Source organism: Haloferula rosea (genome assembly GCF_016595525.1).
Classification (GTDB): domain Bacteria; phylum Verrucomicrobiota; class Verrucomicrobiia; order Verrucomicrobiales; family Akkermansiaceae; genus Haloferula; species Haloferula rosea.
Map to the genome: position 1 here is coordinate 1 of NZ_JAENII010000017.1, position 57,671 is coordinate 57,671.

At 60.6% G+C, this 57,671-nt stretch carries 37 protein-coding genes and 1 pseudogene (1 of these 38 running past the window's edge); 22 read left to right on the forward strand and 16 right to left on the reverse strand.

Features of this window, described 5'->3' with window-relative positions:
• Together JIN81_RS19160 and JIN81_RS17080 are read right to left on the reverse strand one after the other, a co-directional pair.
• Positions 1–697: pseudogene (locus JIN81_RS19160) on the reverse strand (hypothetical protein); the annotation flags it as partial.
• Positions 698–724: 27 nt separating this feature from the next.
• Positions 725–2,071 carry an LptF/LptG family permease gene (locus tag JIN81_RS17080; RefSeq protein WP_200282780.1) on the reverse strand — a complete coding sequence of 449 codons (1,347 nt, stop codon included), beginning with the start codon at positions 2,069–2,071 and terminating at the stop codon, positions 725–727.
• Between the two features lie 138 nt (positions 2,072–2,209).
• On the opposite strand from JIN81_RS17080, the gene JIN81_RS17085 reads away from it, so the two are divergent.
• A complete protein-coding gene (locus JIN81_RS17085; RefSeq protein WP_200282783.1) occupies positions 2,210–4,207 on the forward strand; it encodes an ATP-dependent DNA helicase in 1,998 nt (665 codons plus the stop codon).
• A 13-nt stretch (positions 4,208–4,220) separates the two neighbouring features.
• On the opposite strand, the gene JIN81_RS17090 is transcribed toward JIN81_RS17085, so the two are convergent.
• The gene (locus JIN81_RS17090; protein ID WP_200282786.1) at positions 4,221–4,943 is read right to left on the reverse strand and encodes a type I 3-dehydroquinate dehydratase; all 723 of its coding nucleotides are present in this window, start codon (positions 4,941–4,943) and stop codon (positions 4,221–4,223) included.
• A gap of 170 nt (positions 4,944–5,113) precedes the next feature.
• Between JIN81_RS17090 and JIN81_RS17095 the strand changes: the two genes are divergently transcribed.
• The 10 genes from JIN81_RS17095 to gyrA all read left to right on the forward strand — a co-directional run bounded on the left by JIN81_RS17095 (position 5,114) and on the right by gyrA (position 22,566).
• Positions 5,114–5,737 (forward strand): Amuc_1102 family pilus-like protein, encoded by a 624-nt coding sequence (locus JIN81_RS17095; protein ID WP_200282789.1) that lies wholly within the window; start codon positions 5,114–5,116, stop codon positions 5,735–5,737.
• Positions 5,738–5,798: 61 nt separating this feature from the next.
• The gene (gene mul2B, locus JIN81_RS17100; RefSeq protein ID WP_200282792.1) at positions 5,799–7,643 is read left to right on the forward strand and encodes an Amuc_1101 family PilM-like pilus complex protein; all 1,845 of its coding nucleotides are present in this window, start codon (positions 5,799–5,801) and stop codon (positions 7,641–7,643) included.
• 20 nt (positions 7,644–7,663) lie between these two features.
• Positions 7,664–8,656: an Amuc_1100 family pilus-like protein gene (locus tag JIN81_RS17105; RefSeq protein WP_200282795.1), complete on the forward strand. Its 993-nt coding sequence runs from the start codon at positions 7,664–7,666 to the stop codon at positions 8,654–8,656.
• Positions 8,657–8,673: 17 nt separating this feature from the next.
• Positions 8,674–9,765 carry an Amuc_1099 family pilus-like system protein gene (locus JIN81_RS17110; RefSeq protein WP_200282797.1) on the forward strand — a complete coding sequence of 364 codons (1,092 nt, stop codon included), beginning with the start codon at positions 8,674–8,676 and terminating at the stop codon, positions 9,763–9,765.
• 85 nt (positions 9,766–9,850) lie between these two features.
• Positions 9,851–12,430, forward strand: coding sequence for an Amuc_1098 family type IV pilus outer membrane protein (locus tag JIN81_RS17115; RefSeq protein WP_200282800.1), 2,580 nt, complete (start codon positions 9,851–9,853; stop codon positions 12,428–12,430).
• Between the two features lie 116 nt (positions 12,431–12,546).
• Positions 12,547–14,472 carry a transcription termination factor Rho gene (rho, locus tag JIN81_RS17120; protein WP_234045225.1) on the forward strand — a complete coding sequence of 642 codons (1,926 nt, stop codon included), beginning with the start codon at positions 12,547–12,549 and terminating at the stop codon, positions 14,470–14,472.
• Between the two features lie 142 nt (positions 14,473–14,614).
• Entirely contained in the window at positions 14,615–15,985 is a 1,371-nt protein-coding gene (locus tag JIN81_RS17125) for a hypothetical protein (RefSeq protein ID WP_200282803.1), read from the forward strand.
• 117 nt (positions 15,986–16,102) lie between these two features.
• Positions 16,103–17,173 (forward strand): ribonuclease D, encoded by a 1,071-nt coding sequence (locus JIN81_RS17130; RefSeq protein ID WP_200282817.1) that lies wholly within the window; start codon positions 16,103–16,105, stop codon positions 17,171–17,173.
• 149 nt (positions 17,174–17,322) lie between these two features.
• On the forward strand, positions 17,323–19,878 hold the full coding sequence (gene gyrB, locus JIN81_RS17135) for a DNA topoisomerase (ATP-hydrolyzing) subunit B (protein WP_200282819.1): 2,556 nt from the start codon (positions 17,323–17,325) through the stop codon (positions 19,876–19,878).
• Between the two features lie 39 nt (positions 19,879–19,917).
• The gene (gene gyrA / locus JIN81_RS17140) at positions 19,918–22,566 is read left to right on the forward strand and encodes a DNA gyrase subunit A (protein WP_200282821.1); all 2,649 of its coding nucleotides are present in this window, start codon (positions 19,918–19,920) and stop codon (positions 22,564–22,566) included.
• On the opposite strand, the gene JIN81_RS17145 is transcribed toward gyrA, so the two are convergent.
• Positions 22,509–23,690 carry an N-acetylmuramoyl-L-alanine amidase family protein gene (locus JIN81_RS17145; protein WP_200282824.1) on the reverse strand — a complete coding sequence of 394 codons (1,182 nt, stop codon included), beginning with the start codon at positions 23,688–23,690 and terminating at the stop codon, positions 22,509–22,511. The genes gyrA and JIN81_RS17145 overlap by 58 nt on opposite strands.
• Before the next feature lie 179 nt (positions 23,691–23,869).
• Here JIN81_RS17145 and JIN81_RS17150 point away from each other — a divergent pair, with 179 nt between their 5' ends.
• Entirely contained in the window at positions 23,870–24,976 is a 1,107-nt protein-coding gene (locus JIN81_RS17150; protein ID WP_234045232.1) for a hypothetical protein, read from the forward strand.
• 38 nt (positions 24,977–25,014) lie between these two features.
• Here JIN81_RS17150 and JIN81_RS17155 read toward each other — a convergent pair whose 3' ends face one another.
• Complete coding sequence (locus JIN81_RS17155; RefSeq protein ID WP_200282829.1) at positions 25,015–25,464, reverse strand: RrF2 family transcriptional regulator; 450 nt, start codon at positions 25,462–25,464, stop codon at positions 25,015–25,017.
• Positions 25,465–25,582: 118 nt separating this feature from the next.
• Here JIN81_RS17155 and JIN81_RS17160 point away from each other — a divergent pair, with 118 nt between their 5' ends.
• Complete coding sequence (locus JIN81_RS17160) at positions 25,583–26,059, forward strand: group III truncated hemoglobin (RefSeq protein ID WP_200282832.1); 477 nt, start codon at positions 25,583–25,585, stop codon at positions 26,057–26,059.
• Positions 26,060–26,107: 48 nt separating this feature from the next.
• Here the strand turns inward: JIN81_RS17160 and JIN81_RS17165 are convergent, their stop codons facing one another.
• From JIN81_RS17165 to nirK, 3 genes are read right to left on the reverse strand one after another with little or no spacing between them, the layout of a single operon-like run.
• Positions 26,108–26,755, reverse strand: coding sequence for an SCO family protein (locus JIN81_RS17165; RefSeq protein WP_200282835.1), 648 nt, complete (start codon positions 26,753–26,755; stop codon positions 26,108–26,110).
• Positions 26,752–27,528 carry a formylglycine-generating enzyme family protein gene (locus JIN81_RS17170; RefSeq protein WP_200282839.1) on the reverse strand — a complete coding sequence of 259 codons (777 nt, stop codon included), beginning with the start codon at positions 27,526–27,528 and terminating at the stop codon, positions 26,752–26,754. The genes JIN81_RS17165 and JIN81_RS17170 overlap by 4 nt, the downstream gene beginning before the upstream one ends.
• A 14-nt stretch (positions 27,529–27,542) precedes the next feature.
• Positions 27,543–28,904, reverse strand: coding sequence for a copper-containing nitrite reductase (nirK, locus tag JIN81_RS17175; protein ID WP_343217946.1), 1,362 nt, complete (start codon positions 28,902–28,904; stop codon positions 27,543–27,545).
• A 262-nt stretch (positions 28,905–29,166) separates the two neighbouring features.
• Between nirK and JIN81_RS17180 the strand changes: the two genes are divergently transcribed.
• Positions 29,167–29,559: a hypothetical protein gene (locus JIN81_RS17180; protein WP_200282845.1), complete on the forward strand. Its 393-nt coding sequence runs from the start codon at positions 29,167–29,169 to the stop codon at positions 29,557–29,559.
• 30 nt (positions 29,560–29,589) lie between these two features.
• Here the strand turns inward: JIN81_RS17180 and JIN81_RS17185 are convergent, their stop codons facing one another.
• Both JIN81_RS17185 and JIN81_RS17190 read right to left on the reverse strand, forming a co-directional pair.
• Positions 29,590–30,474, reverse strand: a complete 885-nt coding sequence (locus tag JIN81_RS17185; RefSeq protein ID WP_234045234.1) for a thiamine pyrophosphate-dependent enzyme — start codon at positions 30,472–30,474, stop codon at positions 29,590–29,592.
• Between the two features lie 99 nt (positions 30,475–30,573).
• Positions 30,574–32,349 carry a 2-oxoacid:acceptor oxidoreductase subunit alpha gene (locus JIN81_RS17190; protein WP_200282860.1) on the reverse strand — a complete coding sequence of 592 codons (1,776 nt, stop codon included), beginning with the start codon at positions 32,347–32,349 and terminating at the stop codon, positions 30,574–30,576.
• Positions 32,350–32,363: 14 nt separating this feature from the next.
• Here JIN81_RS17190 and JIN81_RS17195 point away from each other — a divergent pair, with 14 nt between their 5' ends.
• Positions 32,364–33,260 (forward strand): Amuc_1099 family pilus-like system protein, encoded by an 897-nt coding sequence (locus tag JIN81_RS17195; RefSeq protein ID WP_200282863.1) that lies wholly within the window; start codon positions 32,364–32,366, stop codon positions 33,258–33,260.
• Here the strand turns inward: JIN81_RS17195 and JIN81_RS17200 are convergent.
• Positions 33,257–33,628 (reverse strand): (2Fe-2S) ferredoxin domain-containing protein, encoded by a 372-nt coding sequence (locus JIN81_RS17200; RefSeq protein WP_200282866.1) that lies wholly within the window; start codon positions 33,626–33,628, stop codon positions 33,257–33,259. The two genes, JIN81_RS17195 and JIN81_RS17200, sit on opposite strands and share 4 nt — an antisense overlap.
• A gap of 96 nt (positions 33,629–33,724) precedes the next feature.
• Between JIN81_RS17200 and JIN81_RS17205 the strand changes: the two genes are divergently transcribed.
• Positions 33,725–35,806: a leucine-rich repeat domain-containing protein gene (locus tag JIN81_RS17205; RefSeq protein WP_234045237.1), complete on the forward strand. Its 2,082-nt coding sequence runs from the start codon at positions 33,725–33,727 to the stop codon at positions 35,804–35,806.
• A gap of 102 nt (positions 35,807–35,908) precedes the next feature.
• On the opposite strand, the gene ppdK is transcribed toward JIN81_RS17205, so the two are convergent.
• On the reverse strand, positions 35,909–38,743 hold the full coding sequence (gene ppdK / locus JIN81_RS17210) for a pyruvate, phosphate dikinase (RefSeq protein ID WP_200282872.1): 2,835 nt from the start codon (positions 38,741–38,743) through the stop codon (positions 35,909–35,911).
• A 149-nt stretch (positions 38,744–38,892) separates the two neighbouring features.
• The gene (locus tag JIN81_RS17215) at positions 38,893–40,551 is read right to left on the reverse strand and encodes an alpha/beta fold hydrolase (RefSeq protein WP_200282875.1); all 1,659 of its coding nucleotides are present in this window, start codon (positions 40,549–40,551) and stop codon (positions 38,893–38,895) included.
• Positions 40,552–40,660: 109 nt separating this feature from the next.
• Here JIN81_RS17215 and JIN81_RS17220 point away from each other — a divergent pair, with 109 nt between their 5' ends.
• On the forward strand, positions 40,661–41,530 hold the full coding sequence (locus tag JIN81_RS17220; RefSeq protein WP_325100906.1) for a YihY/virulence factor BrkB family protein: 870 nt from the start codon (positions 40,661–40,663) through the stop codon (positions 41,528–41,530).
• Between the two features lie 119 nt (positions 41,531–41,649).
• Positions 41,650–42,366 (forward strand): type 1 glutamine amidotransferase domain-containing protein, encoded by a 717-nt coding sequence (locus JIN81_RS17225; RefSeq protein WP_200282881.1) that lies wholly within the window; start codon positions 41,650–41,652, stop codon positions 42,364–42,366.
• Between the two features lie 6 nt (positions 42,367–42,372).
• Here the strand turns inward: JIN81_RS17225 and JIN81_RS17230 are convergent, their stop codons facing one another.
• The 3 genes from JIN81_RS17230 to JIN81_RS17240 all read right to left on the reverse strand — a co-directional run bounded on the left by JIN81_RS17230 (position 42,373) and on the right by JIN81_RS17240 (position 53,004).
• Positions 42,373–50,544, reverse strand: a complete 8,172-nt coding sequence (locus JIN81_RS17230; protein WP_200282884.1) for a hypothetical protein — start codon at positions 50,542–50,544, stop codon at positions 42,373–42,375.
• A 237-nt stretch (positions 50,545–50,781) separates the two neighbouring features.
• On the reverse strand, positions 50,782–51,990 hold the full coding sequence (gene gltS / locus JIN81_RS17235) for a sodium/glutamate symporter (protein WP_200282887.1): 1,209 nt from the start codon (positions 51,988–51,990) through the stop codon (positions 50,782–50,784).
• A gap of 180 nt (positions 51,991–52,170) precedes the next feature.
• A complete protein-coding gene (locus JIN81_RS17240) occupies positions 52,171–53,004 on the reverse strand; it encodes a hypothetical protein (RefSeq protein WP_200282890.1) in 834 nt (277 codons plus the stop codon).
• Positions 53,005–53,144: 140 nt separating this feature from the next.
• Between JIN81_RS17240 and JIN81_RS17245 the strand changes: the two genes are divergently transcribed.
• The 4 genes from JIN81_RS17245 to JIN81_RS17260 form a co-directional block, all read left to right on the forward strand.
• Positions 53,145–53,933, forward strand: coding sequence for a porin family protein (locus JIN81_RS17245; RefSeq protein ID WP_234045244.1), 789 nt, complete (start codon positions 53,145–53,147; stop codon positions 53,931–53,933).
• Between the two features lie 279 nt (positions 53,934–54,212).
• The gene (locus JIN81_RS17250; protein WP_200282894.1) at positions 54,213–54,596 is read left to right on the forward strand and encodes a hypothetical protein; all 384 of its coding nucleotides are present in this window, start codon (positions 54,213–54,215) and stop codon (positions 54,594–54,596) included.
• Positions 54,597–54,838: 242 nt separating this feature from the next.
• On the forward strand, positions 54,839–55,897 hold the full coding sequence (locus JIN81_RS17255; protein ID WP_234045252.1) for a M42 family metallopeptidase: 1,059 nt from the start codon (positions 54,839–54,841) through the stop codon (positions 55,895–55,897).
• A 777-nt stretch (positions 55,898–56,674) separates the two neighbouring features.
• A protein-coding gene (locus JIN81_RS17260; RefSeq protein WP_200282896.1) for a ribonucleotide-diphosphate reductase subunit beta crosses the window boundary here: on the forward strand, positions 56,675–57,671 show its 5' portion. It continues 98 nt past the right edge of the window; the window shows 997 of its 1,095 coding nt (coding positions 1–997); its start codon is at positions 56,675–56,677; its stop codon lies beyond the right edge, outside the window.

The window sequence follows — 57,671 nt, forward strand, 5'->3', positions numbered from 1 at the left end:
CGGCCTCTTCGTCGGCCTCTTCGTCGGCCTCTTCGTCGGCCTCTTCGTCGGCCTCTTCGTCGGCCTCTTCGTCGGCCTCTTCGTCGGCCTCTTCGGGGCTGTTAGTCGAACTCTCCGAAGTGCCTTCCTCGTTTCCTTGCGCTTCGGTTTCGGCGGGTTCTTCAGGCTCGGGTTCCGGCAGGCGTCCGCCGTGTTCGAGGAGCACGATGACTTCCTCCTGGACCTTTTCGACTTGGTCGAGGGGGATGTTCGGGTCGCGGACGAGGTAGGCATCGCCGGTCTTCCGGTGTTCGTACACCCGCAGGATCCCACCGGGCACTTGCTGGGAGTCGGTTTCTCGAAGCAGTTTCTTGCGTTCGAGCATGACCGCGAGGATGTAGCGGACGTTCTCCGTGTGCTCCTCATCTTCATCGACCAGGCGCCGAAGAAGGGTCTCGGGGTCCTCTTTCTCCATCGGGTCGGGAGTGTCGTCGACCACCGGGGGTTGGTAGGTGCTCCGCCAGAATGAGAAGGCCTTTTCCTCGTCGTCTCCGCGTGCGTCCCAGGCTTCGAGTTTGAAGTCCTTCCTCAGGTAACCGCTGGACTCGGGGTCCGGGAAGATGGCGGTGACGATGGTTTCCCCCTCGGTGAAGGGTTCTTCGGAGGCGGAGCATTTCCGTGCGCGGGAGCGGATGGACCAGGATTCTTGGAGTGCCATGGAGAAAGTCGGGTGAAGGTCGGGGGCTCAGGCTTCGTTGGGGATCAGTCGACGGATGGCCTCGTAGATCGGACGACCGGAAGTGCGGCGGTGGAGCAGGTAGGCGGCAAGCGCCCCGAACAGGAGGTTCGGCAGCCAGGCGGCGAGGATGGGCGACATGTGGCCGGCATCGCCGAGGCTGAGGCTGACGTTGGAAAGGAAGAGCATCCCGGCGGCGAGGAACACCGCCAGTGCGACGCCGCCGCTGGTGCCCCGCCGTGAGAACACCAGGCCGAGCGGGATGGCGAGGAGGACGACGATCAGACAGTTCACCGGTTGGGCGAAGCGGTTGTGCCACTGGGTGAGGTAGGTCAGCTTTGATTCCATCTTGGCGTCGGGTCGCGCCCTCAGCCATCCGACCAGGGCGGGAACACCGAGCTGGTCGGCGGAGAGTCCGGGGCGAATGATTTCCGCCGGGGTTTCCCGCCAGGTTTTCACGATGTAGGGATCGGGCAGGTCCTGGAGGTAAACCGGTGGTTGGCCGGCCTCGATCTTGCGGACCTTGGCCTTGGTGAACGACCATGCACCGGTGTCCTGATTCCAGCTCGCGGTGTGGGCGACGAGGATGCGGCGCAGGCTGCGGTCGTCATTCTGCATGACAATGCGGACCCGCTCGAGGGGGGCGCCTTTCTGTGAATCCGGTGGGAATGCGCCGACCATCCACAGTCGGTTGGCGCGTGGGTTCTTGAACTGCACGAATTCGGCCGCGGTTTCGTTCAGGCCCCGGGCGGTATCGAGGATGATTTTTTCGGCGGCATTGGCGCGCGGCGCCCACTGATAGTTCAGGCCCATGCAGAGGATGGAGCAGAGGATGCCGGTGATGAGATACGGTGCGGTGAGTCGTGGGATACCGCGCCCGGTCTGGGTCATAGCGACCACCTCGCGGGACTTCGAAAGGCGACCGAGCGAGAAGAGTACGGACAGCAGGAGCGAGTAGGGGAGCAGGGTGACGATGAGGTCGGGAAGGCGGGCGGCGTAGAGCTTGCCGACGGTCCCCAGCATGTCCTGGCTGGCTTTGATCTCGTCGAGGTTGTCTTGGAAATCGAGCAACAACCAGATCAGCATGAGTGCGCCGAAGGTGATCAGCAGCATGGTGATGAATTGCCGGGTCACGTAGCGGGCGAGCGTGCCGGAGAGCGAGTAGATCAGGCCTCCCAGGGCGGGCAGCATGAGCATGCCGACGAGGACGGCGGGCCGCATCTGCTGGGTGATCGCATCCGCATCCGGGAAATTCGCCAGGTGCTCGGCCACGGCCACCTGCTCGCCGGGAGCGAGTTTGGCCGCCAGGGCCAGACCGGCGATGGCGAGGAGGATGGGGATGAGGAAACGCCGCATGGATCGCGAAGAAAGGACGCAGGATGGCCGGATTGGCAGGCTTGTAAAGACGCTTGGACGGCTGGAATGAAGGAATGTCGGACCCGCGCTGAAGTTCGCGCTTGGAAGTCGCGCTGTACGAGCGAGAAATGCGTCCACATGATCGGATTGGCAGGAGAGGGTGCGATGCCGGGAGGGATTGCGGCGGAAATTGAGCGGGCATTTTCGCCCGGCGGTCTGCTGTCGAAATCCAGCGACTTCGAGTTCCGGCCCGAGCAGATGGAGATGGCGGTGGCGGTGGCCCGGGCGCTCGAGGAGAACCGTTCGCTCGTGGCCGAGGCCGGAACGGGCGTGGGCAAGTCCTTGGCGTATCTGCTGCCGGCGGCCCGCTATGCGCTGGAGTCGGGGAGGAAGGCGATCATTTCGACGCATACCATCAACCTGCAGGAGCAGCTGATCCGCAAGGACATCCCGATCGTTCGCAAGTTGCTCGGCGATGATCTTCCGGCGGTCTTGCTGAAGGGGAGGCAGAATTACCTGTGCCCGGCGAGACTCTCGCGGGCGCGCCAGCAGACGGGAGACCTCTTCACGACCAGCGAGAACGATGAGCTCGAAGCGATCGCGAAGTGGGCGGAGGGCACAAGGGACGGGACGCTGAGCGGATTGGATTTCCAGCCGTCGACGAAGGTATGGCTGCAGGTCTGCTCGGAAGCACACATCTGCACGACCCGGCACTGCGGGCCACGGGGGAACTGCTTTTTCCAGGAGGCGAGGAAGGCGGCGGCGGATGCCCGCTTGCTGGTGGTCAACCACACGCTCTTTTTCGCGCTGCTGGATACCGGTGAGTTGTCGGAAGAGGGAAGGGTTCCCGGGTTTCTGTTTCCAAACGACTTCGTGGTGCTCGATGAGGCCCACACGGTCGAGCAGGTGGCGGCGGTGCAGTTGGGGCTTCGCGTCAGTCAGTCCGGGCTGCGTTTTGATCTCCAGCGCTTGTACGATGGACGTCGTAGAAAAGGATTGCTCAAGACCTACGGGAATGCCGCGCTGCTGCGTGCGGTGGAGGAGGCAAGGGTGGCGTCCGAGCGGTTCTTCGAGGCGGTCGGCGGCGAGGCGAAGTTCGGGGAATGGTCGAAGGAATACCGGGTGCGTGAGCCTGAACTGGTGCCGAATTCCGCCGCGGAACCACTGCGGAAGCTGTGGCAGGAGATCGATGCGGTCGCTGCCGATGTGGAGAGTGATACGAGTCGCAGTGAGCTTCAGGATGCTTCCCGGCGACTGCGCGAGGTCCACGGGTCGATCGCCGCATTCCTCGATCAGTCCGATGAGGACTGCGTGCACTGGATCCAGAAAGGAGGGCGTGACGAGACGGTGTTCTCGCTCCACGCCGCCCCCATTCATGTCGCGGACCGGCTGCGCCCGCTGCTTTTCGGCGAAGACAAGACCTGCATCATGGCGAGCGCCACGCTCGGCGTGGGTGATCCGAGCTTGAAATGGTTCCGGGGTCGCGTGGGTGCCGAGGAGGTCGAAGCGAAATGTATTGGCAGCCCGTTTGACTACGCCAGCCAGATGCAGGTGAAGATCTGGAAGTCGATGCCCGAACCGAACGCGCCGGACTACGCGAAGCAGTTGATCCGCTCCATCGGCGAAGCGGTCGAGATGGGTCGGGGTCGGGCCTTTGTCCTTTTCACCAGCTACAAGATGATGCGCGAGGCGGCCTCGGTGCTGCGAAACCGCTTCGAGCGTCAGGGCTGGCGCCTGTTGATGCAGGGCGAGGGGATGCCGCGGCACCGCATGATCGAGGTCTTCCGCGAAGATGTGGACAGCGTGCTTTTCGGCACGGACAGCTTCTGGACCGGGGTGGACGTCCCGGGCGAGGCGCTTTCGAACGTGGTGGTGACCCGTTTGCCGTTTGCGGTGCCTGATCATCCGCTCGTGCAGTCGCGGCTGGAGGCGATTGAGGAAGTGGGTGGCAATCCATTCATGGAATACTCCGTGCCGGAGGCCATCCTCAAGCTGCGTCAGGGAGTCGGACGGTTGATCCGGACCGCCCGCGACGAAGGGATGGTGTGCCTGCTCGACAAGCGCATCCTGACGAAGCGCTACGGCAAGTCCTTCCTCGAGGCCCTGCCGAACGCTCCGCGCGAGATTGTGGAATAGTCGGAGGCGACGTTCAGGCCTGACCCGGTGGACGCTTCTGCACGTGCTGGATCGCTTCGTGGAGTTGTCGGGCGCTCCACTGACCCGGCGCGGTCGGTGTGTTTCCGACGTAGCCATAGTTGAGCACCGATCCCAGCTGGGCGAACATCACCCGGGAGGCCGGTGCGAGCGGGCCCATCCCCATCAATGAAATGGGGTAGTCATCGGAGTTTGCGACGAAATGGGCGAGGGGGCCGATGGATGCCAGGTCCCAGCCCAGTTCGGTGGCTGCCTTGAAGGCCGCGGCTCCGGCTTCGCGTGCCTTCATCTTGGCCGCTTGGAGCTGGGCGATTTCCGGGACGCCATGGAAGTCGTGAAAGGACGCGATCCAGGGGATGTCGAGCTCCTTGAGTCTCTTGATGAGTGGTTGCATCTCAGCGATTGACGCCACTTCGATGTCGATGAGCGAGGTGTCGTCAAGCTGCTCGCTGAGGAGCGCCATCCGGGTGTCGGCATCGAGGTCACCGGTGCCGCCTTCCGAACCGCGTCGGGCGGTGAAAAGAATGGGGGATTGGGTGAAGTTCCGCCACGGTGCATCGTGCCGGGTTGCGGCGTCGAGCAGGTCCAGTCGGATCTCTACCAGATCACAGGAATCAGCGATCTCGGATGCCGAAATCGAGCGCAGGGTATCAGCATTTCCAAAACTTCCGACCGTGAGGGGGTGGGAGGATCGGAGGCGAATCGGCAGGCCGGGCATGCGGGGAGCGAAAGCCGTCCGGGTCACCAATGTCAACAGCGCGTGTACCGCCCCGTCGATGCACCGCGTTTCCTTTGTAAATACGTCACTCTCTTTTTGATTCGATTGCGTGGTTTCTGCTGGTCAACGAAGGGGGGGACCCCCTAGTTCTCACAAAACCTTAAACCCGTATGAAAAACTCCATTCTCTTTCTCCGTAGGGCCGCGCTTGCCATCACGGCTACGGCTTGCATCGCCGCCGGCGACCTCGCTCTGGGTCAGGACAAGGCCAAGATCAGCAACCTCTCGTTCGACGAGCTGCCTTCACCCGACCTTCCGGGCACCAAGAACAAGTCATTCAAGCCAAAGGATTGGCTCGAGGTGGAAGCAGGCATCACCATCCCCGCGATGAACCGCGAGATGAAGGAGTCCGGTTCGCTCGACCGCGTGCTGGTCAAATGGTACGTGGCGATCGAGGAGAAGTCCTCCGGCAAGCCCATCCTCATGACCAAGGACATCACGCACATCAACGTGCCGATCGACGAGGAGTTCTACACCTCGGTCTATTTCTCACCCAATACGATCAAGCGCATCACCGGTTCCGACCGTGCTGCCAAGAGCAAGGTCAAAGTGGTGGCCCTCGAGGTGCTGATCAATGGCGTGAAGGTCGCCGAAGAGACTTCGAGCATGAAGTCGGGCTGGTGGAATTCACCGAGCCTCTCCCGCGGAGACCGCTACCCGCTGCTCAACAAGTATGAGACTCCCTTCAAGGTCTATTGGTGGGATCGCTACGCGGAAATCGAGGAACGTCGCTGATTTCTCCGCCCGGAACGTTCATCCTTCGTCCGGTACCCTTTTTCATTTCTAATCGCTTATCATGGCAGACAACCAGTCCACCATCGCCCTCAATATCGGAACCCAACGGGTCAGCATGGCCGTTTTCGACACGTCGAAATCCGGTGGGCTCGTCCTCAAGAACTACGACTCAGAATCCATCCTTGCGGATCCCGCGACCGACGCGGCCCGCGCGTCCCAGATTCGCCGTGCCATCGGCGAGTTGGTCGAGCGCATGGGGGTGAAGGGCAAGGTCCGCTATGCGGTCTCCGGCCAGTCGGTGTTCATCCGCTTCGTCAAGCTTCCGCCGCTGGACGATGACAACATCGAGCAGTTGGTCACCTTCGAGGCCCAGCAGCACGTTCCGTTCCCTCTCGAAGAGGTGGTTTGGGATTATGAGATCCTGGAAGCCGATGGTGAGAAGGAGGTCGTGATCGTCGCCATGAAGGGGGATGCCCTTGAAGACGTGAACGACGGCGTCAATGCCACCGGACTCGGAACCGCCGAGGTCGATGTGGCACCGATGGCTCTCTACAACGCCTTCCGTGCCGCCTATCCCGATCTGACCGAGCCTGCTCTGGTCATCGATGTGGGCGCCAAGACGAGCGACCTGCTCTACGTTGAGGGCAACCGCTTCTTCACCCGGAGTGCTGCGGTCGGTGGCGCTGCGGTGACGACGGCGATTGCCAAGGAATTCGAAATCGATTTCGCCGAAGCCGAAGCGCACAAGACCCAGGGTGGTCTGGTCGCACTGGGTGGTGGACACACCGAGCAGCTCGACGAGGCGACTGCCGCCCTCGCGATGTGCATTCGGAATGCGATGACCCGTCTCGCGACGGAGATTCCGCGCACGACGAATTACTACCGCAGCCAGCACGGTGGCAACGCACCGAAGAAGGTTTACCTCGCCGGTGGTGGGGCGAACCTTCCCTACGCGAAGGAATTCTTCGAAGAAAAGCTCCGCCTTCCGGTGGAGTACTTCAACCCGCTTCCAGCGATTCAGTTGGGATCCGGAGTGGATACGGACGTCCTTTCGCGGGAAGCCCACACGATGGGCGAACTCGTCGGACTCGGACTGCGTGGCGCCGGCAAGTCGAAGCTGAATATCGATCTGGTGCCGTCGAAAGTGGGTGAAGCCCGCGCGGCGGACAAACGGAAGCCGTTCCTGATCGCCGCTGCCGCCATCCTGGTGGTCGGTGCCGCGATTTCCGGATTCTTCAAGATGCAGGCCGCTGCCACGGCCGTGGAGAAGAACAAGGAGATGGAGAGCCAGCTGGATTCCCTGCGTGGGCCGTCCAGCGGGATTTCCTCGCAACTGAAGAAGGAACAGCAACTCAAGGAGATTGCCGCCACCTATACGGAGGCCGATGATCAGCGGATCTTCTGGGCGGATCTCTATGCCGAGTTGAATGCCGCCTTCGCCAGCGAGGCTGTGTGGATCACTGACATGGATCCGATCGCCGGCTATCAGCCCTTCGCTGAGAAGCCCGGTGGCAAGTCCGTCGTGAAGAACGATTTCGGCAATACCGCCTACGGACTGACCGCTCTGGAGAAGGTGGATGCAAAGCCCGTGCAACAAGGGAAACCGAGAAGGGGGCAGGCGCCTCCGAAGGCGGGCCCTGCACCGGTCAACGCGATCCGAATCAAGGGTTTCTGGCTGAAGAATCCGGACAACCAGAACATCGTCTTCAAGCTGCTTGGCCGCTTGAAGGAGAATGCCAAGGAAGGCGGCAGCCACTTCCAGTTCGCCATGGGTGCCGGGAAGGACCGCAAGGAGTTGGAGCAAAACCAACTGGCTCCCACCGTGGAGATGGCACCAGCCGAGGGTGAGTTCGCCGCTCCCTTCGAGTTGATCCTGCCCCTCGCAAAACCCGTTCCCTACAAATAATTCCCTTTTCAAACCAAACCATGAGTTTTCAGGAAAACAAATTCCCGATCGTTCTCGGAGCCGTGACGGCCGTCGCAGCTGGCGGACTGATCTGGTGGGGTATGCAAAGCAGTGCTGCTTACGATACCGCCAAGAGTGAATACGACGAGAAGGTCAGCGAGATCGGGAGCTTGATGCGCTCGAAGGTCGCGCCGACCTCCGATAACCTTCGCGACAAGAAGAAGGCCGTCAGCGATTACCGTGGATCGGTCGAGAGCCTGCAGAAGGCGTTCGACAAGTACCGCAAGCCGAAGCTCGAAAATACCGAGGTCAACGCATTCAGCGATGCGCTTCTCGCCGCTCGCAAGCGCGTCGGCCTGAAATTCGAGGAGGCCGGCGTCTCCATGCCGGCCGGATTCTTCCTCGGTCTCGGCAAATACACCGACAAGCTTCCACAGAAGAAGAACACCGGGCTGCTGCACTTCGAACTGGGTGCCTATGAGGAACTGTTCGGGCGGCTCGCCGAGGCTGGTCCCGCCGAACTGCTGAACGTCCACTGGCCCGACCTTCCCGAGGAAGTGGGCCGCAAGTATGATTTCGCAGGAAAGTCGTACCGCTCCCATCCGATCGAGATCACCTTCCAGGGTAGCGAGGAGAGCCTGCGCAAGTTCCTCAGCTCGTTGGATGACAGCGAGGAATACTACTATGTCGTTCGTACGATGCGGGTGTCGAACAGCCGGAGTTCGGCTCCGAACTCCAAGGACGCCCGTTTCGAGCAGCCGAAGGTAGAGGAAGGTCCTGCTGATCCATTCGGTGCCGGTGGCTTCGTCTTCCCGGACGAGGAAGAGGAGGAGACTCCTGCTGAAGGTGAGGCTCCCGCCGAAGAACCTACGGAAGAACCCGCTCCTGCTGCCCCCGTGGCTTCCGACAGCGGCCAGATCCTCAAGCAGGTCCTCGGAAGCGAGGAGATCAAGGTCTTCCTGCGCATCGACGTCCTTCAGTTCGTCGATCCCAAACCACTCCCCAAAGGCTGATCCCATTCATCAGACCCATGTCAAAAGCTCCTAAGAATATTGAGAAGATCGTGCTCGGCGTTGGTGCCGTGGCTGGTCTCGGACTGGCTGCACTCGGCTTCATGAAAGCCGGTGCCGTCGAAGAGGATTTCTCCGACAGCGTCGGTCAGCCTGGCAAAAGCGATACGTCCGTTGCCGGTGCCGCGAAGGTGGCTGGCACGCTCAACTCGCTGCAAAGCAACCGGGTTTACGAATCGGCGGAAGTCGAGAACCCGAAGATCGGTCAGCGACCTGTGGACCTCTTTGTCGGCGTGCCGCTCTACGCGAACCGCGACAATCCGAACAACCCGGTTGATCCACTGCTTGGCGACAACATCCATCCGCCGATTCCCAACGAGTGGTGGCTGGAATACGATGCGGACATGACCTTTGCCGATTCGCCCCAGCGCGATGACGACCAGGATGGTTTCACCAACCTCGAGGAGTTTACTGCCAAGACGAGCCCGACGGATGCGAAGGATCATCCACCGCTGATTGCGAAACTCTCCTATCAGAAGGAGGAGTCCGAGCAGTGGCTGGTCCTGTATGGTAGTGATTTCAGCGGCAAGTGGGTCCCCAAGCTGGATGAAGAGTTCAGCAAGGGGATCGACGGGAAGCAGATGAAGAACAAGGTCAGCTTCACGGCCCCTCTGGAACCGGGAGACGAGTTCTTTGCCGAGGAACCGCTCAAGGGTCGCTTCAAATTCCTGAACTTCGAGAAGCGTACCGTTCGCAATGAACGCCTCAATATCGACGAGGAGGTCACCTTCGCGATGTTTGAAGACCTTTCCGAAAACAAGAAAGGGAAGAAATACGAGATTCCGAATCGTCTGCCGCGTGCTCAACGTGAGAACTGGGTACAATACGACCGGACTGCCTTCCTCGACCTCCAGGCTGTTGGAGAAAAGGGCAAGGTGTTCCAAGTGGAAGAGGGGACCCAATTCGCCCTGCCATCCGGAGGGAAGGAGAAAACCTATCTGCTCAAGGAAGTGACTCCTGAATCCATTGTCGTGGAATTCGAGGGTGCCGATGGCCCCGAGTCCGTGACCATTCCAAAGGGAGGACTTCCCGATTATGATCTCTCGCGCTGAAATTCGTCTGAAAACCCTGAAAAATTCGCTTTCCAAACGTCGGGCCTCCCGGCACAAACAACCACCAATTATGCAAAAAACGCCAATGCATCCCCAACGAACGACGGTTGCCGCCCTGATGGCAGCAGCTGCCGTGATGCCGGTTACCATGACCGTGGCCCAAGCAGGTGAAGGATACTCCACTGGGGGCTACAGCAGCCTCGCCCAGAAGGAGATGATCCGTCGCCAGCAGCAGGTCGCTGAATCGGACCGCCTCCGTGACGAAGCCCGTGAAGCCTACGCCAATGGCGATTACAAGGAGGCTTACGACAAATACACCCAGGCACTCCAGTTGCTGCCGGACGCTCCGCTGCTTGCCGATCGCCGCGAGTTCCTGAAGAAGTCACTTGGTGATGCCGCCGTGGCGCTCTCCGAGGAGTATCGCCGCTTCGGCAAATACGACGAAGCTCGTACGATGCTCGAAACGGTGGTCGAGGAGGACCCCAACAATTTTGATGCCAAGCGCTCGCTCGAGTGGCTCGACGACCCGATCCGCACCAATCCTGCGCTGACGGAAGAGCACAGCATGAACATCGATAAGGTCCGGCAGGGCCTCTACAAGGCCCAGGGTTACTTCGACCTCGGCCAGTTCGATGAAGCCAAGGCTGAATACGAGGCGGTTCTCCGCATCGACAGCACCAACTCCGCTGCCCGCCGTGGCATGGAGCGTGTGGCCGCCGCCAAGAGCAGCTACTACAAGGCTGCCTACGACCACACCCGCGCCGAGCTCCTCTCACAGGTCGACGCCGCTTGGGAACTCGCCGTTCCACCCGATGCTCCTGCCGTGGACATCAACGTGGGCAACGAGCTGACCTCGGGTGCGGGTGCGACCTACATCCTGCAGAAGCTCCGGAACATCGTGATTCCGATGATCGACTTCGAAGACACTTCGGTGGAAGAAGCGATCGACTTCCTGCGCGTTCGCTCCATCGAGCTGGATACCTTCGAACTCGATCCAGAGAAGAAGGGCGTCAACTTCTTCATCCGCACGCCGAAAGCAGCGGGTGGTGGCCTCGGTGACGACGGTCTCGACGCTGGCGGTGGTGCCGGTGGTGGTGACCTCGGAACCGCACGCATCGACGCACTCCGTCTGCGCAATGTGCCGCTTGCTGAAGCTCTGAACTACATTTGTGAAGCGACCCGCCTGCGTTGGTCGGTGGATGAGTTCGCAGTCACCCTCAAGCCCGCCACTGAGGTGGGCGAGGACCTGTTCACTCGGACCTTCAACGTTCCACCCGACTTCCTCAACCGCATCAGCGGTGGTGGTGAAGACGCTGGTGGTGGCGACATCGATCCATTCGCTGCTCCGGCAGATGGTGGAGGAAGCGCCTTGAAGCCACGGATGAACATCATCGAAGCCCTGAAGTCGAACGGTGTGAAATTCCCACCTGACGCTTCGGCCCAGTTCTTCGCGTCCAACTCGACGCTTCTCGTGCGCAACACGCCGACCAACCTCGACCTCGTCGAGCAAATCGTCCAGGCCCAGCAGGGCAACGCACCGAAGCAGGTCAAGATCTCGACCAAGTTTGTGGAAATCCAGCAGGAGAACACCGACGAGCTCGGCTTCGACTGGATCGTGACTCCATTCGGCCTTTCCGCCAACTCCGTGTTCCTCGGTGGTGGCACGATCGGCAGCGGTCAGTCCCGCACCAACTCGGACTTCATCAGTCCGGTGGACGGCGTGACCATCCCGGGCATTCCCGCGACTCCAGGTCAGGACGTCTTCAATGTGATCGGTGGCGGCAATCGCACCGGTGACGGCGCGATCATCCGCGACAGTATCGGCTCGCTCCTGAACAACCCGAACCGCGCCGCTCAGGCTGCCAGCCCGGCTCCGGGTATCCTGGCTCTGACCGGTCTGTTCTCCGATGGTCAGGTGCAGCTCATCATGCGTGGTCTTTCCCAGAAGAAGGGAACCGACCTGATGACCGCTCCAAGCGTGACCGCCCGCTCGGGTGAGAAGGCAACGATCGAGATCATTCGCGAGTTCATCTACCCGACGGAATACGAGCCACCAGAACTTCCAAACTCCGTCGGTGGCGGCGGCAACAACAACGGGGGTATCCTCGGTGGTGGTGCCCAGAGCTTCCCGGTGACGCCTGCAACCCCGACCTCGTTTGAGACTCGGAACACGGGTGTGACCTTGGAAATCGCTCCGAACATTGGTGCCAATGACTTCGTCATCGACCTCCAGTTCGCCCCGGAAATCGTCGAATTCGAAGGCTTCATCAACTACGGTAGCCCGATTCAGTCGCCATCCAGCGACCTCCTCGGCAACCCGACCACGGTGACCATCACGGAAAACCGGATCGAGATGCCGGTCTTCTCCAAGCGCAGCGTGAACACCGCGCTCACCATCTTCGACGGTTACACCGTCGCTGTCGGTGGCCTCATGCGTGAGGACGTGCAGAACGTGGAAGACAAGGTGCCGATTCTTGGTGACATCCCGATCATCGGTCGCCTGTTCCAGTCAAAGGCTGAGAACCGGATCAAGAGCAACCTGATCATCTTCGTGACTGCGGAGATCATCGACGCGACCGGCCGTCCGCTGAATCGTGCAGCTGCTCCTGCTGATCCAGGTCTGGGTGGTGGAGTCCTTCCGGACATCCCGCTCCCAACGAGCTGATCATCTGATATTTCACAGCGGCCGGAGGATTCGTCCTCCGGCCGCTTTTTTTGTGCCCGCATGCCTGCAAGTCTTAGTGTTTGAGCTTTGCGGCAGGGGAGGTGAGCCTAGGCCCGATGGCTGACACTTTGGTTTGGGCGCTGACGGGCGGAATCGCCAGTGGGAAATCCACGGCATGCGAGATCATTCGCGCTGCGGTTCCGAAGGCCCGCTTCTTCGACTCCGACGCTTGTGTGCGTCGGCTGCTCGGCGAGGACGGCGCGGTGGCCGAGGCGTTGGTGGATCATTTCGGGGAGGCAGTTCGCGACCCGAACGGCGGGATCGACCGCAGGGTTTTGCGCGAGAGGGTGTTCGATCATCCCGCCGAGCGGCGGTTTTTGGAGGGGGTGCTTCATCCGAGGGTGCGTGAGGAATGTCTTGAATCCCTCGCCACTGCGCGCAAACTCCGCCTGCCGTTGTTCTTGGCGGATATTCCGCTGCTGTTCGAGAACGGGTTCGATTTCGGGCAGCAATGCAACCTTCTGGTTGCGGTTGGCCGGGCGACCCAGCTCGATCGCTTGAAGAAGCGCAATGGTTTCGATGACGATCTGGCCGGGTCCATCGTCGCGGCCCAGATGCCGACGGCGGAGAAAATGGAGCAGGCGGACGTGATCTTCTGGAATGAGGGTCCGCGTGACTTCCTGCAGACCCAGATCCACCGATTTTTGACTGACTACTCGACCATGAGCGAAGAGACCCCCGAAAGCGCTGCCGCACCCGCAGCCGAATCCTCCGTGGCCCTGCCGGCCGCGGTGATCGACATCAATGAGTTCCGTGCCAAGCCGCTCTCGGAGTTGCAGGCGATGGCCGAGGTGCTTCCTCCGCGTCTCGCGGCTTCGCCGACCAAGGCCCAGTTGACTTTCGAGTTGCTCAATTTTTACGCCCGGGAGGGTGCGGAACTGATTGGCGAAGGAATCGTCGAGCAGGCGAAGGAGAACTACGCGATGCTCCGCGACCCGCTCCGTAGCTTCCGCACCTCGCCGGATGACCTGCACCTGGGGGGGCAGCTTCTTCGGGATCTTGGAATTCGTCCGGGCCACCGGATCAAGGTGAAGGTCCGCAGTCCCCGCGAGCGGGACAAGTTCCTCAGTGCGGTCGAGGTGCTTGAGATCGAAGGGCAGCCGGCCGATGAATTCGAGCCGGGTACGGATTTCGACAAGCTGACCGCGTGTTTCCCCGATGAGCGTCTGATTCTTGAGGGCACGGGGCCGGACAGTCTCAGTCCGAGGGCGATTGATCTGATCGCCCCGCTGGGCAAGGGACAGCGAGGGCTCATTGTGGCACCGCCACGTGGAGGCAAAACCATTCTTCTCAAGCAGATCGCCAAGGCGATCCGCCGCAACCAACCCGACATCGAACTCATCGTCGTTCTTCTCGATGAGCGGCCCGAGGAGGTGACGGACTTCGAGGAAACCGTGGGTGCCACCGTGTTTGCCTCGACCTTTGATGAACCCGCGAAGCGCCATGCCCAAGTGGCCGATCTGGTCATCGAGCGTGCCAAGCGCGTGGTTGAGCAGAAGCGCGACGTGGTGTTGCTGCTCGACAGTCTCACTCGTCTTGCCCGTGGGCACAACTCGGCGTCGCAAGGCGGGCCGATTGGTTCCGGTGGTGTGAGTCCCAAAGCCCTGCAGAAATCCCGCAAATTCTTCGGCAATGCCCGGAATGTCGACGAAGGGGGGAGTCTTACGATTCTCGCGACGGCGCTGATTGAGACCGAGAGTCGCATGGATGATGTGATTTTCGAGGAGTTCAAGGGGACTGGCAACATGGAGGTGAGGCTGGATCGTGAACTCGCAGAACGCCGGATTTTCCCTGCCATTCACATCCCGCAGAGTGGCACGCGGAATGATGATCGGCTTTATCATGCCGAGGAATTTCCGCGGGTCCTGGATCTCAGACGCCAGCTTGCCGGCTTGCCGGTGGGTGAAGCGATCGAGGCCTTGATGAAGAATGTCGGGGCCACCCAGTCGAATACCGAGCTGTTGTTGCGTGGATTGCGCTGATTTGGCCGGTATCTTGGGGAGAATTCGCTTGTCACTCCATCGTACAACGACGAGGTTTTCTGCCGTGAAACCCGTTCGTGTTTTTTTCTCTGGTCTCGCGGCCATGGCGCTGTGTTCGGCGCCTGTTCAAGCCGAAGTGCAAATGTCGTTCTCAACCGGAGCGGCGTATCTTCAAACCGGCCCATTCACCGTCAATTTCCAGGGAGGCGATCTCAATTTGAACCTGCGCGACGGCAACGCGATCCTGTCGCCATGCCCGCATCCGTCCCCGGTCATCATTCCACCAAGCCTGCCTTGTCCGATCGGCACGACCGGGTTCATCGCCGTCGGAGATGCGGACGATGATGGGGTTCGGGATGACCTGAGCTTCTGGTCGCTGTCGGATGTGATTCCGGCGTTCATCATCGAGCCTTTCCGACCCGAACTCTGTTTGCTGGCCGCAGCTCCTCCGTCCGACCTTCTCCGCCCACGTGCCGGTTTCAATGATCGTGGCGCCCTGATCTTCTACAATGTGCTCACGGAAAACGTGGTCCAGTATGATGTCACGATCTACGAGTTGGCTCGTATTTACGATCCGGGTCCGGGGGGGCGCGCGCAGATGAAGGCCGAGCTGGTGCAGGGCCAGTATATCTTCACCTTTCCATTGCTGAACAATCCGGACAACGCGCCTCCGATCGCGATCCCGGTCACCTATGTCAATATTCCGGAGGGAATCGACCCCGAGGACCGTCGCTTCGAGCAGGAGCGTTCGTTCCGCTTCACCAGCGGCACTTGGGACGGTGCGGGCAACTACCTGATGGATCCACAGTTGACGAACAGGATTACGTGGATTGGCAATGATGGATCCAACACCTTCCAAGGCATCGATTTCTACCGTCTCTCCATCGTGACTCAGGATGACGGCATCACGCCTGAAACGGTTCTCTTCCCTCCGAGCCAGACGCCACTGCTTCTTCTCAATTCGTTCACTCAGGAATACAATCTGGCGCCGTTCTTCTTCGCACCGGGAGACGTCGGTCTGTTCCGGCTCCGCTTGGATCGTACGCTTGCCTCCAATGCCGTCGCGTTCGACACATCGGTGCGCTTGTTCGAGTTCAACGTCCGCTTCGTGGACTCCTACGATGGCTTCAAGGTGATTTCCTTCCCTGTGGGCACCAGTGTCACGGCAAGGGCTCCCAACGTGGACTTTGATGGCGATGGCTTCTCGAACATCGTGGAATTCGGCCTGCAAACCGACCCTGCGGATGTCACTGACGTCCCTACGAATCCATTGCCCATCGAAAATGGTGACGACACGGTCAGTTTCACCCTGACGAAGCGCCCCGATGCGGTGGCGGGTTACTCGTTCCTGATTTCCAAAGACGGCGGCCCATTCGTCGAGGTGAAAGCGAACAGTGCGGAGTGGGACATCGTCACGAATGACGAAACCACCCTGACCATCACGACCAAGGACGTTCCACCGCCTGGAACGACCTACGCTTCCATGGTGCGGGTGACCGCAGTGTCACTCTAGGATTCCGACTGGGTGGCACGTGTCACCCGGTCAGCTTGACGCAATCCTGCGTTATCAGTTTCTCCCCCCCGGCTGATCACCTGATATCTCGGAATCGGCCTCCCCCTGAACTAACAGATGGCACTGGCATCGACTGACCTGATCCAATCAGAGGAAGCGCTCGACAAGCTTTTTGACCAAGTGGGGGACTGCCCCTGCTGTGCCATCGACACAGAAGCGGACAGTCTCCACCGGTATCGTGAATCCCTTTGTCTGATCCAGTTTGCCTGGGAGGATCGCTCGGTTCTGATCGATCCGCTGGCTGTTGAGAACCTGGACCGCCTCCGTGACTATGTAGGGGGTGCCACGGTCTGGATGCATGGGGCGGATTACGACATGACCATGCTCAAGCGCGAGTTTGGTGAACTGCCTGAAAAGGTCTTTGATACCCAGATTGGGGCGCGGCTCCTCGGGGTGAAGAAATTTGGTTTGGGAAACCTCGTCGAGCACTACTTTGACGTGGTCCTCTCGAAGTCCTCGCAGAAGGCGGACTGGGGCAAGCGACCGCTGTCCGACAAGATGGTCGACTACGCCTTGAACGATGTCCGCTATCTGCTCCCGATGTCGGAAATGATCGTTTCCGGGTTGAAGGAGTCTGGGCGCCATGAGTGGTTTCTTGAAAGCTGCGAGTGGGCCAAGGCCAAGGTGCTCGAGCGCGATGATGAGAAGTCGGAACCGTGGAGGATCCAGGGCTCCGGAAAGCTGGATCGGCGTGGGCTGAACCGGCTGAAGTTCCTCTGGGAGTGGAGGGATCAGGAAGCCGAGCAGTGGGATCGTCCGTCATTCATGGTGGTGACCAACCGTCAATTGATCGAGTGGACCGGCAAGATGGGTGCTGGTGGGAAGATCGAACTTCCCGGACACTACAGGTCGGACCGCCGCAAGAGGTTTGAGGCCATGCTGAAAGCAGAAGCCAAGGTGGACGCTGCCGACTACCCGGAAAAGATCCGTGGGATCAGGCGCCGGCGTGACAAGGATTTCGATGCAAAGGTTGGCGATTTGCTGGCGACGCGCAACAAGCTCGCGGAGGATCTGGGTATCGATGGATCGTTGATCGCATCGCGGGCGATGATTGAGGCCTATGCCGCCGACGAGTCGACTCTGGAGACCCAGTGGATGGGGTGGCAGCGTCGTTGTTTGGGGCTCTGACGGCGGGGTCGCAAAACTTCCCGCTCCGACGAGCGTAAATTTTTGAAAATCAGCGCTTTGGGGCTGGTTTTGCTAGGGGCAAAAAAGGGGCTGATTCCGCACAATGATCCTTGTCGGGGAAGGCGGATTTTCAGAGTCTTTGAGAGTTCATGTCCGACGACTCCAAAGCATCCGAAGAGGAAGAGATCAAGGTTAGTGGGGATCAGCAGTACGGTGCTGAGCAGATCGACAAACTGGAGGGCCTGGAGGCCGTCCGGAAGCGTCCCGGTATGTATATCGGTGACCCGGACATCAGGGGTCTGCACCACTGTGTGTTTGAGGTTCTCGACAACTCGATCGACGAGCATCTGGCCGGCTACTGCTCGCTGATCAAGATTTCGATCCATGTTGATGGCTCGATCAGCATTGAGGACAACGGCCGTGGTATCCCGGTGGACATCCATCCGAAGTTTGGCATTCCCGCGGTCGAACTCGTGCTCACGAGTCTGCACGCAGGCGGCAAGTTCGGGCAGGGTGCCTACAAGTATTCAGGGGGGCTTCACGGGGTGGGTGCGAAGTGCGTGAATGCGCTGTCCGATTGGTTCCGCGCCGAGGTGAAGCGCGAAGGAAAGGTTCATTCCATCACCTTCGAGCGCGGCAAGACGACCAAACCCCTCGAAGTCGTCGGAGAGGTTCCGGCCGGAGTCACCGGGACGTCCGTGACGTTTTTCCCGGATGCCACCATCTTCACGGACACCATCGATTTCGAGTTCGAGCGGTTGGCCAAGCGTCTCCGGGAACTCACCTTCCTCAACCCTGGTCTGACGATTGAGTTGGAGGACGAAAGGCCGGAGAGTGCTCAGAAGGCCAGCTTCTTCTATGCCCGTGGCATTGAGGAATTCGTCGAGCAGCTCGGCGAAAACAAGACGCTCGTTCACCCCGAGCCTGTCACGCTTCGTGGAAAGCGGAAGGTCGAGGTGGATTACGATGGCAAGGTCGTCGAGGACGATGTCTTCGCCGATGTGGTTTTCCAATACAACGACTCCTACAACGATCAGATCCTCTGCTTCGCGAACTCGATCCCGAATGCGGACGGAGGCACGCACCTGACCGGTTTCCGTGGTGCCCTGACCAGGGCCATCAACCAGTATGCCAAGGCCAACAAGCTGCTGAAGGACAAGGATCCGGCCCTGAGCGGTGACGACGTGCGCGAAGGCATCGTGTGCGTGATCAGCGTGAAGATGCCGAATCCTCGCTTCAGTTCGCAGACCAAGGACAAGCTGGTCAACGTCGAGATCGAGGGAGTGGTGAGTTCCATCGTCTATGAAGGGCTTCAGACGTATTTCGAGGAGAATCCGGGACTGGCCAAAACGATCATCGAGAAGGGGGTGAACGCTGCCCGTGCGCGTGAAGCGGCACGAAAAGCCCGTGAAACGGTCCGTAAGTCGGTCCTTTCCGGCGGTGGCTTGCCGGGCAAGCTCGCGGACTGCTCGGAGCGTGATCCGGCGAAATCAGAACTCTACATTGTTGAGGGAGACTCGGCGGGCGGCTCGGCGAAGTCCGGTCGCAAGCGGACAACACAGGCCATCCTTCCACTTCGGGGCAAGGTGATCAACGTGGAGAAAGCCCGTCTTCACCGGGCACTCCAGAACAAGGAGATCCAGGCGATGATCACCGCCATCGGCGCAGGCATCGGTGAGGGTGACCAGGAAGGGGCCTTCGATCTGTCGAAGGTGCGCTACCACAAGATCATCATCATGACCGATGCCGACGTGGACGGATCCCACATCCGCACCTTGTTGCTGACCTTCTTCTGCCGTCACATGCCGGAGATGGTTCGGGCGGGGTATCTCTACATCGCCCAACCGCCGCTCTACAAGGTGACGAGGAAGAAGCGGGAGGAATACATCGCGGACGATGCGGCCTTGAACAAGATCCTCATATCACTGGGCTCGGAGGATGTCCGCCTGCACAAGCCGGGTGGGGATACCCACGTTGAAAGTGACCTGCTGCGCAGCGTTCTCGATACGCTCGCCCAGCTGACCCGCTACACTTCCGCGCTCGAGGGGCACGGTGGGAACTTCCGGGATCTGCTGGATGCCCGCAAGGACGGGAAGATGCCGGAATACATGGTCCGGGTCCGTGAAGGGAACACCGAGGCCATCCACTATTTTGCGGACGAACGGACCTTGCTCGAATTCGCCGCGGAGAACCGTGACCTTCGCTTGTTCGACGAGGAACTCACCGAGGAAGAGATCGCGGCATACAAGGAAAAGTATGAGGGCAACGCCCGGCGTGCGATGAAGTATGAACTTCATGAGGCGCATGCGATCAGCAAGCTGTTGGCCCGCCTTCAGGAGTTGGGGGTCGAAACCGATCCGTTCTACTCGGACGACAAGCCAATCTACGAACTCGTCGAGGGGGATGGATCGGAAGCCGAACCGTCACCGGTGCACAACCTCTTCGAGATCCTTGACCGGGTCCTCGAGATCGGTCGTCGGGGCATGCGGATCCAGCGATTCAAGGGTCTGGGTGAAATGAATGCGAAGGAGCTTTACTCGACCACCATGGATCCCGAGAGACGGCAGTTCCTGCGGGTGAGGCTGGATGAAGAAAACCGACTTGAGGCGGACAAGATGTTCGATGTCCTCATGGGGGACGTGGTCGAACCGCGGAAGCGATTCATCGAGGACAACGCACTGAACGTGCGGAACCTGGACGTCTGAGGAACTGGAGAACGTTGGAAGCTAAAATTTTTTTGAGGAATGTCTGAAGATTCAATCAAGCCAATCAGTGTAGCCGATGAGATGTCGAAGTCCTTCCTGGACTACTCGATGTCGGTGATCATTGCGCGTGCGTTGCCCGATGCCCGGGACGGTCTCAAGCCGTCGCAACGACGCATCCTGCTCGCGATGAACGACCTGAGCCTCGGCCCGAACAAGCAACACCGGAAATGTGCGAAGATCTGCGGTGATACTTCGGGTAACTACCACCCGCACGGGGAGGCGACGATCTACCCGACGCTCGCGAACATGGCCCAGCCATGGACGATGCGTGAAACCCTGATCGATGGTCAGGGCAACTTCGGTTCGGTGGAAGGGGACCCTCCCGCCGCCATGCGTTATACGGAAGCGAGGCTCACCCACATGGGGCTCGCCATGATGACCGACATGGACAAGGAGACGGTCGATTTCGTGGCGAACTACGATGAGACCACGACCGAGCCGGTGGTGTTCCCCGCGGCGATCCCGAATCTCCTGGTCAACGGAGGTACTGGTATCGCCGTAGGTATGGCAACCAACATCCCTGCCCACAACATGGGCGAGGTGATCGACGGTGTCTGTGCCCGGATCGACAACCCCCAGATCTCCGTGGAGGAGATGAAGACCCACATCAAGGGCCCCGACTTCGCGACGGCCTGTGAGATCCGGGGCTTCAAGGGGATCGACAGCTATTTCCGTACGGGGCGGGGGAGTGTGAAGATGCGTGGGGTCATGGAGGTGGAGGAGAATGCCTCGGGCACCTCCACCATCACCATCCGTCAGGTGCCGCACGGTGTGAACCGCGCGACTCTCCAACAACGCATCGCCGAGTTGGTGCGGGAGAAGGTGCTCACCGAAATTTCCGGGATGCGCGATCTTTCGGATGAAGAGACCCGGATTGAGATCACGCTGAAACGCGATGCCCGTCCGCAGGTGGTGGTCAACCAACTCTACAAGCTGACCGCTCTTGAGACGTCGTTTGGTGTCAACATGCTCGCGATCCACGAGCGTCGCCCCAAGCAGATGTCCCTGCTCGATGCGCTCGACGCCTTCATTGAGCACCGCCGGGAGGTGGTGATCCGCCGCACTCGTTTCCTCCTCAAGAAGGCCGAGGACCGGGCCGAAAACCTCGAAGCATTCCTCCTCGCACTGGGGCATCTGGACGACTTCATCCGGATCATTCGCGAGTCGCGCAACCGGGATGAGGCCCGGGAAGGGCTCAAGGCCTACACCTTCTCGACGGCCACCGCCGAGCGTTTGGGGGTGTTGATCCGCAGTCAGCCGAGCGTTCAGGGCGACCGCTACGTCTTCACCGATCGACAGGTCAACGCGATTCTCGAGCTCCGTCTCTATCAGCTCACCGCGATGGAGCAGGACAAGGTGAAGGGTGAATACGACGCCGTGATCCTCGATATCAAGGACCTGATGGACATCCTGGCGAAGGAATCACGGGTTCTGGAGATCATCAAAGGCGAGTTGCTCGAGATCAAGGAGAAGCATGCGACACCACGCCGCTGTCCGATCCTTCCTGACGAGGGCGAGATCGCCATCGAGGACCTGATTGCGAACGATGGAATGATCGTAACCCTCAGTCACCGTGGCTACGTGAAACGCACGGCAGCCAACGAGTACCGGGTGCAGGGCCGCGGAGGCAAGGGTGTCCGTGGAATGGAAACCCGCAATGCTTCCGAAGAGGAGGACGAGCAGGATTTCGTGGAGCACCTGTTTTCCGTGCATGCGCACGACTACCTGATGTTCTTCACGAATACAGGGCGGGTCTATGTGGAGCGGGTCTATGGGATCCCTGAAGCATCCCGCGCGGCCAAGGGGCGCAGCATCAAGAACGTGCTGAACCTTCAGCCGGATGAGAAGATTGCAGCGATGCTTCGCGTGGAACGACGTCTCGATGAGGACGGCAACGAGACGACCTTTGGCGAAGACGCGGGCTATGTCCTGTTCGCGACCCGCAGTGGCAAGGTGAAGAAGACTTCGCTGCATGACTTCCGCAACTACCGCAAGGACGGCATCATCGCGATCAAGCTGGAAGAAGGGAATGAACTCATCGGAGTCCGCCTTACCAGTGGGCAGGACCAGGCGATTCTCGTGACCCGAAAGGGAATGAGTCTCCGCTTTCCGGAGGATCAGGCCCGCTCGATGGGACGTGCCACGGCAGGCGTCACCGGGATTCGTCCGGTGGAGGGCGACTACGTCGTCAGCCTCGCGCTGGTCACGGAGGATTCCACCTTGTTGGTGGCTTCGGAGAATGGAATCGGCAAGCGGACACCCTTCGACGACTACCGTGTGCAAAGCCGGGGAGGTAAGGGGATCATCACGATGAAGGTCGGTGAGAAGACCGGTGACGTGGTGGGTGCCGTGACGGTGGAGGAGCAGGATGAACTGATGCTGATGACCACCGGTGGGCTCAGCATCCGCATCCGGGTCTCCGAGGTCCGGGAAGCAGGACGGAACACCATGGGAGTCAAGCTGGTCACCCTGAAGGAGGGTGAGAAGCTTCAGGACATCGCGCGCGTCATTCCCGAAGAGGAGGATGAGGATGCAGAGCCATCGCAGGAAGAAGCGATGGACGGAGGTGCTCAGGAAACCGAGCCAGCTTCCGAGGAAGCGAATCCCGAATCTTCGGACGAGGCCTGATAGCTCGATTCAACAGCCGCCGTGTCCGGGTCCGGGCGCGGCGGTTTTTTGTGCCCTGTCGGAAGGCCCGCCAACGGTCTGGGTGGCTCCCGCATGAAACGGGACCGGGCTACTGTCTGGCGTTGCCCGGCCGGCCGCCCCACGGCGAAGCGGTATTTCTGGATCGCATAGCCGATCGCCTTGGCCAGGGTCTTCTGATATCCGGGATCGTTGATGAGGCGGGCCTCATACTGGTGGGTCATGAATCCGCACTCCACGAGGATGGACGGATGTTTGACGCCGGTCAGCACGCTGAAGCGTGCCCGCTTGATGCCGCGATCGAGAGTGTAGGCCTTACCGGTCTTCTTGTCCTTGAGCATGCTGAGCAGGCTTCCGTGGACGGATGTGGCGAGTGCCACATTGGCCGAGTCCTGCTGGTTTCCGGTCTTGGCTCGGAAGTCACTGGCCTTGAGACCGCGTCCATAGTGTGAGACCCCCACGGGGGAAAGGGTGAAGGTTTCCAGACCACGTGCCTTCCTCTGGCCTGAGTTGTGGTGGATGGAAACGAAAATAGCGTTGTCCCGGACCTGGTTGGCGATGTCGACGCGCTGCTGGAGTGACAGGTAGCGGTTGCTGTCCCGGGTCATGATTACCCGGTATTTGTACTGCTTCTCGAGGATCTCCTTCAGGTAGTTGGAGACCATGAGGTTGTATCCGGCTTCGGTGCCGAGGGAATTGGTCGCTCCCGGGTCCTTGCCGCCGTGTCCGGGATCGATGATGACGGTATTGAAATTGCCGGCGCTGGAGATGAAGCTGGGGCGCAGCACCGGGTCGACCAGTTTGGTCAGGTCGATTTTGGAGACCCACGTCTTGCCGCCCGAGGTTTCGACCGGGTAGCTGAAGACGAACTTCACGCCATTCATGAAGCACTCATGGGAGCCGGTGCGCAGCTGCAGTCTCACCCGCTGGTTCTGCATGACGATCTCCTTGCCGTTCCGATTGAGTTGATCGAAGGCGTAGAAGGACTTGATGGATTCCGCACTGACGTAACCCCGGCCATGAAGCTGGCGTTCCTCCCAAGCAGCTTGCAGCGCGCCTCCCACGGAGAGGGCGATCACGAGCAGTCGTAGCAAAAAACGGTACATGGTGATTCGGGGAGCCGTTCGAAGTGTTTGGGGAATAGCGGGTTTTCGACGCCATGACAAACCCCTTTTGGGCAGTGTCGGCCCCCTTTGGAGTCCAGGTATCCGGGGAGATCACGTGAAAATGGTGTGAGACCGGGGTCGCGGCTTGCCCCGCCGGGATGGTTATCGATGATGAATGCGTGGAAGCGGTGATCAAACATGACCTGCCCGATCGCTTTGGCTCGATGCTGGTCAAGGAGATGCGTCAGAACATGCGGCGTGGTAGCTTTGTGATACCGTTTCTTTCCGTGCATGCGCTCGCGGTGGCGGCGGTGGTGATGGAATTCCAGACCGGGGCCCAAGAGCGGTATTCGGATTGGGTCGGCATGCTGAATCTGAATGTGCTGATCAATTCCGGGCCTCTCTGGATCGTCATTGCGCTGATTGCTGCAGTGATCATGCCTCTGGGTGGTCTGGTCCTGATGGGGCAGGAACTGGAGGAGGGGAACCACGAGCTCTTGCTTCTCACCAAGCTGAGCCGCTGGAAGGTCGTCAGGGGGAAATTCTTCAGTCTGTGGTCGCTGAGCGTCCTTACCTTGTTCTCCCTGCTGCCCTACGTGATGGTCCGCTACCAGATCGGGGGGGTGGAATTGATCCGGGATCTGGCGTGCGCCCTCTCGGTTCTCGGGCTCTCCGCGATCGTCTGTGCCGGCGCGATTGGCGCCTCTTCGTTCAAGGGACTCGGCGCCCGGATGGGGGCGATGCTGCTGTTCCTCGCCTCGGCGGCGGGGTCCGGCGCGGTGGCGATTGCCGCCTGTGGAGCTCAGACGGAAGGGGCTGGCATTTTCTGGCACTTGAATGCCTTTGCGACCGTGGCCTGCTTCACGATGATGGGTCTGGGTCTCGCCCGGTCCCGTTTGCGTCTGGTGGTCCATGCGTATGAGGTGAAGCCGAGTTTCATGGTCGTGGGCCTGTTGTTTTTCGCTCCCTTTGTGGTGGGCATGACCACCGCGATGACCGCTGGGTTCGCCGGACTCGTCGGACTGATCGGAATGGGTCTGGTTTCAATCTATGCGGACGTGACACCGAAGGCTCCTGCGTGGGTCAAGGCACCCGGTGCGAATACTCCGGGGGCGCCCCCTGTGCCGACCGATCCAACGGCCGTTCCTTCCACGGCTGCCGTGCCCGGGACTCCTGCGCCGGTGGTGGCGGTGAATCCTCCGCTTCCCTCTTCGGATCCGGGCGATTTCGCGACGTCCGAGCCCGACAAGGCTCCAAACGGTCTTTCGGATTCCGCTCGTCCGTGAGCCGGGTTGGTCAGAGAGGGCAGCCTGATGAGCTTGGCTTATGAGCGGTCGGACTTGACGGGTACCTTGCTGTCGGTGCGGGTCTGATGCCCGTTTTGGGCATGCTTGATGAAGGAGGCGAAATCCAACTGCTTGAGCGTTTCCGCGGTCGAATCACTCAGGGCCATCAAGGTGTCGTGCATGGGACAGGGCTCACCAACACCACACCATCCGGGGCCGAACGGGCAGGCGCTCACATCACGGTGTCCCTCGAACTGCTCGACGATGTCGAACACGGTGATCTCAGCCGCGGGGCGGGCAAGTTGGTAACCTCCGCCGGGGCCCCGGGTGCCATTCACGAAGCCCGCTTGCGAGAGCACGGTGAGCACCTTCGCCACCAACGGCTGCGACAGGTTGCGGCTGTTGGCGATTTGCAGGGAATTGAGACGGGTTCCATCCGGTTGGATTTCCGCCAAGGCGCTCATGGCAGCCACCGCGCAGGCGCTCATTTTCCCGTATCCGAACATGGGCCTCAGCATCGCCGATCCGGCTGCGGCGTCGAGCTAAATCAGGATATAACGAAAGTTTGTTCTGGAATTGTGGGTGCATCGGGGGAACGGTGGCTAGGTGAGTGAACGATCGACTGATGCCAAGCGAACGGATATCCTGGGACGGGATGAGATCGTGGTGCTGGTGGATTCCTTTTATGACCGGGTGAGGGCGGACGATGTCATCGGCCCCATCTTCAACGAGGTGGTGGAGCTCGATTGGTCCGCGCACTTGCCGAAGATGTATGCATTCTGGCAAACGGTCTTGTTTCGCGATGGTGGTTTCCGAGGTGATCCCATCGGCAAGCATGCACGCCTGGTGCCCATGACGGACATGGGGCGGGACAAGTTCGATCGTTGGCTCGAGCTCTTCTCGGCGACCGTGGATGACTTGTTCGAGGGAGAGAACGCGGAGCACATCAAGCGCTGCGCGGCCGACATGGCCAATGTGATCCATTCCAAGATCAACGGTGTGGCTGATCCCAGGGTGGATTCTTCGAAACTTAACGACGAGCAACGGGCGAGGTACGCCAAGTATCGTGGTTCCCGGTCCTAGCGCGGAAAATGTCCTGTCCTCTTTGCGGTTGGAGGGGCGCTTGGTACCCTACGGCTTGGCGTTGGTGTCGGTTGGGTTGGGAAGAATGCCCCGCAGTGCCTTGATCGTGGCGTTCGGGGCGATCCCGAGTCCTTCCTGGCGATGAACGATGCTGCCATCGGCATCGATGAGTGTGATCAGATTGGAGTGGGCGAAGTCCCCATTCTCCAACTTCCGGTAGCGGGCACCGAGGGCGACGGAGAGTTCGAGCACATCACCGCTGTCACCGCGCAACCCTGACCAGCGGGACTGGTCGACGTGGTACTGCTTGAAGAACTCGCCGAGTTTCTCGGGCGTGTCGTTGGTCGGGTCGATCGAGACGAAGACGATGGCGACCTGCTTGCGCTCCGACTCGGTGAGTCCACGTTCGATTGCCATGAGATCGGCGACCAGTCGGGGGCAGGCAAACTGGCAGGAGGCATAGCCGATGGTCAGTAGCACCGGCTGCCCTTTGAGGTTGGCGAGTTTGAGTTCCTTCCCGTGTTGATTGGTCCAGACCGCATCGAGGTCGTAGATGGATCCCTCGGCATCGGTGGCGGCTTGCTTCTCCTTGCAGCATGGGGGTTCCTCGTCGGCGGAATAGGTCGTGCCGGGCATGGCCAGCAGGCCGAGCGTCAGGGCAGCGAGGTAGGGCAGGGGATGGTGGTGGAATTTCATGGAATCGAGCGGGCTCCTCGGAAGCCCAGGTTATTGACGGTGTAGTTGCCCTCCAGACTTGAGCGGAAGGCGTAGCGCATGAAGGCGGCGTAGTTGGCGGCATCGGTGGCGCTGACCGCGCCGCCGGCACAGAAAAGTGACCGGTCGAGAGTGGAGTCGCTTCGAGCGGCGCCGGTGACCATCTGGTTGTTGAAGTCTTCGACCCATTCCCAAACGCAACCGTGGAGACCCTGGATGCCCCGCAGGTCAGCGGGTAGATCGGACACGGACGGGAGGACGGCAGGAGTGGGCTTGGCATACCACTCGAGAATTTTCTTCAAGAAGGCGGGATCCTTGCTCGCATCGCCGCGTTCGGCATCTGCAAGGGCCGCGAACTCCCATTCATCTTCACGTGGCAGGCGTTTGCCACAGGCCTTGAGATAGGCTCTTGCGGCGAACCAGGAAACCCGGATGACGGGGGCGTTCTCCGGGGCCTTGTCACCCAGGACTTCATCCGCCTCCCAGTGGGAAAGATAGCCATCGTCTGCGAACAGCCGTTTGGCGGATGAGCGTTTCCATTCCGGATGCTCGCGGACGAATGCCAGGAACTCGCCGTTGGTGACCGGGCGTCGGTCGAGGAGAAACGGAGCCACGGTCCGCGGTTTGTCCCGTTCTCCGAACATCGGGACATAAGTGCCTCCCTCGACCTTCGCCATGTCCGCAGGGATATCGTCCGGGGGTCCGGAGACGGCCACGATGGCGGTGGCGACAAGAACGAGGGAGGTCAGTTTCATCGGCTCTTGAGGTGTTATTTGGCGGCGCGGACCTTGGCGACTTGCTCTGGCTTGATTTCGTGGCCGTCGTTGTCCCATTGGGCGTAGACGTAGGTCAGCACGTTGGCGACGTCTTCATCGGACAAGTCGAGCTTCGGCATGATGCTGTTGTACTTCGCTCCATTGACGGTCACCTCGCCTTGCAGTCCGTCGATCACCGTGGTGATGGCACGGTCGACATCCGCATTCAGGTAGTCGGACTTGGCAAGGGGAGGGAAGGCGGCAGGCACGCCCACACCGGTCGGCATGTGGCACGCCGCGCAGTTGCGGTCGTAGACGAGTTGTCCTGCCTTGATTCGCTCTTCCTTGTTGGTCGCTACGGGTGCCGCCCTGCTGTCGCTGGGCATGCTCTGGATGGCACCACCTTCAGGCAGATAGACCTCGTCCTTCTTCTGTCCGGAGAACACCAGCAGGTCAGGATCTCCATCCACATTCAGGATGCCCAAGGCTCCCTTGTTGAAGGCGCGGAAGATCGAGTGGTCCACAAGGATGAAGTCGCCGCCGGTATCCAGTGTGAACTCGCAGATGGCCGATCCGCCGGCAGGAACGAGGGTCGTCTGAACGTTTTCCTGGGTTTTCGATCCTCCCTCGTAGTAGACCTTGTCAAAGATCTCCCCGATCACGTGGAAGGACGAGACGAGGTTCGGACCGCCGTTGCCGACGAAGAGTCGCACGGAATCTCCGACCGACGCCTTGAGGGCCTTCTCGCCCGTCATGGATCCCACGCTGCCGTTGAAAACGACATAGTCCGCGTTCTCCTCGATGGCTTTCTCCATACTGAAACCCTGAAGTCCGGGTTCGCCGTACTTGCCTGTGGTGTAGAAGTCACCCTGCACGACATAGAATTCGCGATCGACGGGAGGGAGGCCTTCCTCCGGTTCCACGAGGATCAGGCCATACATGCCGTTGGCGATGTGCATGCCGACCGGAGCGGTGGCGCAGTGATAGATGTAGAGTCCCGCGTTCAGTGCCTTGAAGGAAAAGTTCGTCTGGTGGCCGGGAGCGGTGAAGGTTGCCTTCGCGCCTCCTCCGGGTCCGGTGACGGCGTGGAGGTCGATGTTGTGAGGCATCTTGCTCGACGGATGGTTCTTCAAGGTGAAGTCCACGAGGTCACCTTGGCGCACGCGGATGAATTTGCCCGGCACGCTCCCCCCGAAGGTCCAGAAGGTGTAGTCAACGCCGTCGGCCATGCGTTTGACCACCTCGGTGACTTCAAGCTCCACGGTGACGTGCGCCGGGTGCTTGCGGGTGATGGGAGGCGGGACGTTGGGAGCGTCGGTGAGGACAGCGACTTCCTTGGCGCTTGGCACCTCATCGGTGCCTTGGGCCAAGGCCATCGGCGACGCGCAGATCGTGGCGTAAAGCAGCGGGCGTATGGGTAGATTCATCACAATTGGCGGTTGGTTTTCTGATTGGCTCTTAGCCTGCCTCATGGATAGCCCGATCAATCATCCAAAACAAGAATAAAAGACCGAGAACTCTGGAATTAGGAACGAGGAACGGAGAGATTCGATTCTGTGGCTGGTCGGGCCGGGGTTTCTTGGCTATTGGTGGGGGATGGAGGGATGGAACCGTGCCATTCTTGGACTTTTGCTGATCGTGGCCTTACTGGCAGTCGGCATGGGGTCGGGGTGGATTGGGATCCGTTACCCTGAAGTGGTCGAGAACGAACCTCTGAACGCCCCGGTCGGGATCAAAAGCATCAGTGCAGGGAGCCTGAAACTCGCCGACGGTCGGGCCTACAAGCTCGATCCGTATTGGCCGGATGAGGATTGGTTCAAGCAGTGTGTACCCGGGACGCAGGTCGAGATTGAGGAGGTCGGCGGGGGTGAAGTCACCGTGTGGGCCAACCGCCCCGGCTGGATCTGTGGCACGCCATGGGCCGAACCGATCCGGATTCCGCTGATCCGTGATGTGGTCTATCGCAACCGGCGGGAGATCCTGACCTTTGCCATCCCTGCTGCTGACGGCGGCCCTCCTCCGTCAGAGTAGCGGCGTGTTGTCGTCCGGTGGGCGGCTGACTCAGCGCATGGAAGCGAAGCGTTTGCGGAGCAGGTCTTTCCCGGAAAGGTCGGGGCTTGCCGCCTGGGCCTCCTCCACCCATTGCCACTCGAGTTCGTTCTTGGTCGGTCTACGTTCTTCGTAGTAGACGCCGAACTTGCCCGGTGCATTGTCCTCGGCCAGTTCCATGGCGGCTGCGGTCGATCCTGTGTCCTGGGTGTCTTCATCGACGAGTTCGAAGGCTCCACCTTTCCTCGGGTTTCCGGAGTCAAAGGCGCCGGGGTAGAACATGGTGCATTCCGACAGGGTTTCGACGACGGCAAAGCCCGGGTGCAGGATGGCACGCTCGAACATCTCGTTCATGTGCTTCACCTGGGCGGCGTGGGTGCGTGCCACGAAGGAGGCTCCGGATGCCACCAACTGGGTCATCGGGTTGATCGGGCGGTCGATGGCTCCGCGCGGGTCGGTCTTCGAGCGGCGTCCGATGGGGGTGGTGGGCGACGTCTGGTTCTTGGTCAGACCATAGACGTAGTTGTCCATGATGACGTACGAGAGGTTGACGTTTTTGCGTGCCGCGTGGGTCAGGTGGTTGCCACCGATGGAGTAGCCGTCACCATCGCCACCGAAAACGAAGACGTGGAGATCGGGACGGGAAAGCGAGATTCCGGTGGCCAGTGGGAGCGCCCGTCCATGGATGAAGTGGATGCCGTGGGCATTGACGAAGTAGGGAAAGCGGGAGGAACAGCCGATGCCGGCGACGCAGACGATCTTCTCGTGGGGGATGCCGAGCTTCTGCACGACATTGAAAAAGGACGCCAGCACCGCGAAGTCACCGCAGGCTGGGCACCAGGTCGGGTGGTCGGCTTTGAGCTGCTTCTTGGTGAGTTTTTCGGCAGGTGTGCTCATGATGTTGGGTCTTAAAGTCTGAATGTCGGAAGGTCTAAAAGTCAGAAGAGTCGAGGTCGTGGGACGTTCAGACCTTTGACCTTCCGACCTTTGACGAATCTATGCTTTTGAGAGAATGGTGGTGGCTCCTTCGACGATCTCCTTCACGCGGAAGGTGATGCCCTCGACCTTGTTGAGTGACTGGATGTTGGGGTTGCAGGTCACCGACCGGAGAAGGCTGGCGAGCTGGCCGTAGCCGTAGACTCCGGCGTCGTTCATCTCGGGAACGATGATGTGGGTGTAGCGATGAAAGATGTCACCAAGACCGTTCCGCAGGGGGTGGATGTGACGCAGATGAAGGGAACCGGTTTTCGTTCCGTTGGCTCGTAGTTGATCCGTAGCCTCGAGGATGGGGCCGTAGGTGGAACCCCACCCGATGAAGAGAATGTCGCCCTGCTCGTCGCCATAGAAGTCGGGCGCCGGGAGGGCGTTGGCCAGACGGACCAGCTTCTCGCGGCGCTTGGCGGTCATCGCCGCGTGGTTCTGCGGGTTGCTGGACGGGTGTCCCCATTCATCGTGTTCCAAGCCGGTGACGACGGGATACTTGCCTTCGCTGGATCGCGCGCCGGGTGGCGAGTGGCGGGTGATCTTGTCGAGTGGGTAGGGTTTGAAGTCCGCGCCGCGTTCGCTCAGATCGAGTTCCGGTTCCCTCCAGTGTTTCTCGAGGTCGGGCTCCGGGAAGGCTTCGATACGCGTGGCGATGGCCTGATCGGATAGAATGATGACGGGTGTGGAGTACTCGCGTGCGATGCGACAGGCCTCGATGGCGGTGTAGAAACAGTCTTCGACATCACGGGGAGCCAGGACGACGCGCGGGGCGTCACCATGGGAGCCGTAGATGGCCTGCATGAGGTCGGACTGCTCGACGGAGGTCGGCAGCCCCGTGGATGGTCCGCCGCGCTGGATGTTCACCACGATGAGAGGGATCTCCGCCATGCATGCATAGCCGAGGGCCTCCGATTTCAAGGAGAGTCCGGGGCCGGATGAGCCGGTGATGGCGAGGTGACCGGAGTAGGCGGCACCGATGGCGGTCGCGATGGCGGCGAGTTCGTCTTCCGACTGGATGAACATGCCGCCATACTTCGGCAGCTCCGAGCGGAGGCCTTCCATGATGCTCGACCACGGGGTGATCGGGTAGCCCGCGCCGAAGCGGCAGCCGCCGGCGATCAGGCCGAGGGTCAGCATGGTGTTGCCGTCGGTGGAGAGCCGGTTCGCTTCCTCGTTCTCGCCAGGAGCGAAGGGCATGTGCTCGATGTCGTGAACGCTCCAGGCGTAGCCGGCGTCAAAGGCGAGCAGGGCATTGCGCAGGACATCCTCGGACTTGGAGCCGAACTTGCGGCTGATGATTTCGACCAATCGATCGCGGTCGAGCTTGTAGACGGCACACAGCATGCCGAGCACGAAGATGTTCTTGCCGCGGTCCTTGGCGGATCCGCCGATGGCTTCGATGGAGGCCGAGGTGAAGGGGATGCCGATATGGCGGATGTCGCGTTCTTCCTTCAGTTCTTCGACCTTGTCGCTGTCGTAGAAGCAGATCCCTCCGTCGCGCAGCGAGTGAAGATGCTGGTCGTAGGAGTCCTGATAGAAGGCGACGAGGGTGTCGGCTTCGTCGCCCGGGTGCAGCACTTTTCCCGATCCCAGATGGACCTGGAAGATGGATGCACCGCCGGAAATGGTGCTGGGGATCGTCATGTAGGTCATGACGTCCTGAGCGGTCGAGCCGGCAAGCTGGGCGAGGAAGGCACCGATGGATTGGATGCCGTCCTGAGACTGGCCGGCGAGACGGATGACCGCGTTGCGGAGTGGATGGTTGGTCGGGGTTTGTGTCGTGTCCATCGGTCTGGGTTCGGGTGGACGAGGGGTTCCGTAAAGAGGTAACAAAAACCGGATGTTTCGGAAGGGAAAAGAGGGAGCGTCTCGGGGCAGGTGATGCCTACTGTATTGTCTCGACGGGGCTGGGAGGGGTATCCGATATTCCGGATTGTATGAGTCGGCTCTGTTTCCTGTGCGTCTGCATCTGGAGCTTTGTGGTCGTAGGGTGTGGACCGTCAGTGGGTGATGCAGTGATGGAAGAGAAACCATCGGGTGGTGCGAAGCGACAGGTGGATGAAAGGGGATCGCAGCGGGTGAGGGTGGAGAAGAGAGTCGATCTCGATGATCTGAAGTTTGAAGGACTGGAGTCGAGGCGATGGGTCGTTCTCTTCGGATTTGAATTTCAGGGCAAATGGGTCCCGAAGGCGGAGTATCAGGGCGGTGTGAAGCAGCGGGTCTCGTTTCAAGAGCCGTTGAGTCCAGGTGACCTGTTCTTTACGGATGGACCACTCAAACTCCGCTTCAAGTTCCTTGGCTTTGAAGAACGCCCCGTGGAGAATCCCAGGCTCGGAGTGGTCGAGGTGCTCAAGTTTGCGCGCTTCGAGGATATGGATCCCAAAAAGCGTGGCAGGGTGTATGAAGTGCCAAATCGTCTTCCAAGGGCGCGACTTGATGAATATGCCCACCATGACGAGGAGGTCACACTACGATGGGAACCCGAGCGTGGGGTTGCCAAGAGCTTCGCGCTTTCTGAGGGAGACTGGTTCAGGCTGCCGGGGGTGGCTTCATCTCCAGCCTATCGGTTGAAGAAGGTCACCGGGCGTAGCGTGAGCGTGGAGTGGCTCGAAGAAGGGAAGACGCACGTCAGGCTGATACAGGTCGAGCACCCAAGGGCTGAGCCCGCCGCAACCATCCGTGAGTTGATCGGCGACTAGGAGCCCCCGACGTCCGGTTCTACCCGGAGGCGGAACTCGTCGACCGGCTCTCCGCCAACGAGGTGCTCGTCGATGATGCGATCGAGGACTTCGGGGGTGCAGGAGTGATACCAGACGCCTTCCGGATACACGACGGCGATCGGGCCGCGCAGGCAGACGCGCAGGCAGTCGGCCTTGGAACGCAGGATCTTCGGCCCACTGAGACCGAGGCGATTGAGGCGTCGCTTCAGATGATCCCATGACAACATGCCGACAGCGGGATCGCAGCACTTCGGTTTCGTCGGATCGGCACAGAGGAAGATGTGCTTTTCACCGTCGCCAATGCCTGCGGCACGTGCGGCGGCTTGAAGTTCGGCATCCAGTGGCATGCAGGGATGCTCTCCATGGGCGGCGCGACGCCAAGAATGAAGTGAATTGTGACGGACACCCGGATGGGGCCATGCTAACACGCGAGCATGATCCGGATGTTTTTGGTTTTTCTGGTCGGGCTCTCCAGTGCTTGGGGGGAAGGGTATGAGTTCCGCTACGAGGGGAAGGCTTTTGAGCCTGGCATCGACGTGGTATTCGGAGAGCCGGGGGAGCCCGCGGAAGGGGATGTGGCATGGGTGAGGGGATTCCGGATCGTGCTCGGCAAACCGGGGATCCACGAGTTTCGACAGGAGGGTGAAGGTCTATTGGTCGGGAAATTGCCGGGCGACCCGGAGGAACGCCCGATCGCCGTCCGCGTGGACACGAGCTATGAGGGTGACGAACCGCAGTTGGTCGATCCCTTGGCGGCGATGCCGGCCGAGCAGAAGCGATTGCTGCGGGGTGTGATGCTCGAGGAGCTTCCCAAGGATGTCTCTGCATCGTTGGGCGATATCGACTGGTCCCACGCGGTCCTGGTCGTGTCCCAGGAATTTGCCGAGTCCGATGACGAAACCCTCCGCGCCTTGCCGGACGGAGTGCGCTACTTCGAACTGAACCTGAGTCGCACTCCAAGCATCGAGAACGTGGCTGCCCTCAGCGCGGCAAAGGATTTGGTTTGGTTGGAATTGGACAGCGGCTTCGAACTGGATCTGCGATCCTTGGCAGGGCTGCGCGAGCTGCGTTCGCTCGGGCTCCGTTGGGCGAGTGTGAAAGAGACGGACTCCTTGGCATCTCTCACTCAGCTGCGTGAGTTGGATCTCTACAACGTGGATGCCATTGGCGATCTCGGCTTTGCCTCATCGCTCACCGAGCTCCGGAAGATCGGGATCGCCAGGACTCCGGTGACCGATCTTCAGCCCTTGGCGGGATTGTCGAAGCTGAGGGAGGTCGATGCGGATTTCACCCAGATCGAGACCTTGCCCGACGCGCCGAAGTGGGAAGCCCTGCGGCGTTTGTCGATGCTTTCCACACCGGTTGAAGCGGAGGATGTAGAGGCGTTGAAGTCGATTGCGCCCGATGCACAGATTCTCATTTCCTGGCATGAGGCGTTGATGCGTCAAATCGACGGGTCGGACCGCCTGCGGGTTCGCAGCGGGGGGACCTGTCACCGGGATCCCTCGACGGAGGAGACGCTCTTCGAGATCACGGGGGAGGATGAGATCCGCGGGTTGTTTGAGAAACTGGAGATCGATGACTCCGATTCCGGATTCCATTGCATGTGCTGCGGGGAACCGTCGCTGGAGCTGTATCGTGGCGATGTGCTGGTGGCCACGCTCGGGTTTCACCATGGTCGGAGTCTCCGCTGGTCGGAAGGGTGGCCGGGGGATGCGTTGTTGACGGAGGAGGCGGGCGACACGATTTGCGAATTCCTGGCGGAGCACTGGGTGTCGGAACCTCTGCAGGAATTGGAGGAGAAGAAGGCTCGGGAGGGGGCGGCCCGGAGGCTCTGGAAGGCCTACCTGGAGCTTGCTTCGGAAGCATTCTTTGAAGCCTTGAGTGCCGACGATGCGGAGACGGCGGAAGTGATCGAGAAGGAATGGCCCGATGCGGATGAACGGGCAGCCCGCTTGTTCGCCCTGTATGGCGCAAGGGTCACCGGAGCGTGGAGGTTGTCCGCCGGCTACGACAGCCTCCTTCAGGAGGGATTACTGGGTGAACTGGAAGCGCGTGCGGTGTTGGATCTGGTGGCCCGTGAAGACTTGCCCGCAGAGGTGATGCAGGGGCTGACCCGCTGGTTTCTCTTTGATCGCGAGAGCGAGGAGGTCCGTGGCAAACTCGGCGATGAAGCCATCCGCAAACTGGGTGAGTGGGGGCTTCGGCATCCGCTCGCCGACAATCGGGAGGAGGCATTGTATGGTCTTGCCTCGATGAAGCACCCGGAGGCGACCCGCTTGGTGACTGAGTTTTTGGAAGGTCGTCTGGAGGCCCGTGACAAGGAGGTCGCGGGGGATCCGGGTGGTTCCGTCACCTATCGCCCGCATGGCGACTCCGCGCCGGATGGGGCAGACCTGGAAGGGGTGGCGGCGTGGCTGCTGATGGGGCTCGATCCCGCTTCGGCCCGGCCGCTGATCGAGAAGCGCTTGAAGTTGGTCGAGGGAGAGCAGGCGAAGGTGCTGAAGCTGGCCCTGGAGCGGTAGGTGACCGAGTGAGCGCAACGACGATGCGGTGGCTGCGATCGTGACCCAAAAAAAGCCGCTCCGGCGGACCGGAGCGGCTTTGGGAATCAGGTCAGAAGTTGATTACTTCTTGGCTGCCTTGCGGGCGGCCTTCTTGGCAGTCTTCTTCTTGGTGGCTTTCTTGGCGCGAGGGACGGTGCCACCTTCGATCGACGCCTGAGCGGCGGCGAGGCGGGCAACCGGCACGCGGTATGGCGAGCAGGACACGTAGGCGAGACCCAGCTTGTGGCAGAAGGTCACCGAATCCGGATCACCACCGTGCTCACCGCAGATGCCGAGCTTGATGCTGCGACGCGTGCTGCGGCCCTTTTCGACGGCGATTTCCATCAGCTGGCCCACACCGGTGGTGTCGAGCGACGCGAATGGGTTTTTCGGATAGATGTCGTTCTCCGTGTAGCTGTTGAGGAACGATCCCATGTCGTCGCGGCTGACGCCGAGTGCGGTCTGGGTGAGGTCGTTCGTGCCGAAGGAGAAGAACTGAGCGTGCTTGGCAATCTCGTCTGCGGTGACCGCGCCACGAGGGACTTCGATCATGGTGCCGACGAGGTATTTGAACTTCACGCCCTTCTTGTCCATGACTTCCTTGGCCACGCGGTGGATGATTTCCACCTGCAGCTCGAGCTCGCGGGCGTAGCCGACGAGAGGAACCATGACTTCAGGCTGCACTTCGATGCCCTTCTTCACGCACTGCGCTGCAGCTTCGAAGATGGCCTGAGCCTGCATCTCGGCGATTTCCGGGTAGGAAATGGCAAGACGGCAACCCCGGTGACCGAGCATCGGGTTGAACTCGTGCAGGTCATGCACGCGCTGCATGATGGTCTCGACCTTGACGCCGATGGTGCGGGCCAGGTCCATTTGCTGTTCCTTCGTGTGAGGAAGGAATTCGTGGAGTGGTGGGTCCAGCAGGCGGATGGTGCCGGGCTTGCCGTCGAGTGCCTTGAAGATGCCGAAGAAGTCCTTGCGCTGGTGCGGAAGAAGCTTCTTGAGCGCCGCGCGGCGGTCCTTCTCGTTCTCAGCGAGGATCATCTCACGCATGGAGTCGATCCGGTCGCCTTCGAAGAACATGTGCTCGGTGCGGGTGAGGCCGATGCCTTCCGCGCCGAATGCGACGGCGTTCTTGACCTGCTCGGGAGTGTCGGCGTTGGTGCGGACACCCATCTTGGTGGCTTGCGAACACCACTCCATGAGCTGGACGAAGTTCTTGAACTTCTCGGTCTTCTGCGAGGCCTTCTTGTTCTGGATCAGGCCGGTGATGATTTCCGATGGCTCGGTGGCAAGCTCACCACCGTAAACGGTGCCGGCGGTGCCATCGATGGACAGATACTGGCCTTCCTTGAAGGTCTTGCCACCTGCTTTGACGGTCTTGTTCTCGTAGTCGACCTCGACTGCGGCGGCACCACAGACGCAGACCTTGCCCATCTGGCGGGCAACGAGTGCGGCGTGGGAGGAAACCCCGCCGCGAGCGGTGAGGATGCCTTCCGCTGCGATCATGCCACGAAGGTCTTCCGGGGAAGTTTCGACGCGGACCAGAAGCACCTTCTCACCCTTCTGGGCGGCGGCTTCGGCGCGGTCGGCATTGAGGTAGATCTTGCCCGAAGCGGCACCAGGTCCGGCCGGGAGGCCGGTGGCTACCACCTTGGCCTTCTTCGCCTCGGCAGCGTCGAACACGGGAGCGAGGAGCTGGTCAAGCTGGTCGGCCGGGTTGCGGAGCACGGCGGTCTTCCAGTCGATGAGACCTTCCTTCACCATGTCGGCAGCGAACTTCAGGGCGGCAGCAGCGGTGCGCTTGCCGTTCCGGGTCTGAAGCATGAACAGCTTGCCGTCTTGGATGGTGAACTCGACGTCCTGGACGTCCTTGAAGTGCTTCTCGAGGATCTGACGAACCTTCATCAGTTCCTTGAAGGCGGCAGGGAGGGCCTTGGCCATGCCTGAGACAGGGTCCGGAGTGCGGACACCTGCGACGACGTCCTCACCCTGGGCGTTGACGAGGAACTCACCGTACAGCTCGTTCTCGCCGTTGGCAGGGTTACGGGTGAAGGCCACACCGGACCCGGAGTTCTCACCGGTATTGCCGAAGACCATGGCCTGCACGTTGACGGCGGTGCCCCAAGCGGCAGGGATGCCGTATTTGCGGCGGTAAACGATCGCGCGGTCGTTCATCCATGAGCTGAAGACGGCGCCGGCGGCACCTTCGAGCTGCTCCCACGGGCAGTCAGGGAAGCCCTTGCCGGTGCGGGTCTTGACCAGCTTCTTGAACGCGGCGACGAGGGCCTTGTTGTCCTCGGCGGTCAGGTCGGAGTCGACGATGTCCTTGCCGTAGACCTTCTGCTTGTAGCTTTCGATCACGTGCTCGAATGGCTCGTGGTCTTCGCTCGGGAGCTTCTGGACGCCAAGTACGACGTCGCCGTACATCTGGATGAAGCGGCGGTAGCAGTCCCATGCGAAACGCTCGTTGTCGGTGGCCTTGGAAAGTGCGGCGACGGTGTCGTCGTTGAGGCCGAGGTTGAGGACGGTGTCCATCATGCCGGGCATCGAGTCACGGGCACCCGAGCGAACGGCGAGGAGGAGCGGGAAGCCTTCGGCGTCGCCGAACTTGTATCCCATGATCTTCTCCATGTTGGCCACACCCGCCTCCATCTGGGCGCGGAGGGTCTTCGGGTAAGTTCTCTTATGGTCGTAGTAGTAAGTGCAGACCTCGGTGGTGATCGTGAAGCCGGCAGGGACGGGCAAACCGATGCGGGTCATCTCCGCGAGGTTGGCACCCTTGCCGCCGAGGAGCTCTTTCATTTTCCCGTTGCCGTCGGCCTTGCCGTTGCCCCAGGTGTAAACGTACTTCGGTCCCTTTGCGGAGGCCGTCTTCTTGGCCGCCTTTTTTGCGGTCTTTTTGCGTGTAGCCATCGTGTGTCTCAGTGGATGAGTTATTGCGTCGAAGGAGCACCGGGCGAGCGAATCACTGAATCGAAAGCCCCTCCGGCGCGGACGCGCGGGAGCTTAGGGTGCGGAAACCCCGTGTCAATGAACGAGTTCCGTATGTTGTCCGGCTGTTTTCAGCGTTTCGAGCGGGGTCCGCTGCCCTTGATGAGGTCGGGGCGGTGTTTGTTCACTCGGGGGAGGATCAGCGGGGCGAGAGGGAGTCCGATGTGTTCGAGCAGGATCCGGTGGGTTTCCCGGATGGCCTCGGGGTTCTGGTGGACGAAATGGGTCGCGGTGATGATTTTCTCGGATTCCGCCTCTTCAAGGTGCGAACTCCAGTAGGCCACCACGCCGTCGCTTCCGAAGCCGAGGTCTCCGATGATGCTGTGAACGGGGACATCCGGGTCGGTCGGGATCCGGTTGACTTCGCGGATGAAGCGGCTGTCGGGGCTCAGGGTGTCGATGCTGTTCGGGACGCGGTCGAGCATGATGCCGGCTTGGTTTGCCGTGACCCGGGATACCAGATCGTCCCTGAGTTCGGCGAAGGTGTCGGGGAGTTTGACGAGCCGCGAGGTGAGTTTGCCGACGAAATTCTGTGCCAGTTCGCTGCCTCGGTGAGGGGCGGCGATGTACACGACCCGGTCGATCTTCGGCTCGGCTTTAAAAACGACCGACCTTTTCAGGAGCTCGGCGCTGCGACCGCGAATCTGGGTTTGTGAGCTGGTTTGCCCGAAAACGTTCGTCCAGATCCGCTCGTCGGCGTCGGTGATCATCAGGCGGCTGATGAGCCCACCCATGCTGTGTCCGATCAAAATGGCGTCCTTGTGGTCCGGGTATTGGGCGCGGACCTTGGCGAGTTCATCGCGCAAGATGGCTGCTGATTGGGGGTAGGGGTAGCCACTCGGGTAGCTGAAGGTCCAGAACTGGTAGTGGGTGCGGATGCTTTCGTCGGCCATCAGGCCGAAGTACATGGGTGCCCAGGTCGAGGGGGAGTCCTGCAGTCCGTGGACGAAAATCACCGGAATGCGGTCGGGGTCGTAGGGCTGCACGGCGGTGACCCGTGAGGTGTTGTCGAACTTCGAGGGGTTGAAGAGTCGCGTCAGGCCGAGTTTGTCGATCCGCTCGTGGGAAAGCATCAGCGATGTGGTCGCACTGTAGTTTGCGGCCAGCTGGTAGGACTGACCGCCAATTTGGAAGGCTTCCGTCCGGTGTGGGTCAGCCAGCAAGAGCCGGGCTTCATTTCCATCGAATCGGACGACGGCGGTCAGGTTCCGGTAGTAATCGCTGAGTTCGAGCCCGAGCTTGTCGTCGAGTGCTCTGCTGGAAACGATCGGTGCTCCGATGCCGGGCTTGATCGAGTGCGAGTAGGCGTGGCGGCCATGGAATTCCACGCGGTCGGCGGCGTAGATGGTGCGGTGAAGGAACCTCAGTTTGTCCGGATTCTCGAGTTGGAGGGTGTAGGTCGTCCGGGTGGCGGGAAGTTGGACGACTCCCTGATCCAGGATCCGGCTCGCGGACAGCTCCTCGACGAGGCGCGCGACGAGCTGGTTGTAGGCGGGGATAGTTTGGGTGTCGCCATGGCGGATGGCGATGCTTGCAAGGTGGGCACCTTCGAGGAGCTCCCCGGCGGCAGCGTATGGATTCCTCTGGTGATGCTGCTTGTATTGTCGAACCGCCTCAATGGCCACTGGATGAGCCGGGGTGGGGGGTGCCACCTCTCTCACGGTCACCGGAGCGATGCAACTGGCTGCGACGAGAGCCACCAGAATGCATGCGGGATAGAGAGGGTTCATGACGGCTGTCCGTCCAACCAACTCTTCCTTGGCAGGATTCTCAAGTGTGTTCTGAGCTGCCCGCTGCTGGCGTCTTGTCGCGGCCGGTGATCCGTTCTAGTTTTCCGTGGTGTGGAGAAATCTGATTGACGAGTGCAAGACGCTCGGGGAGGCATGGGTTCGCTATGAGTGTGCCTCACTGGCGGCCGGTGTCTCATTTTACGCGGCCTTGTCGATCTTTCCTCTGATGCTCGTGCTTGTGGCGGCGGTGGGCTCCTTCTTCCGCTTCATGGAACGCGGGCAGAATGCTGTGGAGGAGATCCACCTGACGATTGCCCAGCAGCTTTCTCCCCAAGCCGCGGATTCGTTCACGGATGTTTTCGAGCAGATTCAGACGCGTGCGCTTTTCAACGGCCCCTTGGCGGGTCTGATGCTTCTCTTTGCGGCGACGCTGGTGTTTTTCCAGATCGACCGGGCGTTCTATCGGATTTGGGATTTGCGCCAGCGAGTCGGCGACCTGGGAATCTGGGGGGCGCTACGCAGGATGTTGGTTTCCCGGGTTCGATCGCTGGGACTCGTGATGGGAACCTGCTTTCTGGTGGTCGTGGTATTTGTCTCGGGTCTTGCGTTCAGAGCGGTCATGTCGATGGCGCAGGAGTGGTTCCCGGAAGTGTCGATCCTGTCGCCGTTGGTGGCTTCGTTGATCAGCGTTGTCATCAATCTGGGTGTGTTCTCGTTCCTCTACAAATTCCTGTCGAAGGAATGGGTCAGCTGGTTGGTCTGCCTCAAGGCGGGAGTGGTGGCAGCGGTGCTCCTCGAGTGTGGCGGGTGGGTGCTCGGGGCGCTTTCGTTTGGGAGCAACTTCAGTGCCTACGGGTTGATCGGGTCGTTCCTCGTGGTGCTTCTCTGGATCTATTACAGTGTGATGGTATTGCTTATCGGCGCCCTGATCGTGCGCACCGGGACGCGGCCACTCGTCGACTTCCGTGCGAGAATTTGACGGAAGGGAGATCCGCCGTTCGGAGGGAATCGCTTGCGCCCGTTCCCTTCAAGTGTAGGGCATTGCCTATGAAGATGATGCAATGCGTGATGGGAGCGGCCGTAATTTGTAACTTGGCCATGGCTGAGGAAGAGGCACCGAAGGAGTCGGTTCTGTTGGTTCTGACCAATCATAGCGAGCTTGGTGACACGGGAAAGAAGACGGGCTTCTATCTATCCGAAGCCGCCCATCCCCATGATGTCCTCACCAAGGCGGACGTCGCGGTCACTCTGGCCAGTCCGGATGGGGGAGCCGCGCCGGTGGACCCCAAGAGCTTTGATCTCAGTGATGAAGCGAATTCGGTGTTCTGGAAGAAGTTCGGCAATGGTGATTCCGACAATCCACAGGTCCCGAAAACCCTGGCGCTTTCCGAGGTGAAGCCCGGGGAGTTTGATGGCATCTTTTTCGCCGGGGGACATGGAACGGTGTGGGATTTCCCAACATCAGAGGATCTGCGGGCGGTGACCTCCTCGATCTGGACACGGGGTGGTGCGGTTGGAGCCGTTTGCCACGGTCCGGCGGCCTTGATCAATCTGAAGCTCCCTGACGGAAGCCTGCTGGTGAAGGGCAGGAAGGTGGCGGTCTTCACGAACGCGGAAGAGAAAGCCGTGAAGCTGGACGAGGTCGTCCCATATCTCCTTCAGGACTCCTTCGAGGGCATGGGAGCCGAGGTGGTGGTGGCTGACAATTTCTCCGAGAATGCCGTGAGGGATGGTCGCCTGGTGACCGGGCAGAATCCGGCGTCCGCCAAGAAGGCGGGTGAGCTTTTCGTCGAAGCACTCAGCGTCGGAAAGTGATCTTGGCTACGGGTTGCTGAGAACTGCTTTGCGCAGATATCGGGGCCTGAAGAACTGTGTTGGGAATTGTTCCGGACCGAAGAGAATCTCGATGGTCACCTGATTCCGCTCCGGCCCCAGGGGCACCGTGTTGGTGATGCGGTAGTCCTCGCCCTCGGTCATGCTGAAGTAATCCGTCAGGTTTGAGGTGCGTTCCCATCGGACAACGAAGTCCTCTCCCTCGATCGCGACGGGGTGGTCGAGGGTCAGTTGGCCACCGCTCGAACGGTGGATGCCAGGTTGGAGTCCGAGGTCGGTCGGTGCGGTCGGGTCGTAGCCGGCGGCGTAGTCCTCGAAGTTCGAGCGTCCATTGCCGTTTTCATCGGCCGTCGGATCGAGTCCGGGGAAGTAGGTTTCAAAGACCGGCGGAGGGACGGGGTCGGGATCCGTGGCGAAGAAGGCGAAGCTGAACATGTCCTCGCCGTCGGCTCCGCTCTGTACGACGAGCGGGTTGTTCACGTAGGAGTTGGGGAAGGGCTGTGGGATGTCCCAGCTCTGGATGACCCAACTACTCGTGGGGGCGTACCATTGGTGGGTCACCACGTTGTCGGCACTTCTGCTCGAGGCTTCGGTTCCCTCGGCACTGATGAGCAGGGTGCCGGTGCTCGGGTCGTGACCCGGGATGGAGAGGAACCAAGTGCCATTGGCAGTGCCCTTGGTGATGGTGAAGTTCTGGGTGCTCTGGTCGGTTTGAGGGATGTTTCCGACATCATAGATTCGTCCGGCCGCCACGAGCTCGGTATCGGCGATCGCGTCGAATGGAATGTAAACGAAGGTCACTGGATCCTGCTCGATGACAGTGCCTGGTTCGCCATTGTCGCGCACGTAAATCCCGAAGGTGCCGTTGCCGAGATCCTGAGATTGGGCAAAGTTATCTTCGTTCTTCGCTCCACAGACCAACAGGACTCCGTTCTCCGGGGTGGCGTCGGGGTCGGCGGAGCGGAGATCGAGGGTGAATTTTCCGCCACCTCGTTCCAGCAGGTTCGGGTTGCCACTGGTGCCGTGAGTCAGGCGCCCCCCGCTTTCGAATCGGTTGATGGGGGAGCCGTTGGTGGGGAAATTGCTGGCGAGGCCGCCGAGCCACTGGTCATAAGGGAACCATCCGAAACTGGTATTGTAGTCGTACTCGGGGCCACCGCCCGCCGCGGTGCGGTGGGTGGCGATGAAGAAGCGGCTTCCGGACTCCTGCACTCCCGCGGTTCCGGTGCTGGTTGGGCCACTCCCATTGCTTCCGAAGGCCTGGGCCATGGTGGCGATGAAGGCACCCTCGGTCGAGGCACTGGATACCGCAGGGAAGTTGATGAAGTAGTCGCCATTGTTCGATGACGCGCCATCGAAACTCAAGCCGGGGCTGGTGGCGGCGGTCAGTGTTCCACTGATCGAACTCGAGGTGTTGGACCCGTTGATCCACGTCACGTTCAATCCTCCGGTCCAAGCCTTGCGCGTGCCATCCGTTGGAGCGGGCAAGGTAGCGTCGGGTTCGTAGTTCCCTACCACGATCGAGTTGGGGTCGCTGCTGCCGGGACCATACTCGAGCTCGAAGGTGCCCGCCGGCCCGCCGTTGCGGAAGACCTGTATCGTGGATCCGCTGCTGAGACTGAGGAAGTCGGCGGGAAGGGGAGCGTCCGCGACAAAGACCGTGAAGCGGTCACCGGACCACGGGGTGAAATCGTCGTCCAGAATCAGCTGAATCGAAACACCTGGAGCATCGGTGTCGAGACCCGTGACCTCGATCTGGTCGTAGCCGACCCCGGGCTCGGTGCCCGCAATGCCGAATCGCAGGGTGCTGCTTGGATCCAAAATCAGTTCTCCGGTAATCTCACCGCTGCCCTCCAGAGTTCCTCCGCCATTGCCCGCCGCAAAATCGACACGGTCCACGGAGCCCCCAGCGAGTTTGAGGCTGCCGCTCTCGCTGGGGTAAATGGTAGAGCCGTTGTTCGAGATCAGGCTGCCGGAAACAATCATCTCACCCGTATCATAATCGATGTCGCTGCCGTACGTGCAGTCTCCCAGAATCAACAGGGCCGGGTCCGTCGTGAAGTTGACATCGCCTTCGAAAGTAAGCCCACCTTCGATGATGACGTCATTCACCGTGGTGAGGGCTTCGTCATCATCAGTGTTTGAATCAATCACGCTGGTGACCTTCAGCATCCCGAGCAGCATGCCTCCGTTGATGAAGCTGTTTCGTGAATAGATCAGGCCGTCGCTGCTACTGTCGCTTTCCAAGATTCCGTCGGTATTCTCAACAAACGAATCATAGAGATATAACTCCGAGGCGGATACCGTGCCATCGGTGTTGTCAAAACGGACGCCATCGAAGGTAAGCGGATCCAGCGAGACGATGGTCCCCGCGTTGCGGATGACCGAGGCCGTCTCGGCATCGAGCGAGGTCACGCCAAGCGAGGACAGGGTCACCAACTGGTTGGTGGTCGGATCGAAAACCATGACGTCGCCGGTAAGCGGGTTCGCGTCATCGGTGTAGCCACCGACCAGACTGATGCCTCCGCCCTCCAGAGTGAGTGATCCGTAGTTGGTGAAACTGCGCAAGTTGCTGCCGGCTCCAGTCACCGAAACAGAAACACCCTCCGCGAAGATGAGCTGGTCGCTGGGCGAGTCCCCGACATTGACGGTGCCGTCAAAGATGAAGTCGAACTCTCCGACCGGCAGTGGTGCCGCCGAAGGATCCCGGCTGAGGGTGGTGCCGCCGGTAAGGGTGACCGTACCTCCAGGGAAGGTGTTGGCGGTCCCGTCGTCATTGACGAGGTCGGTCTCATCAATGGTGTAGGTGCCGAGAAGCTGGAGGTTCTCGAGCTTCACGCCGCGGAGTGTACTGTTGTTCAGGGTGACCGTGGCTCCCTCCCCAGAGCCGCGGAGCGTGCCCCCGATGATCAGGGCATCGTGGATCTGATTCGAGGCCGTGATGTCCGCGTCCGGAGCGAATTCGATCACCCCGGCGGTATTGTCATAGGTTCCCGATTCAAACTGCAGAGCGGATCCCAGTCCACCCGGCAGAGTGCCGGTCCCGGTGATCAGTCCATGGTTGGTCAGGCCGATGTTGCCCGTCTCTGACGGCCCGGTGGGGGCCGCGCCGTTCGGATCGAAGATGATGGGACCGTCGGAAAAGTCCGTGCCGGCGGCACTGGCGATGGTGCCCTCGTTGATGATGGTGACCAGGTTGTCGCCGAGGTTTCCAAGGGCCCGGAGTTCCAGGCCGGAGGGAACGGTGAAGGTGCTGGAGTTGGTCCCGGTGAGGGACGTGCCGCCGAAGGGGCCTAGGATGAGCTGGGAGCCCGTGCCGAAATTGATCTCGTAGTCGTCGCTGCTCACGTCCAACCGCTCGAACGAGACGATGACGTTGTCAGCGATGGTCAGGGACCTCTCAACGGCGATCAATCCAAAGGCGCAATGAGCGTCGAGAGTGGTGTTGTTGAGGATGACGCCGCTGCCGCTGCCGAGGGCAATGATCCCGGACAGCGGCGGCGCCGGACCGAGTGCGGTGTAGCCGAGGGAGTTCGGCGTAGGAAGAAAACCATCGCCCGGGAGGAGCGTGAGGAACTCGGCGAGGGTGAGCGCAGGCTTCAGAGGGCAACTGAAGGTGACGTCGATGAACTGGGTGTCTCTCGCACCTCCGTTGTCCGACCCTCCTGTCGACAAGCCTTCACGGATTGCATCCAGAATGTCTTCTTCAGGGTCGCCCGCCTGAGGGTTTCCCCAATAGGCATCGGTGGCGGCTTCGCCCCAGAAGGTTCCGATGGTGATCTCACCGCCGACCACCCGGACGTCATCGAAGACAAATTGCCGGGGATCCGCGGCACTGCCGCCGAGGTCGATGATGCCACCCTCGTTGTCGATGGTGCCACCGCCAAAAGGCTCTTGGCTGGTGCCACTGGCATTGTGGCCGTATGAGGGCTGAATGACGCCGCGGTTGGTGAGAATCACCCGTTTGATCGCTGTTTGGTAGCCAGAGTCCGCGGGGTCCGAGAAGGTGGATGCGTCGTAGTCCAGCACGGTGCCAAGCAGTGTGCCGTGGTTCTCGATGACCAGTTCCGTGGTTTCGAAAGCGGGATTGAAGAAGACCTGGTCTGCGCCAATCACGAGGCGGTCAATTTCGTTGGGAAGGATCGAAGCATCGTCGCTCGGAGTGATTCCTCGAATCCGGCCAGCTCCCATTTTCCATCCACCTTCGCCGACGAGTTCCACCTGACCATCCACGAGGACCTCGCTTGACGACTGAGTCCCGGCATCGATCATGCCATTGTGATCGAGCGTTCCAGAGATGGCGAGATGACTGCCGCTCTGTAATTGAAGGGTCAGCAGATTCGCGGGGAATGCATAGTAGCCATCCGCATAAATCGCGCTTGAGGCAGTGTCTTGAACGATCTTCAGCTGATCAATCAAGGGGTTGTAGCAGAAGCTGCCGTCGATGCGAAGGTCGCCCAGTCGATTGAGAGATCCATCAAGACCGATGAGGAATGAGGCCGGATCAAAGGACTGTGCGTCGAAATCAGGATCGAGCTGGTCGCTGGCACAGGTGAGTGCATTGTTAGATAACTCGCTGGCATTGTAGGTGAGCAGGCCGCTGCTCAGCGAGGCGTTGGTCAGCACGACGGATGAGGTGCTTCCTTCGCTGACCATGAGGGCGCTGTGGAGCAGCGTCAGGTCGGTGTTGCTGAAGTTGTCGCCGATTTCGATACGTCCCTCGTTCAGGTTGCGCAGGTTGGTGTCCACCAGCGTGGTTTCCTCAAGGATCTGCAAGGTCCGCTCGCTACCGTCGACGAGCAGAGCGGGGGAAGCCGACTGGGTCGAATCCAGATAGGTGGCGTGCTCATGCCGGAGCCTCACTCCATTTAGGGTGATCTGCTGTTCGGCGGGCGGGGTGTTGGTGGTGAAGCCAAAGAAGGATCCATCCTCGATCAGGAAGTGTCCGTCCGTGAGGACAAGCTCGGAGTGCCCGGTGGAAGGTTGGAGAGTGCCGAAGCCCGCTCCGAGGCCATCACGGTTGATGAAGGCTGGTGTGCTGCGGGTCGCATTGCCCGAGGGGTCGATGACGAGTGGAACCACCGCACCTGCCGTGGCGGCGGTGTTGGTGGTGATCAGGCCCTCGTTGATCATGATCAGGGAGTTCTGTCCCAGCGAGCCGCTGGCAATGATCTCGTGACCGAATTCCTGGAGCAGGCTGTCGCCGCTGCGCACACCGGCAATTACGTTTTGCGCGTTGGAGGTGGTGGTGATTTCACCGCTGCCGGTCAGGGTGAGGTCGGTTCCGCTGAACCTCAGCGAAGTCTGTTCGGTGGTGGCACCGAGGTGGATGGTGCCGTCGTTGGCGATCAGCCCGGCATCGGGACGGACGTCGAATTTCTCGATAGTCAGGGAGGTGGTGGCACCCGGGAGCGTTGCGTTGTTGACGAGGCTGATGGTGGAGCCCGATCCGATCTCGAAGCGGTCGATGATCACCTTCTCATCCTGGGTGATGTTCGTGGTGGAGCCATCGAGGTTGATGGTCACATTGTAGGCCAGCGTGGTGGTGTTGTCTGGGACCTGGCCGGAGCCAACGATGCTGCCCAGATCCGGATCGGTCGTGTTCCAATTCGCGGCGACATTCCAGTCGCCGCTGGTTCCCCCCGCCCAGTCCGAGCTCCGCACCGAAGCTGCACCAGGATCAAAGTCCGCAGTCACGAGCTCGCCATTGACGAGTCGATCGTCGTCGATGACGTAGGTCTGTGGGTTGCCCGGGTCGGAGAGGTCGCTCACCGACAGGTAGAAGTTGAGGCCGAGTCCGTCCTCGGTCCCGGGGGGGGCGGGGACGTCTTCAGGGACGAGGAAGACGAAAATTTCTCCTTCACCGAGGGTGTCATCGATGACGTCGCCGCTACCTCCGAAGAGGGTGTCGTTCTGCCAGCCACCCTCGCGACGGTAGACCGTGTGAACCGGGGAGAGTTTTCCGGTTTCAACACCGAGCACAGGTAAGCCTGCGTCGTCGATCGGCTGGACGTTGCAACCGAAGTGCACCTCGGTGAGCGGAGTGCTGCGGGTATTGATCACGAAGACATAGTCGTAGCCCGGGAAGTCGGCGAATACGGACGGGGGGCGATCGGTGCGCAGCACCGCAACCGCGGAGGCCATGCCGGTGGCGGTCAATAGGCTCACGGTTCCTTCCGTGGAGTCTGCGAGCGGGAACTCGATCGGGATTTTTGGATCGCTGACCATCACGTCGTCGGCGAGAACGAAGAGCTCAGGAGCATCGTTGGAAAAACCAAGGTCGCCAAAGGCTTCCGCACCGCCGACAAGACCAGGCAAGGTCGGGACGTCCGGGGATCCCGCGATGAACGGGTTGGAAGCCGTCGTTCCAGCGCGGGTGGTCGAGCCGAGATCGATGTCGCTGGGTAGCAGACTGAACGAGGAGAGGTAGCTGATGGTATCGGTGGCGGGATCGCTATTGGAACCCACGAAGACCCGACCTTCGCCTCCCGGGTTGGTTGCGGATCCGCCCCTCATGTCGAGGGTGCCGGCTCCACGGACCAGACTCCCTTCAAGGATGATGGTGCCACCGGAGCCGCCGCCGCCGTCACCTCCGGCGTCGCCGGGATCGCCGTGAAAACCATATCCTCCCGGGCCTCCTAGCCCGCCGGTTCCGGAGTTGATCGAATCCTGCTCTTCGCCCCTGATGGCATCCAAGGCGGCGGTCACGATGGCTCCAACCTCAACTCGTGGGAGGCGGGGTCCCGGGCCCGTTCCCAGGAAGCGAAACAGTCCGGGCGATGCCTCCCCGGCGCCGCTGCCGCTGCTACCGGGACCGCCGCGGACTTCGGCCGTGCCGTTGAAGTCGATCGTGCCCTGGGCGACGATGCGGATCGCGCCACCTCCTGCGCCACTGCTGCCGCCATCACCTCCTACGCCGCCATTGCCACCGTCACCGCCGCGCCCGCCGAATCCTCCAAGTCCGCCCGTGGCACCGATCTCCGGCAAGGGCAGCGCCTTGGTGGGCTTGGCCTCCTGCTTCGCTTGCTTGAATAGCCGCTTGAGGACGGCTGCCTTGAGCTTCTGGGCCGGCTCGGTTTGGGCGAGCTCCGAGATGATTTCCGTGAGCAAACCACTCCAGGTCGATGGGAATGGTTGAATCCACTCGCCCAGTCCTCCGGCACCACCACCACCGCCACCGCCGCCCGCACCGCCCGCGCCCCCGGAGCCACCGGCCCCGGATCCGCCCGAAGTTCCTCCTACGAGCAGCCACTCCGGCGCCGTCAATTCCCCTCCGTCCCCGTGGCTATCAGGATCTGCGGCAAAGGGGGAGTTTGGGACAGCTGAAGGATCTCTGCCTATGCCTTCACCGCCCGGTTTGCCATTGTAGTAATACTCGAGGAATTGAGAACGGTCGGATCCGTCGATGGTGCCATCACCGTTGTAGAGCAGCCCGCGGATTTCATCTCCTTCGATGTAGATGGCCGGCGGAAAAGGCGGAGAGGCTCCTCCGTCCCCGCCTGTCGAGGATTCACTCTGCGGCGGAGTGCGTGGAACGGAGCTCTGACCTCCCGGTGCACCAAAGCCCCTCCATCCATAGCCGATCTGTCCGGGGACACCCGCTCCGCCCGCTTCTCCGGCTCCACCGATCCTTCCTGACCAGCCCCGGAATCCGCCGGTGGCAGGCAGGCCGTAGCTCGTGAGGGCGAAGCCCAAGGTGAGCGGCCCGCCATCGACTTTCACTCCGCCCGTGCCGAAGAGCCCGGGAAGGCCACCGAATCCTCCCTTGCCACCTGCACCACCTTGGCCGCCTTCGCTGCCCGCCGCACCCGACCCGCCACCCGGCCCCGGGGTCATTCCTATCGCGGAGAAATCGATGGTGGCAGCCGCAGCGATGTTGACGTCATTGCCGACCTGAAGCACCACGGGATAGAGGCCTTCACCCTTGAGGACGTCGGTCGCTTCGAGAACCAAGTCGCCCTCGATGACGAGTTGCACCGTGCCGTCTGCCAGCCGGTCGATGGACACGACCTGATCGGCGAACGGACTTAGAGGGTCGCCGTCGATTTCCGTAAAGGTGGGCAGGTCATGGAAATTCTCGCCGCTATCGATGGTGATGGTGCGGGCAGAGGCGCAGCAGCCAAGGACGGCAACGATGAAACTCAGAAAATGGTATCTCATGGACAAGGGGGGTGGCCGGCGAATCTCGGGCCACGTTTGTCCGCTGGCCCACTGGCATCGGTTGGATTCCGAAAACGATCCGAACTCTATCAAAACCGGAGGGAAACCTCGTAAGGCTCACCCCAAGGTCGTGATCATGTCGAGATCACTGTGGCAAAAGAGTGTGCGGATCTTGCTTTGCAACCCTCCGCATGCCTCGCCGTGGACGTGCCGGTATCCTGGTCTCTGGACAGGTCTTCAACCGAACCAATCGAGGAACAGATTGATGATGAAGGCATTGGCGATATCGACGAAGAAGCCGCAGACGAGCGGAACGATGATGAAGGCCTTGTGGGCGGCGCCGTAGCGATTGGTCACGGCGGTCATGTTCGCCATTGCGGTGGGTGTGGCACCCAGAGAAATGCCGCCGAAGCCGGAGCAAATGACGGCCGCTTCGTAGTCCCGGCCCATCAACCGGAAGACGACGAAGAGCGCGAAGAGGAAGGCGACGACGAATTGAGCGCCGACAATGCCGAGAATAGGGCCCGCCACGCCGGCGAGGGTCCAGAGCTGCAGACTCATCAGCGACATGGCGAGGAACATGCCGAGTGCAAGATCCGAGATCAGTGCCAGTGAACGGCTTCCTTGAGGCCACTGCACCCTAGGCATCAGGCGCGGCACGGCGTTGGTCAGAATGATGCCGCCAAAGAGACAGCAGACGAACAGTGGAAGTTCGAGCTGCTTGATGCCGGTCGCTTCCAGGCCTTCCTGAATAAGGGAGCCGAGACCGATACTCAGGTTCAGCGCCAACCAGGCCATCAGCATGGAGTAGAGGTTGATGCTTGTCTGTTGTTGCTCGTGCACCACGCCGACATCCGGTTGCTCGACGACCTTCGGTTCCAGTTGGTGCTTGGTGATGAGAAGATTGGCGATCGGGCCGCCCATCAGGGAGGACAGAACGAGCCCGAAGGTGGCGCTCGCAATGCCGATCTCGGAGGCGTTGGTGATGCCGAAGCGTTCCTGGAAAACCGGGGTCCACGCAATGGCGGTTCCGTGACCGCCGATGAGTGAAGTGGTGCCGCTCAGCACTCCGACCGAGCTGTCCATCCCCAGCAGGTTCGCCATGCCCACCCCGGTGAAGTTCTGGATGAACATGTAGCCGATGGTGGCTCCCAGAAGGATGAGAAGGGGAAGGCCACCTTTGAGGAGGGTTCGGAAATCGGAGTTCAGGCCGATGCCGGCAAAGAAATAGACCAACAGAACATCCCGCGCCCCGAGATCAAAGCTGATGCCTTTTCCTGAAAGGGCGAAGATCGCCCAGGTGAGAAGGCAAACCGGCAGACCTCCGCTAACAGGCTCGGGAATGTTGTATTTGCGCAGGAACTCAATCCGGCTGTTCAGGAATTTGCCCGCAAACAGGACGAGAATCGCGAGATTCAGCGTCTGAAGAGCATCGAGTTCAATCATCCCGGCCAGCTCAGCTCATCCCGCCTGTACTTTCAATCCCATCATGACCCATCACGACGGGACCGGGGAAACAGGGTCGGGAACAAAGTCTCCATCGGTCGTGAGTTGTCCGCGCCGATCTTGCGGATGCGCGGCCGCTCGGCGTCCGAGCCATGGGCTCCGTCGTGGGAACACGAGGACTCACCCTTTCGGGAAGAGCAGGGTGAAGCCGAAGCGTGCGCCCCAGTCCGGTCCCTGAGGAGCGCGTTCGGCATACCAGCGCACGCCCCCGAAGATACTCACTGGAGCACCTCCTATTTTGACCAGTTGGCTCACCTGGAGGTTGATCGGCACCGTCCATTGGTGGGTGGCCCAGTTGTAGGTCGACTCCGAGTTCATGGTGAAGGTGGTTGCTTGCTTGGTGGTGTAGGAAACGAAGGGCTGGATGAAGGTCAGGTTGACGTCCTGATTCAGCGAGACCACTCCATTGGGCAGCACGAAGTAGTCGAAGCTGTTCTTCCCCGGGCCGCCGACGTCCCAGATGTGGTTGGCGAGCATGCCGTAGGTCCAAGGGCCGTCGATCTTCAGGATCACCCCGGTCGGGCCGAGTCCCCACTTGTCGGCGCCGAGGACCGAATTGGTGGCGGTCGGCATCAGGACCACGGGGCCGACCCCCCAGATGAACGGCTCGGGATTCTTTGGCGAAAAGAAGAAACTCTGCACGACGTCGCCCAGCCCGAAGGCATCGCTGCGGTCCGTCAGAGGGTCGGTTCCCTGCTGGTCGATCACCGGAAGAATGGTTCGCGAGATCAGGTTCCAGTTCTCGCTCAGTTCAAAGGGAACGACCGGTTGGATGTTGGTGGTCATCCGATGTCCACCACCCGGACCGATGCCGAAGTCCACATTGCCCTGCACCGGCATGCTGATCATCGCGGCAAGGGGGTTGGTGAGCTGTTGGGCGAGATTGGCATCACCTTCGGCATGCAGCAGGGACGCTCCGAGCAGCGAGGAGAGCAGGATTGATTTGGTTTTCATGGTGACTGGAACTTTCTGAGGCTGTGGTGAGGATGTCATTTCGAGCTCGATGTGGTCAATCGGGTTTCAAGTGGATGACTCCGGATTTCGGATGGATTCGGGTGGTCACGTCGGAGCGTTTCGGTTAATCCAGCCGTCCCATGAATTGCCTAATGACATCAACGCTGTTGGCCTTGGCCTTCTCCCATGCATCCATGGCCGGAGAGGCTGATGCCTTCCAAGAGCCGGTTGCTCCGGTTTCATCCCCCTCCGACGACTGGGAGTTCAAGTTCAGCATGTATGGACCCATCGTCGGGCTTGATGGCACGACTCGTGTGGGCGCGGCCATCCTCCCGGTCGACATCGGCTTCGATGATATTTGGGACAACATGGATGCGGGCATCGTGCTCGCGGGTGAAGCGAGGAAGGGGAAGTGGAGTCTGACCGGCGACTTGATCTGGTTGAAGCTTTCGGTCGCCAGCACTCCGACTCCGACCACCTACATCGGCACGACCATTGAGCAGACCGTAGGTAGTCTCGCCCTGGGTTACGAGATCTACGAGGACGAGCGTTGGACCGTCGACTTTCTGGCGGGGGGTGCCTACACCGGCTTGGACGTTTCAGGAGATGTGACGGCAGCCCCGACGCCGCCTGCATCCCGAACCGGTTTCATCAGTGGATCCCAGGATTGGGTGGATCCTTTCGTTGGAGTTCGCTTCCGCTATCGTGCCGGTGATCATTGGAGGCTCTTCGGTCGGTTCGACTACGGTGGCTGGGGCGTGGCTTCCGATACCTACCTTCAGGCGATGCTTGGGGTCGGATACCAGTTCACGGACACGGTCGGCCTCTTTGCCGCCTACCGTTACCTGACCGTCGACTATTCGGACGGTCCATTCGCCTACGATGTCGATACCAAGGGGCCGCAGGTCGGTCTGGTATTCAGCTTCTGAAGGTCCCCCCGCAGGATCCGGTTTTCGAGGGCTCCCCGGCGCAAGCAGGGGAGCCCTTTTTTCACCCTGCCTGCTCCGGCCAGTCTGCGACCTGGGGCTCACACCGCAGGAATTTCCCGGAACTTTCACGGAATCCACCGGTGGGCGGGCTTCGTGTTCATGGTCGGATTCGGAGTGAATGAACGCCGGTCATGCCACGCGAAAATCGTCCGATCATTTCGCGATTCCGAAGAATTGGCCCGACCGCTGCTTAGGAGTTCTGACCAACACCTGAACATCATGAAGACCGACGAACACGACACCCTGCCCAACGACCGAACGGTAGAGTCTGAGTTGAACCTCAAGGACGGATGGGACTCCCAAGCGGTGTCCAACCTCATCCGCTCCAAATCGTCTCTGGGCGACATGCCCGCCTTCCTCTTCCTCGGAAAACAGGAGACCGCGCTGCTGCGGGAGCACCTGGCGCAGGCATTCGGTGAGGAAGCCGTCGCCACGCTTCATGACACCTACTACATGGGCCTCCGGGTGTATGAAGTGCTCGTCGATTCCTTCGTCCGCGTTGCCGGCAAAAAGGTCAACCGCGTCATGCATGACCCCATCGCCCGGCGCCCGGCTTGGCGTGAGGGGGCTTCGGACGCCCTCTGGCAGCTCCGGGTCCTTTAGATTTCCCAGCCCGCTGAAACACAGCAAACTCTCCGCCCCCTGAGCGGCGCAGCTCGCAATGACGTGCTGCCCGATTCAGGGGGCGGCTTTCTTTTGTCCTTGTATCTCGTTCCGGTTGTCTCGACCGCACCCTGCAGACCCAGGACTCGCCCCAATGCAGCTCGGTCACTTTCCAATAAAGTTCGTGCAGAAAATGATCTTCCCGCTGGCCACACCGGAACCGATCAGGAAACTTCTCTGTCATGCCAATCAACGTCGATCTTCTCTCCCGCATTTGCGAAGCCCCCGGTGCTCCGGGATTCGAAAAGGAAATCCGCAAGCTCGTCCTCGCAGAGCTCAAGGGGCTCGCTGACGAAGTCCGCACGGACAACATGGGCAACGTCATCGCCCTGAAGAAAGGACGCTCGTCGAAGAAGAAGAGCATGGCAGCCGCCCACATGGATGAGATCGGCTTCATCGTCACGCACATCGATGACCAGGGTTTCATCCGCTTCAATCCCGTCGGCGGTTTTGATCCGAAAACCCTCACCGCCCAGCGCGTCTGGGTGCACGGCAAGAAGGACGTCCTCGGTGTGATGGGCTCCAAGCCCATCCACATCATGGCTCCGGAAGAGCGGGGGAAACCGATGAAGATCGGCGACTACTTCATCGACACCGGCCTGTCCAAGAAGGACGTCGACAAGCTCATCTCGGTGGGTGACTTCGTGACCCGCTATTCGGAGCTCAAGGAGATGGGGGAGTGCGTCAACGTCAAGTCGCTCGACAACCGCGTCTCGGTCTTCGTGCTCATCGAAGCGCTGCGTGCCATGAAGAAGTCGCGCAAGAAGCCCGCCTTCGATTTCTACGCCGCCTTCACCGTCCAGGAGGAAGTCGGACTGCGGGGTGCCAATGTGGCCGCGCTCGACGTGAAGCCGGACTTCGGCTTCGGGCTCGACACCACCATCGCCTACGACGTCCCCGGCTCGAAGCCGCAAGAACGTTGCACCGCGCTCGGGGAGGGGGCCGGCATCAAGCTGATGGATTCCTCCGTGATCTGTGATTACCGCATGGTCGCCTTCATGAAACAGGTGGCGAAGCGAAACAAGATCAAGTGGCAGCCCGAGATCCTCGCCGCTGGCGGAACGGATACCGCGAGCCTGCAACGCATGGTCCCCGGTGGGTCCATCGCCGGCGCGGTCTCCATCCCGACCCGGCACATCCACCAGAGCATCGAGATGTCGAACAAGGAAGACATCCAGTCGTGCATCGACCTGCTCGCCGCCTGCGTGTGCGAGCTCGACAAGGGCAAGTGGCAGCTCTGAGGCGCCAGACCCGGCGCACGGGGTGGCCCGCCGATCGAACCCTCTGCTTGATCGAACGACGAATCCCGCGTGGCGGAGGTCTCATCGCGTCCGCGTGAGGGCTACAAGGCGGCGAGCCTTCTCATGAGCACCGCCCTTCCCGAGCCCATCTGCAGGGTCCGAGAATCCATCATCGAGGGCCAGAATCGGGCGGTCGTGGCACGCTCGTCACCATCCCTTGGGCTGAGATCTGTCGTCCCGACATCGGCGAACCCCGATTTCCGTCTTCGGAAGCTCCTCGATCTGGATTCCGGTCCGGGATTCGCAACTCATTGATAAATCACAGTTTGCCGGATTTTTGGCTCGGGAGGCGATCGCACGGGTCAAATTTTTATCCTGCGTAACTCCACGTATCCCAGTTCATCACGCCCGGTTTGCCCGGAAATCGCCCTAACATTTTAAAATTCAAATCCACCCGTTCCAGGTCGATTTCGTCGGCCAAACTTTTTCAGCACCAATTGAAAGATTCCGCCGAAATCGCTGAAACGCCGGAAACCCTAGTTTTCAGGCGCGGAACGAGTTCCAGGAATCAAGTCAAGGGTCGGGATGCATTTCTTCCATACAACATGTAGTATTGTGAATAATTTGTGGATACCATATGGGCAAAATCAACTTGTCCGAATTCCAGCGCTCAGGCAGTCTCCCCAACGCTGCGCACGAGGCGCCAAGACCTCCAAATCGCCCCGATCGATGCGCAATTTTTGAGAACCTACTGCTGAACGTTCCTTCATCCCGACCATGTCCGCCACTACCACCATCACCCTCGGTTCCCGCACCTTCGTCCTCGACAAGGAAAAGGCAGAGCAAGCCTTCGCCGCCAAGAAAGTCATCAACGGCAAGGACACGATGTTCTTCAACATCCTCCCGCTGAAATACCAGTGGGCCTACGATCTCTACAAGACGATGAAGAACAACCATTGGGAGCCCGAGGACATCCCGATGCAGAAGGACGTCGAGCAGTGGCGCTCCGATGAGATCTCCGACGTCGAACGCTGGATCATCAAGATGGGCATCGGCTACTTCTCCGCCGCTGAGGGCATCGTCGGAGACAACATCCTCCATGTCGTCCGTGAAGTGGTCACCGCTCCCGAACTCAAGCTCGTGCTCGGTCGCCATGCCCACGAGGAAAACATCCACGCGGACTCGCTGGTTTACATGCTCAGCTCCATCGGCCTCAACCCGCATGAGTGCGAAGCGATGTTCGAGGACGTCCCGACCATTACCGCGAAGAACAACTTCGTCGTCTCGAACAGCCGCTCGATGCGCCGCGACATCGACCTGACCCAGACCAAGAACAAGCAGGACCTTGCCAAGAACATCTTCCTGTTCGGCCAAGTCATGGAGGGCACCCAGTTCTACGGCCTGTTCGGCATGATCCTGAGTCTTTACCGCCAGAACAAGTTCCCGGGCATCGGCCAGATGTTCCGCTACACGCTGCGCGACGAGTCGAACCACATCGAAGTCTTCCGCAACCTGCTGATGGACCTCATCGATGAGAACCCCGACATCTGGACCCCGGAATTCCAGGAAGACCTCCGTGCCACCATGGCCGAAGGCATCCGCCTCGAGAAGGAGTTCATCCGCGACTGCCTGCCCGTCGCCGGCCTGGGCCTGAATGCTCCGGACTTCGAGACCTACATCGATTACATCGCCGACCGTCGTCTGACCTCCTGTGGTCTTGCCCCGCTCAATGAAGAGGGCACCACCCAGAACCCGTTCCCATGGCTCGCCGAGA

Coding starts and splice junctions, on each gene's coding strand:
- JIN81_RS17095 (WP_200282789.1), top strand. CDS start 5,114: ATGAAAAACTCCATTCTCTTTCTCCGTAGGGCCGCGCTTGCCATCACG.
- JIN81_RS17090 (WP_200282786.1), bottom strand. CDS start 4,943: ATGCCCGGCCTGCCGATTCGCCTCCGATCCTCCCACCCCCTCACGGTC.
- gltS (WP_200282887.1), bottom strand. CDS start 51,990: ATGATTGAACTCGATGCTCTTCAGACGCTGAATCTCGCGATTCTCGTC.
- JIN81_RS17080 (WP_200282780.1), bottom strand. CDS start 2,071: ATGCGGCGTTTCCTCATCCCCATCCTCCTCGCCATCGCCGGTCTGGCC.
- JIN81_RS17225 (WP_200282881.1), top strand. CDS start 41,650: ATGGCTGAGGAAGAGGCACCGAAGGAGTCGGTTCTGTTGGTTCTGACC.
- JIN81_RS17170 (WP_200282839.1), bottom strand. CDS start 27,528: ATGAAACTGACCTCCCTCGTTCTTGTCGCCACCGCCATCGTGGCCGTC.
- JIN81_RS17255 (WP_234045252.1), top strand. CDS start 54,839: ATGCCAATCAACGTCGATCTTCTCTCCCGCATTTGCGAAGCCCCCGGT.
- mul2B (WP_200282792.1), top strand. CDS start 5,799: ATGGCAGACAACCAGTCCACCATCGCCCTCAATATCGGAACCCAACGG.
- JIN81_RS17115 (WP_200282800.1), top strand. CDS start 9,851: ATGCATCCCCAACGAACGACGGTTGCCGCCCTGATGGCAGCAGCTGCC.
- JIN81_RS17205 (WP_234045237.1), top strand. CDS start 33,725: ATGTTTTTGGTTTTTCTGGTCGGGCTCTCCAGTGCTTGGGGGGAAGGG.
- JIN81_RS17240 (WP_200282890.1), bottom strand. CDS start 53,004: ATGAAAACCAAATCAATCCTGCTCTCCTCGCTGCTCGGAGCGTCCCTG.
- ppdK (WP_200282872.1), bottom strand. CDS start 38,743: ATGGCTACACGCAAAAAGACCGCAAAAAAGGCGGCCAAGAAGACGGCC.
- JIN81_RS17245 (WP_234045244.1), top strand. CDS start 53,145: ATGAATTGCCTAATGACATCAACGCTGTTGGCCTTGGCCTTCTCCCAT.
- JIN81_RS17130 (WP_200282817.1), top strand. CDS start 16,103: ATGGCACTGGCATCGACTGACCTGATCCAATCAGAGGAAGCGCTCGAC.
- JIN81_RS17145 (WP_200282824.1), bottom strand. CDS start 23,690: ATGTACCGTTTTTTGCTACGACTGCTCGTGATCGCCCTCTCCGTGGGA.
- JIN81_RS17110 (WP_200282797.1), top strand. CDS start 8,674: ATGTCAAAAGCTCCTAAGAATATTGAGAAGATCGTGCTCGGCGTTGGT.
- nirK (WP_343217946.1), bottom strand. CDS start 28,904: ATGGCCTTGGCCCAAGGCACCGATGAGGTGCCAAGCGCCAAGGAAGTC.
- gyrB (WP_200282819.1), top strand. CDS start 17,323: ATGTCCGACGACTCCAAAGCATCCGAAGAGGAAGAGATCAAGGTTAGT.
- JIN81_RS17155 (WP_200282829.1), bottom strand. CDS start 25,464: ATGAGCGCCTGCGCGGTGGCTGCCATGAGCGCCTTGGCGGAAATCCAA.
- JIN81_RS17200 (WP_200282866.1), bottom strand. CDS start 33,628: ATGCCACTGGATGCCGAACTTCAAGCCGCCGCACGTGCCGCAGGCATT.
- JIN81_RS17165 (WP_200282835.1), bottom strand. CDS start 26,755: ATGAAATTCCACCACCATCCCCTGCCCTACCTCGCTGCCCTGACGCTC.
- JIN81_RS17125 (WP_200282803.1), top strand. CDS start 14,615: ATGTCGTTCTCAACCGGAGCGGCGTATCTTCAAACCGGCCCATTCACC.
- JIN81_RS17105 (WP_200282795.1), top strand. CDS start 7,664: ATGAGTTTTCAGGAAAACAAATTCCCGATCGTTCTCGGAGCCGTGACG.
- JIN81_RS17185 (WP_234045234.1), bottom strand. CDS start 30,474: ATGAGCACACCTGCCGAAAAACTCACCAAGAAGCAGCTCAAAGCCGAC.
- gyrA (WP_200282821.1), top strand. CDS start 19,918: ATGTCTGAAGATTCAATCAAGCCAATCAGTGTAGCCGATGAGATGTCG.
- JIN81_RS17250 (WP_200282894.1), top strand. CDS start 54,213: ATGAAGACCGACGAACACGACACCCTGCCCAACGACCGAACGGTAGAG.
- JIN81_RS17230 (WP_200282884.1), bottom strand. CDS start 50,544: ATGAGATACCATTTTCTGAGTTTCATCGTTGCCGTCCTTGGCTGCTGC.
- JIN81_RS17215 (WP_200282875.1), bottom strand. CDS start 40,551: ATGAACCCTCTCTATCCCGCATGCATTCTGGTGGCTCTCGTCGCAGCC.
- JIN81_RS17190 (WP_200282860.1), bottom strand. CDS start 32,349: ATGGACACGACACAAACCCCGACCAACCATCCACTCCGCAACGCGGTC.
- JIN81_RS17085 (WP_200282783.1), top strand. CDS start 2,210: ATGATCGGATTGGCAGGAGAGGGTGCGATGCCGGGAGGGATTGCGGCG.
- rho (WP_234045225.1), top strand. CDS start 12,547: ATGGCTGACACTTTGGTTTGGGCGCTGACGGGCGGAATCGCCAGTGGG.